Origin of the sequence: Acinetobacter sp. IRS14 (assembly GCF_034650275.1) — a bacterium.
GTDB lineage: Bacteria > Pseudomonadota > Gammaproteobacteria > Pseudomonadales > Moraxellaceae > Acinetobacter > Acinetobacter oleivorans.
Window position 1 is genome coordinate 1 of sequence record NZ_JAOVFN010000009.1, and the last position, 57,671, is coordinate 57,671.

Consider the following 57,671-nt stretch of genomic DNA (forward strand, 5'->3'; position numbering starts at 1 on the left):
ATGAAAGATCGCATCAGAGTTATTCCGTCTGAGGGATACTCTTATGTGTAAACTCCTAGTCTCCTCCCGTAGCGGTAGGACGGGAGAGGGACACCTTCGGGTGTGCTGGTTATATCTTTCACCAGTCTGTCAACCCTCTTTCGTTCTGCCACCATAATTTCTATTCATGTCGGCAGAACTCCAAATAAAAAGGAGTTGGCTTTGCACATCCATTATTTCTTGGCAGCCTTTGCCACAAGCTATAACGACACAGCTTAAAAAATTAAAGCAGCTTGATTGCCCTAAGGCTTTCAGGCTTAAAGTCATTTTTACTTAAAACTTAGCAATAACAAACTCGAGATGTGCCACGCACAGTCTTTACGGCTTTGCTATGCCTTTTTTCTCCCAAAAAAAGTATCTCATTTAGAAACAACAAGAATTTATAACGGTAAAACGATGCAAAATTTAATGCTTTCCTCCCGTGCCATACAAGTCGTAAATAAGTCGATTTATTTATTTCACTATTTTGGGTTTCATACTGTTGGGGTCGATAGAATTGTGAAAGAGTGTCAAATTCCCAAAGCGACTTTTTATAACTACTTTCACTCGAAAGAGCGGTTTATTGAAATCTGTTTAATCGTGCAAAAAGAACGTTTAAAAGAAAAAGTGGTTTCAATTGCTGAATACGAGCAAGGTACAAGTGCGAAAGATAAACTCAAGTCGCTTTATCTTTTACATACTGATGTAGACGGGCTTTACTATTTATTATTTAAAGCTATTTTTGAGATAAAACTGACCTATTTAAAAGCCTATCAAACCGCAATTAAATATAGAACTTGGCTCATCAATGAAATCTATAGTCAGTTAATAAAACTAAAAACGGATGCGACTTTTCAGGATGCAAAACTATTTTTATATATGATTGAAGGCACAATCTTTCAGCTTTTAAGCTCAGATGGAGTAGATGAGCGGGAAAAGGTGCTGGATTGTTTTCTTAATGCTAAATAGAAGGTCAAAGCGTTTGAATATAAGCAATAAACTTTGGCTTCGTGTATTAAAAAAAACCTTGATGAAATGGACAAGGCCTTATTTACTTTAAACTTATTTGTTCAGCTCAGGTGGTAAATGCTGCGCCAAATAATCAATTGCAAGACGGGTTTTCAGTGGCATAAAAGGCAGCGTAGGCCATACCAAATGAATCGGAAAAGCAATGCTCGACATGGTTTCTAGCACTTGTACAAGCTTACCATCCTGTAATTCATTTTGAATAAGCCAGTCGGGTAGCCAAGCGATACCAGCTCCAGCAAGTGCTGCATTTTTAATGGCTTGCAAGTCATTTAAAAGAAGTTTTGTTTTGGGTTTAATAAATAAAGGTTCGCTATTTTCCTGTTGAAGTTGCCATTTTTTTATTTGACCAAAATGCGGATCGGCAATTGTGGCGTGGTGGTCTAAATCTTTAATATGTTCTAGGGGACCGGCTTCATTTAAATAGTCAGGTGAGGCACAAAGTAGCATTCGATGCTCACCAATCGGTTTGGCAACCAACTGAGTGGTGTCAGGTAACGTTCCGATTCGGATGCATAAATCAAAACCTTCTTCGACCAAGTCTACAGTTCGATCATTAAATGAAATTTCTAGCTGTAAGTCCGAATGCTCTTGAGTAAATTTAACCATGAGTGGGGCTGCAAAGAGTTGCCCGAACAGCACTGGCACAGACATTCGTAAACGGCCTGTTGCATTAATTTTCCCTTGGTCTAATAAAGCCGCTGCATTTTGTATTTCACTTAACGCTCGGCGGCTATGCTCATAAAACAAAGCACCTTCGTCAGTCATGCTGAGCGAACGTGTTGTTCTTTTAAATAAAGCAACGCCAAGCTGATCTTCAAGCCGAGCAATATTTTTACTTATAGCTGAGCGGGTTAAATGCAATTGCTCGGCAGCTTTTACAAAACTTCCAGCTTCAACCACAGTCACAAATATAGAAATGGCACTTAGCTCATGTTGCATGATTGTTGCCTAAAAGGAACCAATATAAAGAAATAATATCACCACTGTTGAATTTATTGTGGAGTTAATATGGTTTCATCGAAAACGTGGAGATGGTCATGGCTAAAATATTGGTATTAAAATCCAGCATTATGGGTGAGGGTTCACAAACTAATCGCCTCATTGATGTAATGCTTGAACATCGAAAAGACCAAGGTTTGCAAGATGACATTACCATACGCAATTTAGCTGAAATGAACCTACCTGTATTAGATTTGGAAATTTTCCAGGCGCTTCGTGGTGCTGAAAATATAAATCAAGACATTCAAAGAATCGTTGCTTTGTCTGATGAATTAATTGCTGAATTAAAAAGTGCCGATTTATTGGTGATAGGCGCACCGATGTATAATTTAAATGTACCGACTCAACTCAAAAACTGGTTCGATTTGGTGGCACGCGCAAGACAAACATTCCGCTATACCGAAACCTATCCTCAAGGTTTGGTGGAGGGAGTAAAGGCTGTGGTGGTAAGTAGTCGGGGCGGTATTCATGTTGGCCAAGAAACTGAGGCAGTCACGCCTTATCTCAAAGCGGTGTTAGGTCTAATGGGCATTCATGACGTCGATTTTGTCTATGCAGAAGGCTTAGACATGCAGGCTTATCGCAGCAATGCATTGGATCTGGCAAGCCAGCGAGTTAAAGAATTCACCCTTTAAAATCATGAGCTGAAACTCTTGTATCTCTAATTGATAACAAGAGTTTCTAAGTCTATTTAAATCACATTTCTAAGTTCATTTGCCGTGTTGCGTAGCAATGGCAAAATTTGTTGAACCAAATAATCTTCTTGTACACGGTTGGTTTGAGACATGCAGTTAAGCGCTGCTATGGCTTGACCTTGTGCATTAAATACAGGCACTGCAATCGCAATCACACCAAGCTCATGTTCTTCTTTAGAAAGACAATAATCCGATAACGCAATGCCCTTAAGTACTTCAAAAAACTTTGACTCATCTACAATGGTAAAAGGGGTTAAGCGCTTTAAACCATAATTTTTTACCCAAGTATGCTGAGCTTCTTCCGGCAGTGCTGCCAGCAATACTTTACCTGTCGAAGTTGCATGGGCAGGTAAACGGTTTCCTAAATGCATGCCGTAAGGGCTGACACGTAAATTATCTTGCTGCGGTAAATAACTACGGGCAATCGGCACCACTTCGTTATCATCCAAAACTACAATCGAAAAAGTCAGAGACGTCTGCGCGCACAAAAGATTTAGAAATGATTGAGCAACTTTAGGCAGGTGGGCAGAGCTTAAATAAGAACTCGAAAAGCGCAGTACACGATGAGTGAGCCAAAAGTAATGTTCATCGGTTTCTAAATAGCCTAAGTATTTTAAAGTTTTCAAATACCGCCTTGCCGCGGTACGACTAATACCAGTTCGTTCGGCCACTTGAGTCACATTGAGCCGTTGCCGATCTGTTCCAAAAGCTTCCAGTAAAGCTAAACCTTTTGCTAACCCTGCAATGTAGTCTTCTTGACGAATTTTCTCATGCGAGTTTGGGTGCTCTAAAAAAGCATCGAGAGAAGGCATCCTTTCATTCCTGTTATTTTGGTTGTTTTTGTCCGCTATTCGGACAAACTAAATGATAAACGGTTATTTTCGTCTTGGATACATAGTGCACAAAACTTAAAGCCAGTAATTTAAAAGTCAGGATGAAACAAGGATGAAGTTATGGATATTTTAAAGACACAGGTTGCAATTATTGGATCTGGACCAGCAGGGTTATTGCTTGGGCAACTTTTATATAAAGCTGGCATCGACCATATTATTGTTGAGCAACGTAGTGCTGAATATGTGGCTTCACGGATTCGTGCAGGAATTTTAGAGCAAGTTTCGGTCGACTTACTGAAACAAGCAGGCGTTGACCAAAACCTAAAAGACAAAGGATTACCGCATTCGGGCATCGAAATCTTAACCAATGGTGAATTGCATCGCGTTGATTTAGCCGCACTCACGGGTGGTAAACAAGTGACCGTATATGGTCAGACCGAAGTCACCAAAGATTTAATGACTGCGCGTGAAGCGGAGCAGCTCACTTCATTTTATGAAGCTCAAAATGTACAAGTTAAAGATTTTTACACTGCACCAAAAGTTGAGTTTGAGTACCAAGGTAAATCTTTTCAAATTCAGTGTGACTTTATAGCAGGGTGTGATGGCTACCACGGTGTCTGCCGTGCCAGCGTGCCAGAAGATAAAATTAAGACCTTTGAAAAAGTTTATCCGTTTGGCTGGTTAGGGGTGTTGGCCGATGTCCCACCTGTAGCCGATGAACTGATTTACGTACAGTCAGAACGTGGATTTGCGTTATGCAGTATGCGTTCTGAAACGCGTAGCCGTTATTATTTACAAGTCCCTTTAACAGATCACGTCGAAGACTGGTCAGATGAAAAGTTCTGGGATGAGTTAAAAAATCGCCTAGATCCGCAAAGCCGTGAAAAGCTAGTGACAGGACCTTCTATTGAAAAAAGTATCGCGCCGTTACGTAGCTTTGTGACCGAGCCAATGCGCTTCGGCAAACTATTTTTAGCAGGTGATGCTGCGCATATTGTTCCACCGACAGGAGCAAAAGGCCTAAATCTCGCTGCGTCTGATATTGCTTATTTATCAAGTGCACTTGTTGAATATTATGTTGAAGGTTCAGAACAAGGGATTGATGAATATTCAGAGAAATGCCTACAACGTGTATGGAAAGCAGAGCGTTTTTCTTGGTGGATGACTCATTTATTGCATCGCTTTGAAACTGAAAGTGAGTTTGACCATAAAATTAAGCAAGCCGAGTTAAGTTATGTACTGGGTTCAATTGCGGGTAAAACTACATTGGCCGAAAACTATGTAGGTTTGCCTTATGAGATTAAGCAAATTGATAGTTTTAAGCACGCAAGCTAAAGACTAGATAAGAAATAAAAAGGGCATGAAAATGCTCTTTTTTTATATAAAAAATGGGGTGGGACGAAATAGTTTAAGGGATATGGTCATACTAAAAGTAGCCCTGATATTTTAGAAATATAGGGCTACTTATCAATTAACCTAAAGTTTACTCAGCGGTTGCGGTAACTTTACTATTGGTTAATATCACTTGTTGCGGAGATTGAAGAGGTTTAATCACTTGTGGATTAGAGTTACTCCACGGGATGTAGGCTTCTGTCAAAATATGGCCTGTAAGACTCGTTAAATCACTAGATTTAACTTCAGCATCACCTTGACGACCATATAATACAACTTCATCGCCCGCTTTGGCCTCTGGAATATCTGTTACATCAACCATAACAGTATTCATTGATACTCGACCAACCACTGGCGCTTTTTGCCCATTTATTAAAACAAAAGCTTTATTACTAAAACTGCGACGGTAGCCATCCGAATAACCTACAGGCAAGTTTGCGAGTTTAGAATCACGTGTCAACGTATAAGTTTGGTCATAACCTACAGTTGAACCTTTAAGGTAGTTATTAACTGCAGCAATTTGTGTTTTAAATGCCATCATACGTTTATATTCTGGGTGATTAGGAAAATCTCCATAAATAATTGCACCTGCACGAACCATATCTAAATGTGATTCAGGAACATTTACGGTAGCAAATGAATTAGCTGTGTGTAATGTTAATTCTTTACGATTCAGTTTGGCTTTTTTAATCAACCATGCTGTTTGTTCATTAAATTGAGCTAGGCGCTCACGAACATATTTTTCATCTTCTACAGCATAATGAGTCATAATGCCGTCAATTTTAAGATGGGGAAGCTTGGTGATCGCCACAGCTTGTTCTTTACCTTGAGCTGTAGACATTTCAAGACCATTACGATCCATGCCGCCTGAATTTAAAGCCAAGCTATAATGAACAGATGTATTATTAGCTGCTGCCCATTGAGAAATACGAGCAGCTTGATCATAGTTGCCCAAAAGCTCTTCAATATTTAACGCTTGTGCATTGATGATTTCACTATCAGTTGCTGTACGTAAACGTGTAATTTTGCCTTTATAGCCATGCTTGCGCACCATCGCCGCTTCTGCATTACTGGTAATACCAATACAAGACACATTTAATTTCATCACGCTCGGCATAAGTAGATCAATACTATGACCATATGCGTTCGCTTTCATAACCACACAAAGTTGTGTTTTGTCATTAAGTAACTGATTTGCCTTTTTAATATTATCTTCAAACGCTTGAGTATCAATTTCAATCCATGCATTGGCTGTAGGTGCAGGGCTTACTTCATTTGTAACGTGGGGAGTGAGTAAGGGAGCTGCATGAGCAAATTGCACCGAACCGAATAATATTAATGCACAGCTATAAGCGAGATGCGAAAATTTTGTTTTAAGTTTCATGAGTTTTTTAATCTTTCCTGGCTGAATATGATTTAACGCTGGGTGGATTTTTATGGTTAAGTACAGAGATATAATAGATTTAAAATGTCACACGATTTGGTCGTAATAATACTTTCTCCTTAAAATATTATAGGCAGTGTTAAGTAAAATTTAATTTTGCTTAAACTGTATTAATAAAATACAAATGTGATTTCAAATAATCTTAATTAAATCTAAATATACATTCATGAAAAAACAAGAAGAAAAATTACTATATTTTTTTGAATGTTATTTTTTTAATCTAATTGTTGATGATGTTTTTAATGAAAATTTTTAAAATTTAACATTTGGTAAATAATTAACTTTATTATTACAAGAGGTTTTTTTATTTCTATTATCTGTTGAATATTATTTTTTATCATTCGGTAAAATATAAAAAATATATAGAGGTAAACATCCGGAACTTTGTTTTATGGTATGGAAAATATTAAAATTATTATATTTATCATATATTTATAATTTATTATTGAAATTGTTTAAAAATTTTTGGTTATACCGTGACAAATTTTTAAGCAGCTAATGTCATATTTAATAGTTTTTAATAAATTAATTTAAATTTTATAAATGAAATATTAATTAGATTGAGTAAATAGTTGAGTGGTATTTAACCTTGGAGGGTTGGATATGGTTTTGTTTAATAAATCGACGAATTGGTCTTATCTTGTTTTTTTAATTTAATTTGTCATTTGAAAATTTTGTTAAATTAAAATTTTATGTTTATTTTTAAATCAATAAATTTTCTTAATATTTTAGTTTTGGTTAAATTGGTGGTTTTATATTAAGAGTTTTTAAATATAAGATGATGAGTGCGTTTTTTTAATTACTCAAGAGGGTTTGGGCTTTTATTGACCATACTATTCTAATTCTACAAGGCAGTAATATAGGAGGGCGGATACTGAGTGTTAGTAAAAATCCTCAATTCCTATGTAAGAGTCAGTACAGAAATATGAATTTTTATCTTAAATAAGTGTCTCAACAAATATGATGTAATGGTTACGCTATGCTATTTATCCTTGATAAACAGATGAGCCAAGGAAGTTGTCCGAAATGATTGTACGCGTACACATACTATTTTTTATGGAAAAGCTGAATTGAAAAAAGCGGGAAATAGGACAATTTTCGCTTAAAAGATCAGCATTAATAAAAGCTTTTGTCACATTTTTTCAGTATATTGCTATTAATTTCTTTATTTATAAATTCTAAGTTTGTATGGAACAGGACCAAGCACGCATACCTAAATATATTCCTATCCGCGATGCAATTGCCCATGATATTGAATCGGGTGTATTAGAAGCCCACGCAAAACTCCCATCAGAAAGAGTGCTTTCGGAACAATTCCAAACCACTCGCGTGGCTGCACGTGAAGCTTTGCTGGCTTTGGAAACTGATGGTCTGATTTATCGATTAGACCGCCGTGGTTGGTATGTTCGTTCTCCTCGTATTATTTATCACCCGCAATCGACAAAAAACTTTAACCAGTTTGTGATTGAACAAGGCTATGAACCTTCTACAGAAGTGATTTCGAGTGAGCTAACCACAGCCACTTCTTGGGATGCCAAGCATTTAAAAGTTGAAAAAGGGCATCCAATTTATTCAGTTTGGCGACGTCGTTGCATTAATGGACGACCTGTTTTGGTTGAACATTTACGTGTGAATGCCGAGCTTTTTCCCGAGTTTTTAACTCATGATCTCAAGCAATCCATTACTTTACTCATGGCAAATCAATATAACTGCCATATCACCCGAGCTGACATTAACCTCTATCCAACCGCTTTATCGGAGCAGCAGGCCAAAGCATTGCATGTGAATGTTGGCGCGCTCGGGTTATATATTTGTCGTAGCAACAGAAATGAAAAAGGCGTGATTACCGATGTTGACCAAGAATATTGGCTACACGATGTTTTAGATTTGCACTTCGAAGCGCGAGCATAAAAATACAATCTGGTTTAAACCAGATTAATCAAACTGTCATATAAACCTGTTGAAATACGATCATCAAATAATTGCATTCGATGGTTTGCAGATGAAACAGTATGTTCAACAGACAATTAAACTCGGCACTGCATCAGTTTTAGGTGTGGTGGTCGCTATTCAAATGGGATGTTCATCGGCAACATCAAAACAATCACAAGAAATTACAGTCTATACGGCAGTGGAAGCCGATCAGCTTAAACAGTACCAAGAAGAATTGCATAAAGCCTATCCTGAACTCAAAGTAAAATGGGTACGTGATTCAACAGGTGTGATCACCGCTAAACTTTTGGCAGAGCAGAAAAACCCACAAGCAGATGTAGTTTTTGGTGTGGCTTTAACCAGTTTGCTGGTCATGGAAAAAAAGGACATGCTTGAGCCTTTTAAACCTGAAGATGTGCAAAACTTAAAACCAGAATTTGTAAGCCAAAAATCTGTACCGACTTGGACGGGTATGGATGCATGGGAATCTGCAATTTGTGTCAATAAAGTCGAATTAGAAAAACGTAAGTTACCTATTCCAAAAACTTGGAAAGATTTAACCAACCCGATTTATAAAAACTTAATTGTGATGCCAAACCCAGCCTCAAGTGGAACAGGGTATTTAGATGTCACAGCTTGGATGCAGATCTGGGGTGAAAAGCAGGCGTGGGACTATATGCAGGCTTTAAATAAAAACATTTCACAATATCCTCACTCTGGTTCAAAACCTTGCAAAATGGCTGCACAGGGCGAAATCCCAATTGGAATTTCTTTTGGGTATCCAGCATTTAAATTAAAAGCAGAGGGTGCACCTTTAGAAGTGGTTTATCCAACTGAAGGTTTAGGCTGGGAAATGGAAGCCTCAGCAATTGTGAAAGGAACCAAGAAATTAAATAGTGCACAGAAATTTATAAATTGGTCGATAAGCAAAGCGGCAAATGAAGCCTATGCACACAACTTTTCAATGGTGGCCTACAAAGGCATTGAAAATACCACTATGGACTTCCCGAAAAACCTTCCTCAAATGCTCGTAAAAAATGATTTTTATTGGGCGGCCGAGCAGCGTGAACGTATTTTGGCTGAATGGTCAAAGCGTTTTGAAAAGTGATCTTTTGGATAAGGGCATCATTATGCAAATTCCTTCTTCATTGCAATCATCGCTGCTGGGTCAAAACCAAAAGGGTGAGTTAGCAGGGCATTTACTGTCGTCATTAACGACCTATAAATATCCTGAACAGGGTCCGTCGGTTTTAGAAGTGGTGGATATTCAAAAAAAGTTCCAACACTTTCAGGTCCTAAGTCATATTAATTTAGACCTTAAAGCTGGTGAGTTCGTGAGTTTTTTGGGGCCTTCAGGGTGCGGTAAAACCACGTTGCTACGCATCATTGCAGGTCTAGAAAAACCTGATTATGGAAAAGTCATAAAAAAGGGCGCAGACATTACGTTGTTAAGTGCTGAAAAGCGTCACTGCGGCATTGTGTTTCAGAACTATGCGTTATTTCCAAACTTAAACGTCGAAGAAAATATTGCTTTTGGCTTAGACAAAAAAAGGTGGGATAAGGCACAGCGTAGCCAACGGGTTCAACAGTTATTAGAACTGATTGAATTACCCGATATTGCTAAAAAATATCCAAATCAATTGTCAGGTGGTCAGCAGCAACGTGTTGCGCTTGCTCGTGCAATTGCACAGAAGCCTGATATTTTATTGTTAGATGAACCATTGTCTGCACTCGATGCTCAGGTACGTCTAAACCTAAGACAAAAGATCCGTTCGATCCAATCACAGCTTAACTTGCCAACCATTATGGTCACACACGATCAAGAAGAAGCATTAAGCATTTCTGACCGTGTTGTGGTGATGAATCATGGCGTCATTGAGCAGATTGATACACCGCACAATATTTACTACAAGCCACAAACCCAATTCGTTGCAAAGTTTATTGGCACCATGAACTTTTTTAAAGCCACTTGTTCAGTCACCAATCAGCTCGAGGTTTTAGGTTTTATTCCTTTAAATTTGGAACAGCAAAAACTTAAAGCAGGGCAAAACTACAACATTGGTTTTAGACCGGAAGCTGTCGAGTTGGTTGATGATTTTGGTAGTGATAAAGAGTCGTTGTATTTACCAGTTAAAGTATTAAGCACTGAGTTTTTAGGTGCAAAACGCCGTTTGTTTTGCGCTATTCATATCGATGGAATTGAACAGGCAAAACACCTTTTGCAAATTGAGATTGAAAATATCAAGTTCAAATCTTTGCAAGAACTCATGTTTATAAAAGTACCTAATCAGCTCATCCATGTCTTTGACGAACAAGGGTACGCACTATGTTAAATGAAGCTGCTTCAGCGGTTTTAAAAACACAGCCGCGTCTAAAAACTGAATATTCATTAAGATCAAATGTTGCTTTGGCTAGCGTCGCAATTGCTTTGACTTTAGCGATTATTGCTCCTTTAATGATGCTGTTTGAATCTGCATTTTTTGATGAAAATCAAAACTTTGTTGGTCTTGAAAATTTTTATCATTATTTTGCAAGCCCAGCATTACTCAGCTCTGTATTTAACTCTGTGTGGGTCGCTTGTGCTGCTACTGTCATTACAGTGTTTCTTGCCAGTATTTATGCTTTTGCACTCACCAATGTGAATATGAAAGGCAAAGGCTTCTTTAAAGTGGTCGCTTTTTTACCGATTTTAGCGCCATCACTTTTGCCTTCTTTGGCATTGGTTTATTTGTTTGGTAAGCAAGGTGTATTGAAACCTTTGCTGGGCGATATACAAATTTATGGCCCAATCGGTATTTTAATCAGTTACTGCTTTTGGCTATTTCCAGCAATTTTGATGTTGATGATGGTGTCTTTTCGTAGTGTCGATCAGCGTTTAATTGAGGCATCTTTGTCGCTGGGTAAAAATATCTGGAAGACGCATTACCACGTCACGCTACCTGCAATTCGTTATGGACTCATCAGCGCAAGTTTAGTGGCTTTTATTTATGTACTGACCGATTTTGGGATTCCCAAAGTTATTGGCGGTTCATTTAACATGATGGCGCTTGATGTCTATAAACAGATTATTGGTCAGCAGAACATGAGCATGGGCGCGGTGATTTCTATCTTGTTATTGCTACCAGCAGTTTTTGTATTTATTTTTGATCGAATACAAAGCAAGCGGCATGCACGGTTTCAAGCTTTTCAGACTAAACCTTATGTTTCAGCATCGAATAAAAAACTTGAAGTCGTTCTGAGCATATTTTGTGGTTTAGTTTCAGGTGCGATTTTACTGATTATCTTTACGGCAGTGCTGGCTTCATTTATCCAGTCTTGGCCTTATGATTTGTCTTTAACTTTAGCACATTACAGTTTTGAATATGTCGATGGTGGTGGTTGGACTGCATACTTCAACTCGGTTCGCATGGCCCTTTTTAGTACGGTTGTGGGCACGGCACTTATTTTTATGGTGGCACTGTTAACCGAACGTTTTAAAGCACATCCACTGATTAAAAATTATTTACAAGCCTTGGTTTTATTGCCACTCGCTGTGCCGGGATTGGTCTTGGGTATTGCTTATATTTTGTTTTTTAACCAGCAAAGCAACCCGTTAAATGTGCTGTATGGGACCATGACCATTTTGGTGATTTCAACCATCGTGCATTATTACACCGTGCCACATCTTACTTTAACCAATGCCATTAAACAGATTCCGCTACAACTCGATCAGGCAGCACAAACACTAGGAACATCAAAGTGGAAAACTTTTTGGAAAGTGTATTTGCCTATGTGCTTTCCAGCGCTATGCGATGTGTCGGTCTATGTTTTTGTCAATGCCATGACCACTGTGTCGGCTGCCATTTTCCTCTATTCACCCGACACCAGTTTAGCGGCGGTAGCGGTTTTAAATATGGATGATGCAGGAGACACGGTTGCTGCTGTTGCCATGAGCATTTTGATTTTAACCACCTCATGTGTTGTAAAACTCATTCATTGGTTATTTACCCGAAAAATTATGGCAAGAAGTCAGCAGTGGCGTGAAAGCTCTCATTAACTAGCGTTTAGCTAAACACAATTTTTATTTAACCGACTGAAACGAAATGCTTTGTTTAACAAGGCAAGGGTTTATTCATTCTAAATTTTGCAAATTGGAAGTCTTATGAATCACGTACAGTTTGATTTAATTATTGTCGGTGCTGGTATTTTAGGTTTGTCCGCAGCCATACAGGCACAAGAACAAGGCTTAAAAGTTTGTATCTTCGAGAAAAATGCTAAGCCAGTGGGGGCGACTCGCCGTAATTTCGGCATGGTTGGAACATCGACTTTAACCCATCCTGAACAGCAGTGGCGAAAGTACGCTCTTGAAACGCGTTCTTTTTATCAACGCATTCAGGCTGAAACCGATATTTCGTTTGCTCAACGCCAAGGTGTCTATCTCGCCAATACGGCACTTGAATGGCAAGTTTTAAATGAGTTTACCGAGCGTGCAAATAACTACCAAATTCCAGTTCATTTACGAAGTCATGATGAGCTGGTCACCCAATTTTCCTATTTGAACCCCGAGCAGCAGTTTCAAGGCGGTTTGGTTTTCGAAGAAGATTATTCGGTCGAACCGCATGTGGTTGGGCAGCGATTGTTGGCATATGCCGAAAGTAAAGGCGTAAAGATTTATATCAATGCCTGTGTCGTTCAAACTCAATATCAACATGGAAGCTGTCACGTTCGTTTAGCAAATGGTGAGGCACATCGGGCAAATAAAGTTTTAATCTGTCACGGTGAAGTCATCGATGTTTTATATCCAGATCTTTTACAAAGTTTGAACCTGAAACGTTGTGGCCTACAAATGGCTCTGACTCATCGGTTCCATCAAAACTTAAATGCGTCTATGTATTCAGGTTTATCCATTTCACGGTATCCAGCTTTTGAAATTTGCCCGAGTCATGCTGAGCTGATTAAAGCATCGCAGCAAGGGCTAATCAAAGAATTCGGTATTCATATTTTAATTAAGCAAAACGAATTTGGTGAACTCATCGTCGGTGATAGCCACGAATATCATTCGATTAATGAAGCGCCTCAGTTCGAGCAGCGTGAAGACATTAATGAGTTTATTCAAACTTATTGCCATGAAAAATTGGGTCTGACTTTACCTCCAATTCAAAAACGTTGGAATGGTTATTACCTGACCCATGAACATGAGTTGGCCTGTATCACTGAAGCTGAAAAAAATATCTTTTTGGTGAGTGCGATTGCCGGTAAAGGCATGACCACAGGGGCTGGATTTATGAAAGAAATATTAGAACAAAATATTTACTAGTTTGTCATCTGGTTTAAACCAGATTGATGTATATTGAAATTAACGCGAACAAGATGAGCAACATTATGAACATGCAACCACAACTCGATATGGACTTAGAGAACAAGTATTTGCTTCTTACTCCAGGACCGTTATCAACATCGGCGACAGTACGCCGTGCCATGCAAAAAGACTGGTGTACTTGGGACCAAGAATACAACTCGCTGGTACAAGATATCCGCTCTCGTCTCGTCAACTTAGCAACCAGCCAATCTGAAAAATATACGGCTGTATTAATGCAAGGCAGTGGTAGTTTTGCCGTGGAGTCTGTGCTTGGTTCAGCTATTCCGCGTGATGGCAAAATCTTAATTATTAATAATGGCGCATACGGTGCACGTATGGTGCAAATGGCACGCTGCCTAAATATTGAAGTTGTAGAGCTGAATTATTTAGAAACCCAGACACCAGATTTACAAGAGATTGAGCGTGTTTTACAAGATAAAACCATTAGTCACGTTGCCTGTGTGCATTGTGAAACCACCACAGGAATTTTAAACCCGATTCAAGACATTGGCCGTTTGGTGAAAGCAGCAGGAAAAATCTGGATTGTGGATGCCATGAGTTCATTTGGCGGTGTACCAATGGATATGGCTGAGCTTGAAATTGATTTTCTGATTTCAAGTGCAAATAAATGTATTCAAGGTGTTCCGGGCTTTGGTTTCATTTTGGCAAAACGTGATTGCCTAGAAGCGTGTAAAGGTTTGGCTCGTTCAGTCAGCCTCGATTTATATGACCAGTGGAACACAATGGAACAGCATAACGGTAAATGGCGTTTTACCTCGCCAACCCATGTGGTACGTGCATTTTATCAAGCCTTACTTGAGCTTGAGACAGAGGGCGGAGTAGCTGCACGTTATCAACGTTATTTACAAAACCAACAAACCTTATCGCAAGGTATGCAACAGCTTGGTTTTGAATTGGTATTAGGTAATCAAGCACCTCAATCACCCATTATCACCACATTTCTTTACCCGACAGTTGAAACATTTAGCTTTCAGTCATTTTATGAAACGTTGAAAAAATCAGGTTATGTAATTTATCCGGGCAAAGTCACTGATCTTAATTGTTTCCGTATTGGCAATATTGGAGAAGTTTATATTCACGACATTGAAGGGCTTCTTGCTGCGATTACCAGCTACTGCAAAAGCCATCTAAATCAAGCTGTAACAGCATAATTTTTATTAAATTAAAGGGAATACATCATGACAACCAACAATACACAAATTCAGGCTGTGGTTTTTGACTGGGCTGGTACGACAGTAGATTTTGGCTCACGCGCACCAATTTTAGCTTTTATGGCTTTATTTAAAGATAATAAAGTTGAAATTACGATTGAAGAAGCGCGTGCGCCAATGGGATTAGAGAAACGTGACCATATTGCTGCCGTTTTAAAAATGCCGCGTGTAGCGGCTGCATGGCAGGAAATTTATGGGAAGCCTGCAACTGAAGCAGATATTGATCGTTTATATAAAGACTTTATTCCTTATCAATTAGATTCGATTCCAACATGCTCGGCTTTAATTCCGGGTGCATTGGCGACTTTTGAAAATATTAAAAAGCGTGGCGCAAAAATTGGTAGTAACACTGGTTATGCATCAATGATGATTGGACGATTGATTAGAGATGCTGCCGATCAAGGCTACCGTCCAGACTGTATTGTTACTGCCAGCGACGTGAAATTTGGCCGTCCATATCCTGAAATGCTATGGAAGAACTTAATTCAACTCGACGTATCTGATATCAAAACTGTTGTAAAAGTAGATGATACCGTGGTGGGTATAGATGAAGGTTTAAACGCAGGGTGCTGGACAGTCGGGCTTGCGATTAGCGGTAACGAAGTTGGTTTAAGCTTTGAAGAGTGGAGAGCATTATCGGCTGATGAACAGATTGTTCTAAAAGATAAGGCATACCAGAAAATGAATGCATCGGGCGCTCACTATGTGATTGATAGTGTCGCGGATTTGCCAAATGTACTAGATGATATTGAACGTCGTTTGGGGCAGGGTGAACGACCTTAAACAAAGTTTAGGTCTATATATTTTTAAGCTTAGCTCCCTTGGGAGCTAAGCTTACCTAAAAAATTAAAATGAAGAGTAGATAAACTCTACATATATGGAAATGAGGAGTAACTTAAACGAGTAGATTCCTTATTTCCTGCTAACCATCTAAAACACTTGTTTAAATGGTTAGCACCATCAACCATATAGGCCCTATGACCTATGTGATAGATCTTTTTATGACTTTTGAGGGTCATATAATTTTTCTTTAATAAATAGGGCTGGTATCACACCACAAATCAGATAAGCTGCACCCATGACGACAAAACCTAAACCAATAGACCCGCCAGAGGCTAAGAATCCAATCGTTGCAGGGGCTAACGCAGCGCCTAAACGTCCGACATTATAAGCTCCACCAATGGCTGTACCGCGAATGGCAGTTGCAAAGCTTTCGGTCATATAGGTTGCATTTACGCCATAAGGGATGCCGTATAGGAAACCAAAGGTGACCAATAAATATAGAATGTTGCTTGGTGAGTTATAAAAAACGATCAGAGGTAGGAAAATAGCAGTACCGATTGCACCAAAAGCATAGGTAAAACGACGTCCTAATTTATCGGCCATAATGCCCGCAAGGACTTTACCTAAAATCATAGCGGTATATGTACCTACCATATAGGCGGTCATTTCCTTAAATTTCATACCCAGTTCACTTTCAAGGTATGACGGCATCCAGTTATTTACGCCATAGTAGCCGAACTGCAAAAAGCCAGCGGTTAAAGCCCACAAGATAAACATATTGCGGTTTCGTTTATCTTGGAAAATGAGTTTAAATGCTGAGGTTTTCGATGCGTTTTGAGCCACAACAGGTTGTTGTAGTCGAGACTTTTGCCACGCTTCTGGTTCTGGTACAAGAATATGCATGAGCACAGCAATAATGACGGGAATAATCGCAACATAAAACAGCATGCGCCAGCCATGATCAGGAATAATCCAACCTGCAAGCAAAGTCGCAACAATATAGCCTACAGTCCAGCCCGCTTGTAAGGTTCCAAGTACTGTGGTGCGGAAACGTGTTGGTACATATTCTGCCATGAGGGTATTACAGGCAATATAAAGTGAACCCAAACCCAGTGATGCAAAAAATCTTAAAATACCAAATTGAAGAAAGCTCTGAGTAAAACCTAAGCCACAGGTGAGGAGTGAGAAAATTAAAATAGAAATAACAACAATGCGGACGCGACCAAATTTATCGCACGCCCATCCCCCAAAAATTCCACCAACAGCCATACCTGCTAATGTAAAACTGCCGAGCATACCTGCTTGTACTGAACTTAATCCAAAATCTGCCTTAATACTATTTAAGCTATAAGACAGCAGCATCAAATCTGCTCCATCTACCAATAGTGCTAGAAATGCAAAAATAAATGCTATTTTCCACGTATGAGGCTGTATACGTGAAAGACCTTCTTTGTAATTTGTAGCCATAATCCATTACCTACATTTGATTGAAAGTACTTCAAGTCGTTTTGAAGTGCTTAAAATTTGATTAAGACGCAGCGCGAATCATGTTTCGGGCAATAATCATTTGTTGAATTTGGGTCGTGCCTTCATAAAGGCGGAACAAACGGACATCTCGATAAAAACGTTCAATCGCATATTCACTGATGTAACCCGCACCGCCGTGAATCTGTACGCAGCGATCAGCAACACGACCACACATTTCGGTTGCAAACATTTTTGCGCAAGAAGCTTCGGTGCTAACGTTTTGTCCTGCATCGCGTAGGCGGGCAGCGTCTAAGACCATGCATTTAGCGGCATAAATTTCGGCTTTTGAGTCGGCAAGCATGGCTTGAATGAGTTGAAATTCCGCAATCGCTTGTCCAAATTGCTTACGTTCGATGGCGTAATTTAAAGAATCATCTAACATTCGAGTTGCTGCTCCAACACTCAAAGCTGCAATATGCAAACGGCCTTTATCGAGTACTTTCATGGCAGTTTTAAAACCAACGCCTTCAACACCACCAATCAATGCGGAAGTAGGGATGCGACAATTTTCAAAAATAACGTCACAGGTATGGGCGCCTTTTTGCCCCATCTTTTTATCGCGTTTGCCAAGAAAAATACCGGGAGTTTGGCTATCGACAATAAAAGCAGAAATACCACCAGCACCTTTAATATCAAAGTTTGTACGTGCCATGACTGTGAATACACCAGCGTGAGGAGCATTGGTAATAAAGCGTTTAGTACCATTTAAAATGTAAAAGTCACCGTCTTTTACTGCGCTGGTTTTTAAAGAGGCAGCATCAGAACCCGCATCTGGTTCGGTTAAGCAAAAAGAACTAATCACTTCACCACGTGCTAAACGCGGCAAGAAAAAGGATTTTTGTGCCTCAGTACCATCAATAATCAGGCCACTTGAGCCAATGCCATTATTGGTTCCAATAAGAGAGCGAAAAGCAGGAGAGGTGCGTCCTAACTCAAAAGCTACATAGACCTCTTCTTCCATCGTCAGGCCAAGACCCTCGTACTCTTCAGGAATGGTTAAACCAAATAAGCCGAGAACTTTCATTTGCTCAACAATATCTTGAGGAATTTCATCTGTTTCAGCGACTTCATTCTCATGAGGAATTAATACACCTTCAACAAATTGTCGAATCATATCAACAAGTTGATCTAAGGTTTCCTGATCACGAATCATAGTCTCGTCCTTTTACTACATGCAGAAAACATCAATGTGATGTTCGTAAAATCACCAATATTTGAAGCGATAGTAATCAAAGGATGAACGCAAAACAATATATTTTGAAAATTAATTTCGCAATGCGATACTTTGTTGTTGATTTATGTTTGGCTAATTTATTGATTTATTTAAGCTATATTTTCTTATAAAAAATCATTATTTTTAGTGGAAAATTATAGTTTGATTTTTCAAAAGAGCTGTGTATATTAAAAATATATATCGCTATGCGAAATTTTAAATGGATAAGTTTTCCTATAGGAAATAAGTCACAAAATATAGTGGGATGAAGATGGGTGCTTTAAATGGAATTCGGGTGCTTGACTTAAGTCGGGTATTGGCTGGGCCTTGGTGTGGACAGATTCTTGCCGATTTGGGTGCAGAAGTAATCAAAATTGAAAGACCGAAAGTTGGTGACGATACCCGTTCTTGGGGACCACCTTGGATGAAAGATAACTCAGGCCAAGACACTCAAGAAGCTGCTTATTATCAGTCAACCAACCGCAATAAACTATCGGTTGCTATCGACATTGCGAGTTCTGATGGCCAAGAATTGATTAAAGCCCTCATTCAAGACACTGATGTCGTGATCGAAAACTACAAAGCGGGGTCTTTGAAAAAATACGGTTTGGACTATGAGTCTTTATCTGCCATTAACCCTGAACTGGTGTATTGCTCAATTACAGGTTTTGGTCAAAATGGCCCAAGAGCAGAGGAGCCTGGTTATGACTTTATTATTCAGGGCATGGGCGGGCTTATGTCAGTCACGGGTGAGCGTGATGATTTGCCGGGTGGAGGCCCTCAAAAAGTAGGGGTCGCATTTTCCGATTTAGCAACCGGACTTTATTCTACGATTGCCATACAGGCTGCTTTACTCAACCGCCATGTGACAGGTTTAGGTCAATACATTGATATGGCTTTGCTTGATGTTCAAATTGCCACAATGGCAAATCAGGGAATGAATTATCTTTCATCAGGAAATATCCCTAAGCGTTATGGCAATGCACATGCCAATATTGTGCCTTATCAAGTGTTCAAAGCATCTGATCGTGATTTTATTATCGCGTGTGGAAATGACACACAGTTTATTCAACTCTGTAGAAGTATTGGTTTACCCGATTTACCAAATGATGCACGTTTTGCCCGAAATGCGGACCGAATCAAGCATCGTGATGAAATTATCGGAATTTTACAAACACACTTTTTAACTAAAACGGCAGATGAATGGGTAGATGCAATCTATGCGGCTAAAGTTCCGGTAGGTGTGATTAATAACTTGGAACAAGCTTTTCAAGAGCCGCAAGTCATTGCCCGAGAAATGTTAGTCGAGATGAACCATCCTCAACGTGAGAAATTGAAAGTAATTGGCTCGCCAATCAAACTTTCTAGAACGCCTGTTGAATACAAAACAGCTCCTCCATTGTTGGGTGAACATACGCAGGCGGTTTTAGGTCGAGTAGTTTCTCCTGAAAAACTAGCTGAGCTCAAAGAAAAGGGCGTAATTGGGTAGGTGGCTTAAAAGCGGAAGGTTAAAATTATATTTAAAATCAGAAAATAAAATATTTAATCTTTCGCTTTAATGAGTTAAATGAAGTTATCTTTTAGATGCAGACTCGGATGTTTGCTCTTTTGCTATTTATAGAAAAAATAGATTATAATTTTCGCAGTGCGAAACAAAATATGGATTGGTATGACAATGAACGATGCAGTTGATGCGGAACAGACAGAAAAATTATTAGCGCCGTTAAGGCATGAATTATTACATCCGATTGAAGACATGCAGGATGAAAATGATCGCCAATTTATTACTGCATTAGCACGTGGTTTAGAGCTATTACGTTGTTTTACGCCGAAGCATCAGCATTTGGGCAACCAAGAGCTTGCTCAGATGACAGGTTTGCCAAAACCAACCATTACTCGCCTTACACATACCTTGTCGCGTTTGGGCTATATCAAACAAGTACCTAACTCAAGCAAATTCCAGCTTTCAGTGGGTGTTCTTGCATTTGGTTATTCCATGCTGTCTAACGTGTCGATTCGCTCTATTGCTCATCCATATATGAAAAATTTGGCAGACTATGCTGGCGCTGCTGTTGCAATGGCAACACGTGATCGATTAAACATGATTTATCTTGATGTGGTACAAGGTAAAGGCAATATGACCATGCGTCGTCAAGTTGGAACTTATTTACCGATTCATTTAAGTTCGATGGGACGTGCCTGTTTAGCTGCAATGCCTGAAGATGAAAGAGAGTTTTTACTTGATGCTATTCGTAGCAAGCACAAAGAAGACTGGATCAAAATTAATCGTGATTTAGACAAAGCTTTTAAAGACTACCAAGATTTTGGATACTGTTTTTCAATCGGCGAATGGCATAAAGATGTCAATTCAGTTGCCGTTCCACTGATTCATGAACAACATGGTTTGCTGGTGTTCAACTGTGGCGGCCCAAGCTTTATTATGAATCGTGAAAAACTCGAAGAAGATATTGCACCGCGTCTTTTACACATGGTGAATAATATCCGTACCGAGATTAGCTAAACTTATCTGATTCACTTAAAAAAGCCAGCTTTGATTTTCAATGCTGGCTTTTTAGTGGGTGTATCTAGACTGTTTGGCTGTGAAAGTTCGGTTTTCTTTTTTCTTTGAAAGCACTTAATGCTTCTTTAAACTCGGAACCCTGTAAACAGTGTGAGAAAATAGTCGACTCATGGTCAATACGATTGAGTAGATCATCGATTGGCATATCTCTTAGCAATTTTTTACTCAGTTGTAAGGCTTGACTTGGTTTATGAGCAAGTTTAATTGCCACATCGTCAACTACTTGATCTAGCTCAGTTGCTTTAAATATTTCATTCACTAAGCCATAATTCTTTGCTTGGTCTGCCGAAAACTTTTCACCGAGTAAAATAATCTCAGAAGCTCGAGCAAAGCCCAATAATCTTGGCAGGATGTAACTTGAACCCGCTTCGGGTACAAGTCCGAGGTTCACAAAAGGAAACTGAAAAATAGAGTTTTGGCTTGCATACACAAGGTCACAATGTAGAAGCATAGTGCTGCCAATGCCAATTGCCACACCATTTACTTTAGCAATAATCGGTTTTGGAAATGTTGCTAAGCTTTTTAAGAAAACAATCGAAGCGGGTGGTTCTGAACTGGTGGTATCGCGTTTTTCAAATGCATTGACATCATTACCACTCGTAAATGCGGAGTCTTCACCAGTAAGCACAACCACATGAACGTCTTGATTAGTTGCAGCCTCATCTAATGACTGACTTAGCGCCGCATACATTTCATAATTAATCGCATTCTTTTTAGTTGGATTACTCATGGTGAGCGTTAGTATATTTCTATCAAAATATTCATGAATTGTGCCTGTTTTAAGCTCGTTTTGAGTTTTGTTGTCCTGCTGCATGATTCATTCCTTTAAATAACTTCTGTCTAAAAATTAAACTCATTAAAATAATGCTATCGAAAAATAATTCCGTTATCAATTATTTTGTTTTATATTGTGGTATATAATTTTGTATTGTGAAATTTTTAACTTAAATTACTTTAAATGCTGATAGGATTTATGAGTAAATAAGCATCTAGCTCTGCTAAGGAAATGAGAAGCTAGCTATAGAACAGTGAGTGGAAAGAATATGAAGACCAAAATTACAGAACTATTTGAAATCGAGCATCCAATTATTCAAGGTGGTATGCATTATGTTGGTTTTGCAGAGCTTGCTGCTGCGGTTTCTAACGCGGGTGGGTTAGGCATTATCACTGGCCTGACTCAGCGTACACCTGAAAATCTGGCAAAAGAAATTGCACGTTGCCGAGAAATGACCGACAAGCCTTTTGGGGTAAATTTAACCTTTTTGCCTACGGTAAATACCCCTGATTATCCGGGTTTTGTTGAAGCAATCATTAAAGGTGGGGTAAAGGTTGTAGAAACAGCGGGGCGTAATCCTGAACAAGTCATGCCGTATTTAAAGGCTGCTGGTATTAAAGTAATTCACAAATGTACTTCGGTTCGACATAGCTTAAAAGCTCAGCAAATTGGGTGCGATGCGGTTTCTGTAGATGGTTTCGAGTGTGGGGGGCATCCTGGTGAGGATGACGTGCCAAATATGATTTTATTGCCTTTAGCAGCCGATGCATTAGAAATTCCGTTTGTTGCTTCAGGTGGAATGGCAGATGGGCGCTCACTCGCTGCTGCTTTGGCGATGGGAGCCGATGGAATTAATATGGGAACCCGTTTTATTGCGACTCAGGAAGCTCCTGTACATGCAAATGTGAAACAGGCGATTTTGAATGCAACCGAACGAGATACGCGTTTAATTATGCGGGCTTTGCGAAACACAGAACGTGTCATGAATAATGCGGCCGTAGAAAAAATCGTAGCAAAAGAAAAAGCGCTAGGCGATACCATTAAATTTGAAGATATTATTGAAGAAGTTGCTGGCGTCTATCCAAAAGTTATGATTGATGGCGATGTTAATGCAGGTGCATGGTCATGCGGTTTAGTCGCAAGCTTGATTCATGATATTCCGACATGCGATGAATTGGTTAGCCGAATTGTCAAAGATGCAGAAGACATTATTCGTGGTCGATTATTAGGGCTTTTATAGGACTTAATCTAGTTTCATTAATATAGAGCACGGTTCATATAAAATCAGCACAAGTTTTAACTGTGCTGATTTTTTGCATCCCTCACACAATAATAAAGACATAAAGCGGCAAAAATTAAGCCTAAAATGCAGACACCTGTCCATCCGAAGTGTTTCCAAGCGTAGCTTCCTGCCGTTGTGCCTAAAGCGCCGCCAGCAAAGTAACCAGTCATATAAATCGCATTAAACCGTGAGCGTAATTCTTGATTAAGTTTAAATACAATACTTTGGTTGGTGACATGTACAGCAGAAAGAGAAGCGTAAAGAATGAGTAAAGCAATAATATAAAAAGCAAAATGGTAGGGTAAAAGTGAAAAAAGAATCCAACTTACAATAAGCCCGAGGCCACAATAAATTGAAATTTTATGGATATAGCCTTGGTCAATAAATTTGCCTGAGAAATTAGCAACGAAAGTTCCTAACACGCCAACAAAACCAAAAAGCCCAATGGTAAAGTCGCTAAAAAAATAGGGCGCTGGAGCCAGAAGCAACGACATGGTGGTAAAGGTTAAACTCACACATGCAAATGTAAAACCACCAATATAAGTTCTGGTTCTTAACCGTCGACTTTGAATAAAAATCTGTGGAAGAGAGCGAATGGTTTTTGCATAGTTTTCTGATTTGGTCGGTGGAAATAACCCAATATTACGATGCAAAATGATGGCAATGATGAGTAACAGAAAACCACTGACCAGATAAATAATATTCCATGCAAAAAGTGTAGACATCAGCCCTGAAAGGGAACGGGCGAGTAAAACACCCATCATCAATCCGCTCAGTAAAAAGCCAACCACACGGCCGCTTTGTTGAATCGGAACCAGACTTGCAGCAAGAGGTAATAACAGTTGGGCTGAACTAGAAAATAGACCAGTAATGACGGTGCCAAGCAGTAAAAGATAAATATTGTGCGAAAACCCGCTAATAATTAATCCACTTGAAGCCAATAACATAAAGATAAATAGTAGCTTGCGCTTTTCTATGATGTCCCCTAATGGCATTAAAAAGAGTAAGCCACATGCGTAGGTGATTTGAGCTAGAGTTGGCACCCACGCTGTAGTTGTTTCAGTTAAATTTAGGCTTACACTAATTGAATGAATGAGTGGCTGACTAAAATAATTTCCGCCTGTACAAATGCCTGCTGCAATTGCCATTAAAATAATGGTTGGGGTATAGAGTGCGTTTTTCATCATGCCTATAGTCATAATGAAAGTGGAACTTTAATCAACACAACCATGACTTTTTTAAGTATGGTTATTAGTGCGTTTCATTCAATGCATCTTGAATATTGTGCACCATGTGGATTAAACGTGGTCCAATTTCACCTTCAAGTTTTTCTGGATTTAAATGAAAACTTGGCGCACCACAGTTAAAAACATAAAGACCATGTTTGGAGCTGACCAAAGGTACAGCCACCGAGTTCACTTCTTTATGCCATTCACCTAAAGACAAACAATATCCATAATCTTGGTAATCACGGAAAGCTCGTTCTAAAGAGCGTTTTATGGCTGGCCAGTTTTCAGGGTTCTTTTGTTTCAGTGCATCAAGTAGAAAGTTGCGCTCACGTTCAGGAGTTGCAGCCAAACAAGCTCGACCCATTGAACTACTATGCAGTGGTAAGGTTGACCCAATTGGACGGCGCATATTTAATGCAGTTTCAATTTGCACAACATCGATATACACCATATTTAATCGGTCACGTGTTGCCATTGCCACAGGAGCTTGGACGTACTGACTCAACTCTTCCATATATTGATGAGCAATATTACGAATCGAGATGTTAGATAGTGCTGCATATCCTAAAGATAAAACACCAATGTCTAATGTGTATTTGGTTGAGTTAGGTAATTGTTTTAAATAACCTAAAGACACAAGCGTATTGGTAATACGTGCAATGGTCGGTTTAGGTAAACCCGTCATTTTTGCTAATTCTTGGTTACCAAGCACCTGATTATTTGCAGAAAAGCATCTTAAAAGTTCTAAACCGCGCGCTAAAGAAGCAATAAACTGCGGGTTATTTTCCCGATGTATATGCGAAATAGGATCTAAACGTATCTCATCAAAATTTATTGGTTTTTCAGTTTCTGTGTTTTGAGACATTCGATCCTCAAATATAATTAAAGCAATAGTTTTGCCATTATATTTCGCTATGCAAAATAAATCCATTCATCACTGCGCTGTTGTGATGAATGGATATCTGGATCAATGCTTATGAAACGTTTTCAATCACCATTGCAAGACCTTGACCTACACCAATACATAGGCTCACCACTGCATATTTCTTTTTACGGCGAATTAACTCACGAGCTACTGTTAAGCTAAGACGAGCGCCAGAGGCACCAAGTGGATGACCCACAGCAATCGCACCACCATTTGGATTTACTCGTGAGTCATTAAAATCAACATTTAAGCCTTTTAAACAAGATAAAACCTGTGAAGCAAAGGCTTCATTAATTTCAATAATATCCATGTCATCTAAAGTAAGCCCCGCACGCGCAACTGCTTTTTTAATGGCTTCGATCGGGCCTGCACCCATAATGCGTGGTTCAATACCAGCCGCCGCAGCTGACAAGATTTTTGCCATTGGTTTTAGGTCATATTTTTGACCTGCTGCTTCTGAACCAATCAAAAGTGCTGCTGCTCCATCATTAATACCTGAGGCATTACCAGCTGTAACCACGCCACCTTCAAAGAGTGGTTTTAACTTTGTAAGTGCTTCAACAGTTGAGCTTGGGCGAGGGTGTTCATCTTCAGAAACGAGTTTAGGAGGTAATTTTTTGCCTTGGAAAACCTCAATTGGGGTAATTTCATCGGCAAAGAAACCTTCTTCTTTGGCTTTTTGATATTTGGCTTGTGATTGGGCTGCAAATAAGTCTGCTTGCTCACGACTAATACCAAAATCGGCTGCAACGTTATCGCCTGTTTCAGGCATTGAATGTCCGCCGTACTGAGCAATAATTTTTTTATTTGGAAAACGAGAGCCAATTGTGGTGTCATAAATTTTTGCATCACGGCTATAAGCACTTTCTGCTTTACCCATCACAAAGGGTGCACGTGACATACTTTCTACACCACCTGCAATATACAGTTCGCCTTCACCACACGTAATTGCACGTGCTGAGTCAATCACAGCACCTAACCCACTAGCACATAAGCGGTTTACTGTTTGGCCTGGCACAGTGACTGGTAATCCCGCAAGTAATAGAGCATTCCTCGCCACATTACGACTGTCTTCACCTGCTTGATTAGTATCACCTAAAATCACATCTTCAATATCAGAACCCGGAACACCAGTTTTTTCTAATAGTTTTTGAATGACAGTTGCGGCTAAATCATCAGGGCGAATTGAGGCAAGTTCACCTGCATGGCGGCCAAATGGGCTACGTAAACCATCATAGATATATGCATTTAACATTGAGAAATTCCTTTTCAAGACTCGTGAGTAAAAGTAAGAGGTAAATGAAGTGAGACACGGCGCTGTAACCACGGGCTAGGGCGGTAACGTGGGTCATGCGTAAGTGCTGTTATACGGTTCAGAATGAGTAAGATTTTTTCACTGCCGACTTGATCACCCCATTCAATTGGGCCAAATGGATAGCCTAAGCCAAGACGTACAGCGGCATTAATATCATCTACAGTGGCAACATTTTGCTGGGCAATATCACAGCCTAAATTAATGACCATTGCTAAAACGCGCTGCGCAACAAAGCCAATACTTTCATTAATCATACTCACCAGATTTCCATCTAGATTGAAAATAGAGTGAGCCGCCTGACGATATTCAGGTTTGGTAATGAGTGAAGGCATTAAGGTTCGATGCTTTGCAATGGCATAAAGCATGTCTATAGCAACAGCTTGTTCTGGATTAACTCCAAGGCGAGTAGCCGCTTGAGTTGTATCTTCACCATAACAAGCGAGTAAACATAAGCTATCTGTTTGTGGTTCCAAATTGGTGTCTAAGGCAATATTTTGCTGAGTTAAATAATCTTCGAGCAGTTTTTTATCTTCAGGGAAATCGGCTGTTACCCAAACTTTGGGATATTGCGCTAAACGCTCTACAAACTGAGCAGGTTGTTCACCTGTTTTTGAACCGGTTTCATAATTATAAAAACCTTGATTGACTTTACGTCCAAGTTGTTTGGCATCAAGCATTTGCTTGGTTAACGGGTTTGGTTTGTAGCGGGCTTCTTCATAGTACTGATGATAAATCGACTCCATAACTGGATGTGAGACATCAAGACCAGTTAAATCGAGTAATTCAAAAGGACCCATTCTAAAACCAACGCCGTCACGTAAAATTCGGTCAATTTCACTAATGTCACAAACGTTTTCATTTAAAATTTTGAGCGCTTCGGTTCCATAAGCCCGACCAGCATGATTAATAATAAATCCAGGGGTGTCCTTCGCTACAACAGGGCGATGACCAAATGCACGAGACAGATCATTTAAGGCATCAATAATAAGTGGATCAGTTTTTAAGCCACGAATCACCTCGACCACTTTCATAAGTGGAACTGGGTTAAAGAAATGATAGCCCACAACACGTTCAGGTTTTTTGCAGTTTGCAGCAATGGCTGTAATAGATAGAGAAGAGGTGTTTGAGGCTAAAATAGTATTATCTGAAACAACGTCTTCAAGCTGTTGCATCAAGTTTTGTTTGATATCGAGGCGTTCAACAATTGCTTCTACAATGAGGTCACAATTTTTTAAACCTTCAATTTGATGAGCAACAACTAAATGGCTATTTGCCTGAGCTGCTTGCTCAAGTGTAATTTTATTTTTGTCGACTAACTTTTGAAATGTGGCAGCTAGTTTTTCTTTGGCCTGTTCTGCTGCACCCGCTTTGGCATCATATAAATAAGTGGTATGACCTGACTGCGCAGCAATTTGAGCAATACCGCTGCCCATAATACCGACACCAATCACAGCCATACTTTTAATATCATAAGTCATGTCGATCATCCTGATGATTAATCAATATTTGAAATTAAACGGAAAAATAGGGTTTGGTGATTTAGCTTAAGCATTGTTTATCACCATCAATCGGTAAGATTTGACCTGAAATTGAGCGACCACTGTCTGATGCTAAAAACAGGCATAAATCTGCAATATGCTTTGGATTGACAAAATATTTGAGCGACTGATTTTTCAGTGCATTTTGAGTCACTTCTTCAAGTGAGGTATTTGCTACATCGGCGCGGGCCTGTAATACGTGTTGAACCCGATCACCATCTACCGCACCTGGAAGAATAGCGTTAACTCGAATGTTATCTGCACCGAGTTCCATAGAGAGCGTTTTGGTAAAACCGATCAGTCCCCATTTTGAAGTGGAATAGGCCAATCGATATGGATAGCCTAAGCGTCCGGCAATAGACGACATATTAATAATCACGCCTGCCTGTGTTTTCCTTAAATAGGGAATGGCTAACTGGGTAATTAAAAAAGTGCTATTCAGGTTTAAATTAATAACGGTATTCCAGTCTTCAAAACTTAGCTCATCTGCTGCAACGGTCGGGCCTGAAATGCCTGTGTTATTGACTAAAATATCAATACCGCCAAGTTTCTGAATTGCTTGGCTAAACATGAGTTTAATTTGTTCATGGTCAGACAAATCACAGGTATATATGTGCAGCTTTGGATAATCTTGTTGAAATTGTTCTAGGCTTTTAGCATTGATATCGCAAACGAAAACTTCATCATGATTGTTTAAAAATGCTTCGGCAATGCATCGTCCAATCCCTGAACCACCTGCACTAATCAATACTTTTCTGGTCATATTCATTCCTTTGTTATTATGGTTTTAAATTATTTACCTTGATATGACGGTTTACGTTTTTCGATAAAAGCTTGAACGCCTTCATTTTTATCTTCGGTCGAAAACAGTAACTGGAATGCTTTACGTTCTAGGGTTAAACCTGCATTTAATGGAACGTCTTCGCTCATTAAGGCAACTTCTTTAATTTGTTGCAGGGCAATAGGAGGCATTTTTGCGAGGCTTTGCGCCATTTGAATGGCTGTTGGAATGGTTTGGTCATCTTCTGTGACTTGTGAAACAAGACCAATGATATAAGCTTCTTCAGCTTTCACCATGGCACCCGTCATAATCATGCGCATAGCATGGAATTTACCGACAGCACGGAATAAACGTTGTGTACCACCAGCACCCGGCATTAAACCGACTTTAATTTCCGGTTGACCAAAGATTGCGCCTTTACCTGCAATAATAATGTCAGCATGCATTGCAAGTTCACAGCCACCACCCAATGCATAACCATTTACTGCAGCAATCACAGGTTTAGGGCACTGAGCAATCGCGTTCCAATAACGTTCGGTATGACGCAATAACATTTCTGTGGAAGTTGCAGTTGCCATTTCTTTTAGATCTGCCCCTGCGGCAAAGACTTCTTCACCACCTGTGAGCACAACTGCATTGATCTCATCGTTAAAACTTAATTCGGTAAAAGCTTGCGCTAGTTGTTTGCGAACCTCTGTATTCAGTGCATTTTTTGCTTCAGGTCGGTTAATTTTAACAATCGCTATTTTTTGAATAGAAAAGTCGACTTCTACGAAATTATTCCCTATTGATACACTCATTTTTGAATTCCTTGTTTCGCACATCAAAACTATATTCCTTTTATGATGCTTGTTTTGGAATTTATTTCAAGTCTTATTTAGTCTGTTATGACGATTATGAACTATGAAATAAGCTAAGTGTTTGATATTACGTAATGGTAGTTTTTTAAATTTCGTTTAACGAAATTAATTTTCAAAAAAGCTTGAAATTTGTATTTTCGTTCTCGTACTATGAAACACATCCGCAGTAAACAAGATTTAAAACATGGTATCCAGACAAGCTGGAGATGGCTGATGGGTGCGATGGAAATACATAAAAAGGGAGATCACAGATGATCCGTGATGAAGGGATGTTGGAGCAGTTACTTTCAACAATTCGAGATTTTGTAAAAAATGAATTGATCCCTCGTGAAAACGAAGTGGTAGAGAAAGACAAAATTCCAGATGACATTGTGCAGCAAATGCGTGAGCTTGGTTTGTTCGGCCTCACAATTCCCGAAGAGTATGGCGGCCTAGGCATCACCATGGAAGAAGAAGTCAGAGTTGCATTTGAACTTGGGCAAACTTCACCAGCTTTCCGTTCTTTAATTGGTACTAATAACGGTATTGGCTCAAGTGCAATTTTGATTGATGGCACAGAAGAGCAAAAGCAAAAATATTTACCGCGTTATGCAAGTGGCGAAATTATTGGTTCATTTTGTTTAACCGAGCCTGAATCTGGTTCTGATGCTGCCTCTTTAAAAACCAGCGCAGTAAAAGATGGTGATTTTTATGTGTTAAACGGTACCAAACGTTTTATTACCAATGCGCCCCATGCTGCAACTTTCACTGTAATGGCTCGAACCAATCCTGAAATTAAAGGGTCTGGTGGCATTTCAGCTTTTTTAGTTGAGGCCAATACACCGGGTATTACGTTAGGCAAAATTGACCAAAAAATGGGGCAAAAGGGCTCGCACACTTGTGATGTGATTTTTGAAAATTGCCGTGTGCCTGCTTCTGCACTCATCGGTGGGGTAGAAGGTGTCGGTTTTAAAACGGCCATGAAAGTACTGGATAAAGGACGCTTACACATTGGTGCATATAGTGTGGGTGTTTCTGAGCGTATGTTAAATGACGCATTGCAATATGCAATTGAGCGTAAACAGTTTGGTCAGCCTATTGCAAACTTCCAGTTGATTCAAGCGATGCTTGCTGACTCAAAGGCCGAGATTTATGCAGCTAAATGTATGGTTTTAGATGCAGCTCGCCGCCGTGATAATGGCGAAAACATTAGTACAGAAGCGTCTTGCGCAAAAATGTTTGCAACCGAAATGTGCGGACGCGTTGCTGACCGCTGTGTACAAATTCACGGTGGCGCAGGCTATATCAGTGAATATGCCATTGAGCGTTTTTATCGAGATGTCCGTTTGTTCCGTTTATATGAAGGAACCACGCAAGTTCAACAAATTATTATTGCCAAAAACATGATTAGGGAAGCTACTACCTAATAAAAAACAAATGCCATGAGGCATTGGATGCCTCATGTTCCTTCTGAGGATATGGACATGACAACAGAAACCGTTGCACAAAATACGGCTAGCAGTGAAGCTATCCAGACACCAAAAAAAATTTGGATTACCGCATTTGTATTCGCTTTTTTAACATTGTTGTGTGATGGGGCAGACTTAGGTTTTTTGGCATTGAGCCTGACCAGTCTTAAAGCAGAGTTTCATTTAACGGGTGTACAAGCTGGAACATTAGGTAGTTTAACACTTTTAGGTTCAGCAATTGGTGGCCTGATTGGTGGTTGGGCATGTGACCGTTTGGGACGGGTTCGCATTATTGTGTTCTTTATTGCTTATTCTTCAATTTTAACCTGTGCGCTGGGTTTTACTGATTCTTATATGCAATTTGCAGTTTTAAGAACATTTGGAGCGATGGGCTTAGGCGCACTTTATATTGCCTGCAATATTTTAATGTCAGAAATGGTGCCAACCAAACATCGCTCGACTGTTTTGGCTACTCTCATGACGGGTTATACCTTAGGTTCTTTGTTAGCGACCTTATTGGCAGGTCATATTATTCCTGAACATGGCTGGCGTTTCCTGTATTGGATTGCGATTACCCCTTTGGTATTGTCAATTTTAATGCACTTTTGTGTACCTGAACCTGAGTCTTGGAAAAAAGCGCGTCAATTAAAAGCGCTAGAAGTCGCTCAAAGTAACCAACCTAAAAAACGTCAAAACCCATATCTTGAAATTTTAAGAGATAAGAAACACGGCACCATGTTTGTACTTTGGATTATTAGTACAGGTGCATTGCAGTTTGGTTATTACGGCGTAAGTAACTGGTTACCAGCTTATTTAGAGTCTGATCTTGGCATCAAATTTAAAGAAATGGCCATGTATATGGTCGGTACTTTCCTGATTATGATGTTTGCCAAAGTAATTGCAGGAATCGTTGCCGACAAATTAGGGCGCCGCGCTGTATTCGCTTTCGGAACCATTGGTACAGCTTTATTTATTCCGGTCATTGTCTATTTAAATACACCAACGAATATTTTATGGATGATGCTGTTCTTCGGTTTCCTTTACGGTATTCCATACGCAATTAATGCTACCTATATGACAGAAAGTTTCCCGACTTCAATTCGAGGTTCGGCAGTGGGTGGTGCGTATAACATTGGCAAAGTACTTTCTATTTTCTCTCCATTAACAATTGGTTTTCTATCGCAGAACGGTTCTATTGGCTTAGGGCTTTTGGTGATGGCTGCGGCTTATTTTATCTGCGGGGTAATTCCATTGTTATTTATTAAAGACCGACTATTTAACCCGCAAAAGGCAGAGTGACAGATCAATCTGTCACCTTAAATTAAGGATGAAAAGGGACAAGTGAGATGATAAATAAAATCACCAGTGACATTGAACCGATTTTAAAAGCTATTCCTGATGGAGCAACCATCATGACAGGCGGGTTCGGTGTGACAGGGCAACCTGCTGAATTAATTGAAGCCTTAATTGATTTAGGAAAAAAAGAACTGACTATTGTAAATAATAATGCGGCTTCTGGTGATCGTGGTTTAACAAATCTGATTATTGCGGGCTGTGTTAAAAAAATGATTTGTTCATTTCCAAAATCTGCTGGATCAACTGTTTTTCAAGACTTATATCGAGCGGGAAAAATTGAGTTAGAACTGGTTCCACAAGGTAATTTGGCATGTCGGATTCAGGCCGCAGGGGCTGGTTTAGGGGCTATTTTTACTCCGACTGGTTATGGCACCAAAGTTGCTGAAGGTAAAGAAACCCGAACCATTAACGGTAAAAACTATGTACTTGAATATCCACTTGAAGCTGACTTTGCACTGATTTATGCCGATAAAGCTGACCGCTGGGGTAATTTAACTTACCGCAAAGCAGCCCGTAATTTTGGGCCAATTATGGCAAAAGCCGCCAAGACCACGATTGTTCAAGTGAATGACACCGTAGAACTAGGAACGCTTGATCCAGAGTGCATTATTACACCGGGAATTTTTGTTCAGCACATTGTAAAAGTAGGAGATATCTAATGTCAGTTCAAAAGCGTTCTCGTGAAGATATTGCCAAACTCATTGCCAATGACATTCCTGAAGGTTCTTATGTCAATTTAGGGATTGGCTTGCCGACCAACGTTGCTAAGTTTTTGCCGAAAGATAAAGAAATCTTTTTACATTCAGAAAATGGTGTCTTGGCTTTTGGTCCACCACCACAACCTGGTGAGGAAGATCAAGATTTGGTTAATGCTGGAAAAGAACTTGTCACTTTATTAGATGGTGGTTGTTTTATGCATCATGGTGACTCGTTTGACATCATGCGTGGCGGCCATCTGGACATTTGCGTAATTGGTGCATTCCAAGTTGCTGTAAATGGAGATTTGGCAAACTGGCATACTGGTAAAGCAGATGATGTACCCGCAGTTGGCGGTGCTATGGATTTGGCGGTCGGCGCAAAAACGATTTATGTCTATATGGAACATGTTACTAAAAAAGGTGAGTCCAAAATTGTAAAAGAACTGAGCTATCCAATGACGGGTGAGCAATGTGTAAACCGTATTTATACCGATTTATGCATTATTGAACTCAAAGACCAAAAAGCTTATGTCACAGAAATGGTGGAAGGTCTTAGTTTTGATGAATTACAAGCGGTCACTGACTGTGAACTAATTGATGCACGTGTAGCCTAAATACACACGGAAAAACGCTTCTTTAAGGATTAAAAGATGAAAAAATTAATTTTAGCTGCAGCTTGCGCTGCGGCTTCAGGGACTATTTTTGCAAATTCTTCAGATACGACAGAACAAAGAATCAATTTGCTAGAAACCGAGCTGCAAAAATTAAAAGCAGAACTTGCTGCTCAGAAACAAACTCAAAATAATTTACAAGTCAAACAGGTTAAGATCGAAGAGAATATCGAAAAAACTAAAGCAACGGTAACAGAAAAGCCAGTTGCTCCTTCATGGGTCACTTGGACGGATAACGTGAAGGTTTACGGTATTGCGCGTATTGATGCAGCGGTTGATTTTAAGTCATCACCAGACTCGGGCGGTAGAACGACCAGCAGTTTGTACCGAACACCTTTTGAAAGTGAAAAACGTTCAAACCATGCACGTTCGGATGCCATGATTAATGCAAGCCGATTAGGTGTTTATTTTAATAGCCCTAATAAAGCAGTAACGGGCAATATTGAAGCCGATTTCTTTGATAGCTCTAATATGGGAACAGGGGATGGTAAATTCCGTATCCGTCATGCTTTTTTCACTTATAAAGACTGGACCTTTGGCCAAACATGGTCACTCATGTCTAACATGGAAACTCGTACAGAAGCTGTCGATTACACGCAATTTGTGGGAACTTCCTATACGCGTACTCCTCAAATTCGCTATGACTGGAAAATTGATGCCAATAATGATTTAAAAGTAGCCTTGGAATATACAGGTTCGAGAGTCTCAGCATTTCCAACTTTAACGGGACGCTATAGCTTTAAACAAGGGCCTTTAACGGCACTTGCTCAAGGCTTTATTAATGAAAAATCTACTGATGTCGCAACTGCCACGGTGAAGAAAGTAAGCTGGGGCGCTGGAGGCGGCTTAAAATATCAACTCACCCCTCAGCAGTCGGTACAAGCAAATTATCAATATATTGTTGGTGATCAAAAATTTATGCCGTATACCACGCAAAGTGGTTTGGCAAATTCAACAAGTTTAAATGCCGCGGGTGATTTCTCTTTAAACGAAGACAAAACAGATTTGGTTATGAATAAGTTGAATAGCATCAATATTGGTTATTCATATAAATTCAATGAGCAATGGCGTGCAAACTTATCGGCTTCAATGTTTGATTATGATGACGACACTGCTTATGCCAAACTCAACCCAGATGCTAACAAACGCTTAACGGACTACGCAGCTAACGTTTTCTATTCACCGATTGAGCAAATGGATATTGGTATGGAATATCATCAAGGCAAACGAGAAGTGTTTGATGGCAGAACCGCTGATGTATCACGCGTAAACTTTGTATCGATGTATAAATTTTAAAATAGGGCGTAGTTAAAAATGGAAAAAATAGTTGAGCCCAATGCAGAAAATATACTGTCAAAAAGCTTTATTTTTATCATGGCAATGACATGTGGAATTTGTGCGGGTTCAAACTATTATAACCAGCCCTTAATCTATTCAATTGCAGAAGCATTAAAAGTTAATGCCGATCAAGTCGCTTTAACCATTGTGATTAGCCAACTGTCATATGCAGTTGGTCTTTTTATATTGGTTCCCTTAGGCGATTTTTTTGAAAAACGTAGTTATATTTGCTTACTCATGTGTTGTACGGGGCTTGCACAAGTAGGGTTATCCTTAAGTCAAACCTTGCCAGCTTTATATGGTTTTACCTTTTTAGCCACATTCTTTTCGATTGCAACTCAAGTTTTAGTTCCTTTCGCCGCAGGTCTAGCTAGCCCGAAAAAAAGCCCTCAAGTTGTAGGCACTCTCATGAGTGGTTTGTTTTTGGGAATATTATTGGCGCGCTCTATTGCAGGCTTACTTTCTACAGTTTGGTCTTGGCATGCGGTTTATTTAATTAGCGGAATTGTCATTTTGGTGTTTGCTTGGGTAATGTGGGTGAAGTTGCCAGTTGCGCGTAAGTCTCACCAACTCAATATTCTACAGATTTATGGTTCATTATTTTCATTAGCAGCTCACCAGCCTCATTTACTGCGCCGTGGTTTGGCAGGGGGAATTGGCTTTGGTATTTTGGCTCTGATTTTTACTACCATGACTTTTATTTTGGCGAATGAGCCTTATCACTTTAACGATTTCCAGATTGGTTTATTTGGGATTGTTGGACTGGCAGGTGTGTTTGCGACCCCTTGGGCAGGTAAGAAAATTGCGGCAGGGCTTGAGAATAAAATTGCAGTGATTTGTATGGGCTTATTAATAAGTGCATGGATACCACTATTTTTTGCGCAGCAGTCTCTGGTGGCCTACGCTGTAGGGGTTGTTATGGCGTACTTTGGTTTATCGGCATTTCATGTACTCAACCAAAATTTGGTCTATCGAATTTCGGCCGAGGCGCGTTCGCGTATTAACTCAATTTATATGACCTTATATTTTGGTGGAGCCGCTTTGGGTTCTTTTATTGCGGTGTATGCATGGAAACACTGGGGATGGGAAGCGTGTGCTGCTTTGGGTTTAGCGATGGCAATATTAAGTTTTATAATTGATCGCTTAGATTTTTATGAAATGAACAAAATTGCAAAGCAAGAAAAAGCTCCATAAACAGGAGCTTCAATATTTTATTATTTGCGAATAATCATTAATGTTGCCGAGGCAAAAGCATACACTTTACCGTTCTCATCTACGATTTTTCCTTCGGTACTAATAATATTACGGCCCGCATTAATCAATTCGGCTGTTGCATAGTAAGACGTATTCACCTGCATGGGGCGGATCATTTTTACATTTAAATCAATGGTTCCATAGCCAACGCCATGTTCAAGTAACGTGTGAGCTGCACTGCCTGTTGCTGTATCTAAAGCTGTGGCGCAAAAACCGCCGTGTACACCGCCTTGTATATTTCTATGTTCTTTGCGAGGGGTAACTTTATAAGTTGCTTTACCCTCGGAAACTTCAACGAGTTCCATCGGTATGGTATGAGCCATAGGTGATGGAGAAACTTCACCATTTTTTAAAGCGGTTAAAAACTCAAGACCTGTGTATTTCGGGCTTTCCATGAATCGTCCTTGGATAATTAAACAATCGAATCACCATACTATAAATTGAATTTTTACGGAATAAAATTTTGCAATACAAAATTAAAGTTTATTCAGGTTAAGCAGTGTTAATTACTTTTAATACTATATTTTTATTTTAAAACATGTATTTATGTTTTATTTCCATTTATGAGTTACGATAATTTTATTAAATTAGTGAAAATATATTTTGCTATAAGAAATTTTTTGATATTTTGGTGAGATTGAAACAATAAAAGTCCATTTTAAGGAAAAACGATATCTGCCCATGACACAGGCAGAGAGGTGAAAGGAAAAAACTATGCCTTTATACAAAGCTCCATTACGCGATATGCAATTTGTGTTGCATGAAATGCTTCAAACAGAACAGAACTATCAAGGTTTAAGCAAATATCAGGAAAGCGTAAATCGAGAATTAATTGATCAATACTTAGAGGCGGCCTCAGATTTTTGTGAAAATGAGTTGGCGCCTATAAATCAAAATGGTGATCAGGAAGGCTGTCATTTAAATCAAGGCGTGGTGACAACCCCGAAAGGTTTTAAAGAAGCCTACCAAAAATATGCTGAGCTTGGATTTACCTCTTTAACCGCCGACACTGAATATGGTGGGCAAGGCTTGCCGACATTGCTGCGGATTGCCATTTCAGAGATGTTATGTGGTTCTAATTGGGCTTGGGCAATGTATCCGGGCTTGTCTCATGGGGCAATGAGAACAATTGAGCATCATGGCACTGAGCACCAAAAACAGAAGTTTTTGACTAAGTTAATTAACGGTGTCTGGACTGGAACCATGTGTTTAACCGAATCACATGCGGGTTCGGACCTTGGGTTAATTAGAACGAAAGCAGAACCAAATCCGGACGGTAGTTATTCAATTACGGGTGAAAAGATTTTTATCTCGGCAGGTGAGCATGATCTTTCTGAAAATATTATTCATATTGTTTTAGCTCGTTTGCCTCAGGCACCCGCAGGGACCAAAGGTATTTCTTTATTTATTGTGCCTAAATTTAATGTGAGTGACGACGGTCAGGTGCTGGACCGTAATAAAGTCGTTTGTAGTGCGATTGAACATAAAATGGGGATTCATGGCAATGCCACTTGTGTACTTAATTTTGATGGTGCTCAAGGCTATTTGATTGGACCTGAAAATCGCGGGCTCAATTGTATGTTTACCTTCATGAATACCGCACGTATTGGAACGGCAGTACAAGGACTCGCTGCTTCTGAAATTTCATTTCAAGGCGCATTAAGTTATGCCAAAGAGCGTCTTGCTATGCGATCGTTATCAGGTCCTCAATATCCTGAGAAAAATGCCGACCCAATTATTGTGCATCCCGCTGTGCGCTCGATGCTAATGACGCAAAAAGCTTTCTCTGAAGGTGGCCGTGCACTGGCTTATTTTCTGGCTCAGCATGTCGATATTGTGGAAAGTTCAAACGATCAGGAACAGCAAAAGCACTCCGATGAATTACTGGCTTTTTTAACGCCAATTGCTAAAGCTTTTTTAACAGAATCAGGTAATGAGTCTGCCAAGCATGGCGTTCAAGTATTTGGTGGCCACGGCTTCATTGTTGAGCATGGTATGGAGCAAATTGTACGTGATGCGCGTATCTCAACATTGTATGAGGGAACGACCGAAATCCAGTCTTTAGATCTACTTGCACGTAAAGTTCTAAAGTCAGAAGGCAAACTTCTAAAGAATATGACCGATCTAATTGATCAATTTATTGGTCAACAGCAATCAAATGAAGTGCTGACACCTTATTTAGAAAAATTAGCTGAGCTTAAGCAAAAATGGTTGTCATTGACCAAAACGATTGCAGAGAAAGCGAAGCACAATCCTGAAGAAATAGGTGCAGCTTCAGTAGATTATCTTTATTTTTCTAGTTACGTCGTGTTCGCTTATTTGTGGGCTCGAATGGCACAAGTTGCCCATGCAAAATTAGAATCGGGTACACAAGAAGAAGCTTTTTATAAAGCAAAGTTAACGACAGCTAAGTTTTTCTATCAAAAACTTTTGCATCGTACACAGAGCCATGCTGCTTCTATTGAGTCTGGCGCTGAATCTGTGATGGAGCTTGATCAAGATGCTTTTGCATTTTAATGAATCGTAATATCTAGAATCACTGGGTGAAATTGACATGCGGAATTTTACCTAGTGATTAAATTTGTAATTTTAGACTCATCAGTTTTTGGTAGGAAAAACCAGTTGAGCCAAACAAATAGAGGGTTAACATAAGCATTAAAACGTGAATTTTCATCAAATATAGATGTTGGACAAGGACTACGGAAAGAAAATCATGAATGCTTATTATCAATTACTGAATAGAACAATTGGTCCTCAAGGTGAAGTTATTGCTCATTATTGTTCAACTGTTCATGCACAAGGGGCTTGGAATCCTCATGAACAGCACATGGCGCCTGCAAGTGGTGTAATCGCAGCTGAGTTAGAGCAATTTTCGCCACGACATGATATGCGAATTGGTCGAATTAGTTTTGATATTTTTGGATTGATTGCATTTGGTGAATTTACGATTAAGACACATGTGATTCGTGCTGGTAAAACCATTGAATTGATTGAAGCCGAAATGCAAGCACAAGGTAAAACCTGTATTGTGGCTAGAGCATGGCGCATGTGTACTCAAGATAGTTCCGATATTGCTGGGCTTGAAGATCAGCCAGTTCATCATCCAGATACTTTTACAGAATGGACAGGTATGAAAAGATGGCCGGGTGGTTTTATCCAGACACTCGTCACTAAAACGGATGATCAGCATCGTGCGGGCAAAGGTATTGTTTGGCTCAATAATGATAAAGAAATGGTTGAAGGGCAGCCGACGAAAGATTTTGCCCATTTGATTGGCATGATAGATACCGCAAACGGGATTGTACCAAGACAAGAAGGCGAATTTACTTGGGGTTTTCCAAATCTTGATTTACAGATTCACATGCACCGTTATCCGAAAGGTAAATGGTTAGGTCTGGAAACTGTTCAGCAATATGGCTCAGATGGTATTGGTTTAACCAGTGCGGTTTTACATGATGTGTATGGTCCATTTGGACGCAGTGAGCAGATTTTGACTTTACGTAAAATGGCTAAATAAATTTTAAGCCAATAAAAAAGTCATCCCTAAGGATGACTTTTTTATTTTGAGATTTAATTTTTAAGCAATTTCTTAGCTACGAACTTTAATCAGTGTTGGTGTAAGTTCATCCCAACGTTGTTTTGCAGCATCCATTGCTTTCATTTTGATATGACCATAACCACGAACTTCTGCTGGTAATTTTGCAATTTGCTCAGCAACTGCCAAGTTGTGATTGTCTGGTGCTTCAACAAGTGCTTCAACAAATGAGATGTAACGGTCACGCCAAGCTTGTTCGTGTTGACGTTCTTCTTGACGTGCAAATGGGTCAAGGAAAGTTTCACGAAGCCATTGTAAGCGAGCAAGCATCATCATTGGGAAGTGCATCCAGTAACCAAACGCACGTTTACGAACATTTTTCAGACCACCGAGTAAAGCTGGTGGAGCAAGATGATACGTTAAACGTAAGCCTTTACCGAACTGGGTTTCAATTGATTCTTTGAAGCTCTTACCTGTTAAAAGACGTGCAACTTCATATTCATCTTTATACGCCATAACTCTATAAAGCTGAGTTGCAATCGTACCTGTTAACTCTTCTGGTAACTTTTTAGCAGCCAGCTCTACAAGCGTACGGTATTTAGTTGCGTAAGCTTCATTCCAGTAGTCTGTTAGACGAGCAGAACGGTCTTCAACAAGTTCAGCTAAAGTTTGCGGAGTTTTGGTTTTTGGCATTGCCGCAACTAAGCGTGCAGCTAAAGTTGGGTCACTTGCAAGATGGCAACCCACACGGAAAGCTTCTAGGTTCTTTTCAACAGCAGTACCATTTAAGCGAATTGCTTTTTCAATACTTTCACGTAATAGCGGAATACGACCAGATTGCCAAGCCATACCGAGTAATAACTGGTTGGTATAAATTGAATCACCTAAGAGTTGTGTTGCAATGCGAGCTGCTGGCAGAGAAACCAGTTGACCTTGACGAACACGACCACGAAGACGATCAATTAAATCGCTAATAGGCGCATACCAGTCACGAGATTTAATAAACTCAGAAGTAGGGGTACTGTCTTCATTTACAATAACCAACGCATCATCTTTTAAGCGAGATAGAGCAGCACTACCACCAGCAACTACCGCATCGGCACCGATGAGTAATTCACATTGGCCCGCTGGAATTTTGGTAGAAGAAATTTGTTCATCAGTTGCTGCAAGTTGTACGTATGAATAAACTGTACCGCCTTTTTGCGCAAGTCCAGCCATGTCCATCACACGGGTAGCTTTACCTTCGAGGTGAGCCGCCATACCGAGCAGTGCACCAATAGTCACAACGCCTGTACCACCAATACCACCGACCATAATACGACTTGGAACATCATATAACTGAGGAATAACTGGTGATGTCGGCCAGCCTGCACCAATACCTTCAAATTTAGCCGGACGTTTCATATCACGTGTATGAACAGTCACAAAACTAGGGCAGAACCCTTCGGCACAAGTGAAGTCTTTATTGCAGCTACTTTGGTTAATTTGACGTTTAGTACCTAAAGCTGTCTCTACTGGCTCAATAGATAAGCAGTTTGATTTTTTCGAGCAGTCGCCACAGCCTTCACAGATATCACTATTAATGTATAAACGCTCAGCTGGGTCAGGGTAGGCATCACGTTTACGGCGACGGCGTTTTTCACTGGCACAGGTTTGTACATAAATTAAAGCGGTTACGCCAGAAACCTCGCGAAGCTCGCGTTGAACTGCGTCGAGCTCATTACGGTGGCGAATTTCTACACCTGGTGCAATGCCGTCTTCTTCATTTAATAGTTTAACTTCATCAGTCACGATGACTTGTTTTTTAATACCTTCAGCAGCGAGCTGACGAGTTAACTGTGCAACGCTCAAATGACCATCTACATGCTGACCGCCTGTCATAGCGACGGCATCGTTGTAGAGGATTTTATAGGTAATATTAGTTTTTGCAGCGATGGACTGACGGATTGCTAAGTAACCAGAGTGGAAGTAAGTTCCGTCACCAAGGTTCGCAAAAATATGTTTTTCATTGGTAAATGGTGATGCACCCACCCAACTTACACCTTCACCGCCCATTTGCGAGAAGGTTTCGGTACCGCGGTCAAGTGAAACTGCAATATAGTGACAACCAATACCACCAAGTGCTCGGCTACCTTCAGGAACGACTGTTGAAGAGTTATGTGGGCAACCACTACAGAAATACGGTTTACGTTCAGCAAGATCAATAACACGTTTTGATTCTTGCTCTGCTTTTAGCAGTAAGTCGATTCTACTTTGGATTTGTACTTTTAGGCTTTCTGGAATATCGAGTTTTAAGAAGCGAGCAGCCAGCATTTTTGCAATTGGTTCAGGCTGGTACTCATAGTGACCGATGAGCGGTGCTTCTTCAATAGAGGTACTCCATTCACCTTTGCCATCAGTTGCTTTACCAATCACATGTGGACGTTTGCCATCAGGCAGTGAGTACAGCTCATCTTTAATTTGTGTTTCAATAATTGGACGTTTTTCTTCAATAACGATCAGTTCTTGTAAACCTTCGGCAAACTCACGAACACCTTGTGGTTCTAAAGGCCAAATCAGACCAACTTGATAAACACGTAGCCCAAGCTGTTGGGCAGTTTCATCTTCAATACCTAAAATGCGTAAAGCTTCAATGGTATCTAAATAACCTTTACCACTTGCGGCAATACCAATACGGGCATTTTCACAAGGCCATGTAACGGTGTTGATTTTATTCGCGCGGGCATAAGCCAAAACAGCAGGTAAGCGATATTTATAAAGACGTTCTTCTTGCTGAATGCCATGATCTGGCCAGCGAATATTGACGCCACCTTCTGGGAAATTGACATCTTCTGGTATAACCGGAGTAACACGGTCTAGGTCGACATGAACTGAAGCAGAAGTTTCAACAATTTCACTGACTAGCTTCATTGAAGACCAAAGGCCAGAAAAACGTGAAACTGCAATGGCGTGAACACCAAAGTCTAAAATTTGTTGAACGGATGTTGGGTAGAAAATTGGAATACCGCAACCAATCATGACATGTTCAGACTGGTGAGGAATTGTAGAAGATTTACATGAGTGGTCATCACCAAATAAAGCAACGACACCACCACGTTCAGAGGTACCAGCTAAGTTAGCATGGCGGAGTACATCGCCTGAACGGTCAACACCCGGGCCTTTACCATACCACCATGAAGACACTCCATCATATTTGCCTTGGCCTGAAAGATTAACTTGTTGCGTACCCCAAATTGCGGTAGCAGCCAAGTCTTCATTTACACCAGGTTGAAATACAACATTATGGGATTTAAGTAATCCTTGAACTTGCCAAAGGAAACTATCATAGTTACCAACAGGAGAACCGCGATAACCAGAAATAAAACCAGCAGTATGATAACCATTAATCGCGTCACGGCGAGTTTGGGCAAGAGGCAACCGAACAAGTGCCTGAATGCCTGTCATATATGCTGTACCGTTATCACTTACATATTTATCTTCAAGTGACACATCCTTTGTTGCAATAATATTTGGAGTGACTTTTGTAGCTATATTCATTTATATCTCCTTAGAATTTTTAGTAGCTCGGACTACTTTCTTTTTTCAACATCCAGTTGAATATTTGGAGCAAGTGACATACGAAATAAAAAAAGATCGGTTCCTCTTCTTAAAAAGAATTAGTGCCAATGTATGTACATTTAGTCATTGTGGTTGAACTAAACTGGTGCAACAATCCGTAATTTAGGAAAACATATTTACGTTATGCGCAAAAATCTCGATGGTGGACTATTGCATGCAATGCATGCATTCCTGAAAGTGATTGATAGCGGGAGTTTTACAGCAGCAGCTGAGCAGATGGATCTGACCACAGCACAGGTTTCACGTCTTATCAGCGAGCTAGAAACACGCTTAGGTACAAAATTAATACAACGCTCAACGCGCCAGCAGGCACTGACCGATATTGGTGCGACTTACGCTGAGCGGTGTCGCCAAGTCATTTCAATGGTGGATGAAGCGGAGTCGGAAGTAACAGGAACAGCATCTAAACCGAAAGGACGTTTACGTGTATTAAGCATGGGAAGCTTTGGGCATCATTATGTTTTTCCAGTGATGGCCGAGTTTTGTAAGCATTATCCCGAATTAACAGTGGAATATACGACTTCACAGTACGTTCCAGATCTATTGGCAAAAGGGGTCGATGTCAGTCTGTATCTAACTGAATCATTAACTGACTCTCGGTTTGTTGCACGCAGAATTGGCACTATTTTTTCTGTTTTATGTGCTTCACCAGCGTATCTAGAAAAACATGGTGTGCCGAAGTCTCCAGAAGACTTAAAAAACCATGCCTGTTTACGCTTAGTAAACCCGTCTATTACACCAGATTGGCACTTGTTAAATGCAAAGGGTGAGTCTTACCAAATTGATACTGGCGGGCAACTCATTGCAGATAACCCTGAGTTATTGTTAGATGTGGTGCAACAAGATATGGGTGTGGCGCTATTGCCGATGTTTTCGGCTTTAGATGCAGTTCAAAATGGAAGATTATGTCATATCTTGCCAGAGTGGCGTTCGCCCGATATAGGGGTTTATACCTTATTGCCTTCACGTCATTTTATTGATGCTAAAACACGTGCATGGTTAGATTGGGTGGAAGAATATATTTCCCCAAGAATTGAAATGGATGCTTCTTATTTTTATAAATAATCAGATAAATTTTTAAGGACTACAATTGAAAAAGGATAAAGAATAATACGGATTTAGAATAAAAATAGGGTAGAGAATGCTTCTGTTGAGAGAGGCATTTAATACAGAGATAAATGATAAATTTTAAAAAAATTGCGTGAGGGATTTAGTCCCAATTCCTGAACGAAATGAGATAAAGATGAGATAGGATGATCTGGTACTCGGCCTAATATTAAGCTTTATACCAGATGCTGAGCTATTTTAATTTATGATTAGGCACACTTGGTTTGCCAATAAGCATTTGCATAATTCGACAAGCTTTTTCGGTTTAATACATGGCTAATATTTTGACTGGCTTGCATCAGTTTTTCTAAGTTAATGCCCGTTTCAAACCCCATGTGCGACAGCAAATAAAACAAATCTTCGGTCGATACATTACCTGAGGCTCCTTTGGCATAAGGGCAACCGCCAAGTCCTGCAAGAGACGAGTCAAAAACACGAATACCTTGCTGTAAAGACTGATAAATATTGGCAATCGCCATGCCGTAGGTATTGTGAAAATGCCCAGCCAAAACCTTGCTATCGAGTTCAGTGAGGCAAGCTTGCCAAACCTTTTGAACCCGATCCGGTGTTGCTGTGCCAATGGTTTCACCTAAAGACACTTCATAGCAGCCCATGTCATAAAGTCGTTTAACAACTTTTACCACTTGTTCAGGGGCAATTGCGCCTTCATAGGGACAATCGACAATACAAGAGACATAACCGCGTACACGAATGTTATGGGCTTTTGCAGCGTTCATGACATCGCTAAATTTTTCGAAGCTTTCGTCAATAGAGCAGTTGATATTTTTACGGGTAAAGCTCTCAGAAGCTGCAGTAAATACCGCAACCTCTTTGCATCCTACCGCTTGAGCAGTTTCAAAACCTTTGATATTGGGGGTGAGTAGGCTAAATTGCACATCGGTTGTTTGGGGTAACAGCTTAAATAGCTCGTCACTTTGAGCCATTTGCGGCACCCATTTTGCCGAAACGCATGAACCGACTTCAATCGATTTCAGACCTGCATTAATCAGGTCATTAATAAAGTTTAAGCGTTGTTCGACAGTCAAAGCTTGCTTTTCATTTTGGAGGCCGTCTCTGGGACCGACCTCCACGATTTTGACAAACTCACTCATGCAACTTCCTCCTGCGCAGGCTGAAATTCCACAAGCTCGTCGCCAGCTTTGACTTGATCACCGACTTGGAAATAGGAGTCTACAATTAAGCCGTCTTTAGGGGCACGAATGGTATATTCCATTTTCATGGCTTCAAGTGTCATTAAAATATCGTCTTTCTTCACGCTATGATTTGCGCTCACCAGTACTTGCGTTACCACACCCGGCATTGGTGCTTTTAGGTGGCCTTCATCGGCTTGGCTATCTGCTTGATTAAAGTCTTGGCGAATATAAGCAAACTTATAGCTTTGTCCATTTTGGAATAAGGTAATGCCTTGCTGACTTTGGTTAAAAGACAGTTTTTGCTTAGTCCCAGCAATTTGAACAGAGGCCGTATGCGCATCAATCAATTGTCCAGAAATCGGGTAGCTTTGACCGTTATATTCTGCGGTGAAACCATCTTCATTTGAGGCAAATTTGATTTGGATATTTTGGTTTAAATAATTCAGTTTAATACTGTGCTGATAAGCAATATTTAAACGCCAAAGTGGTTGAGCCTGCCAAAGCTGTTTTTGGCTTGAGTTGTTGTTATTAAGTTTGCTTAAAAACTCAATAAACGCCGCTGCTACCACAAGTTCAGGTTTGATCTCTTCAGGGCTAAACAAGAAATTTTGTTCACGCTGAATCAGGTTGGTATCAAGCTTGGCTTGTTTAAATGATTCGCTACGAACAATTTTTTCAAGGAAAGCAATGTTGTTGCCTAAACCATCGACATGGAATTGGTTTAAAGCGTGTTGCATTTGAATGAGCGCAGCTTCACGGTTTTTACCCCATACAATGAGTTTAGCAATCATTGGGTCGTAATACGTCGTGATTTCATCACCTTCAACAATACCACTGTCTACACGCACATATTGGTTTTGAGTTGGATAGTGCAAATAGTCAATTTTACCGATTGCAGGTAAAAAGCCTTTTTCTGGTTCTTCGGCGTAAATACGTGCTTCAAGCGCATGGCCGTGAATCTGCAATTCGTTTTGTAGTTTAGGTAAAGGTTCACCATAAGCCACACGAAGTTGCCATTCAACCAAGTCTTCACCTGTGATCATTTCGGTGACAGGGTGTTCAACTTGTAGGCGGGTATTCATTTCCATGAAATACGCCGTACCGTCTTGTTCCACAATAAACTCAACCGTACCGGCACCGACATAATCTACGGCACGTGCAGCATCAATTGCAGCTTGGCGCATTGCATCAAGCTTTTCACTTGGCATTTGTGGCGCAGGGGCTTCTTCTAACACTTTTTGGTGACGGCGTTGTACAGAACAATCACGTTCAAACAAATGCACATAGTTGCCATGTGTATCGCCAAATACTTGAACTTCAATATGGCGTGGTTGAATTACATAGCGCTCAATTAAGACGTCATCATTACCAAAGCTCGATCTTGCTTCACGTTTACAAGAGGCTAAGGCATGCAAAAAGTCTTCACTGCGTTCAACCAGACTCATGCCTTTACCACCGCCGCCAGCACTGGCTTTAATTAAAACAGGATAGCCAATTCGGTCTGCCTGTTGTTTTAAAAAGTCGGCATCTTGGTTGGTTCCGTGATAACCCGGTGTTAAAGGGACACCTGCTTTTTCCATTAAAGCTTTCGAGGTCGCTTTTAAGCCCATTGCTAAAATGGCATCCACTGGCGGGCCAATAAAGCAAATGTTGTGTTGTTGGCAAGCGAGTGCAAACTGGTCATTTTCAGAAAGGAAACCGTAGCCCGGATGAACCGCTTGGCTGCCTGTATTAATCGCTGCTTGAATAATTCGATCAACCTGTAAATAACTTTGCGTTGCAGGGGACTGACCGATATAAACCGCTTCATCTGCAAGTTTGACGTGTTGTGCGTTTGCGTCTGCATCGGAATAAACAGCCACCGTTCTAATACCTAATTTTTTAGCTGTGCGAATTACGCGACAGGCAATCTCGCCACGGTTCGCAATTAGAATCTTTTCAAACATGATGATCATCCTTAATTGTTGTTATTCGAGTTAGAAATCCAAGCAGGCTGTTGTTTATTTAAAAAGGCACTCAGACCTTCTTTTGCCTCGCTGCCTTGACGAACTTGAGCAATATGATGTGCTGTCTGTTGCAGTAAATCATTGCTCATGGTCTGGTTGCTCACCATTTGAATGAGTTGTTTTGATGCCGCTTGAGCATGTGGGCCACCGAGTAATAGAGCATCAATAATTTCTTGAACTTTTTTATCTAAGTCTTCGGCATCTGCAACTTCATGGGCCAAGCCAATTTGTTTGGCATCACGTGCTGAAATTCGCTCGGCAGTTAAGAAGTAACGAGAGGCTTGTCTTGCACCAATCGCACGAATTACATAGGGACTAATGGTAGAAGGAGCAAGTCCTAAACGAACCTCAGAAGTTGCAAACTTGGCATCAGTGCTAGCAATACAAATATCACATGCCGACGCCAAACCCATACCGCCGCCAAAGGCAATGCCATGCACACGGGCAATGGTTGGTTGTTTTAGCGTTGCAAGTGCATCTAACATTTGCGCAAGTTTTAATGCATCTGCTTGATTTTCTACGGAAGATGCCTGACCTGCCTGTTTCATCCAGTTCAGATCGGCACCTGCCGAAAAGCTTTTACCGCGACCAGCTAAAACCACAACACGTATATCATCACGTGTATTAATTTGCTTAAAGCAGGCATGTAGTTCTTCAATGACTGTGGTGTTGAATGCATTGTGCAATTCAGGGCGATTCAGCCAAACATAGGCAACTTGACCTTGTTGTTCGAGTTGTAAAAATTGATAGCTCATATACACCTCTTACATGCGGAACACGCCAAATTTGGTTGGCTGGATTGGTGCATTCATAGCGGCAGCAAGACTTAAACCAAGTACTTGGCGAGTTTGCGCTGGGTCAATTACACCGTCATCCCAAAGACGGGCAGAAGCATAGTATGGATGGCCTTGGCGCTCGTATTGTTCACGAATGGGTTGTTTAAATTCGTCTTCCTGTTGCGCTGACCACTCGGCACCTTTTTGCTCAATTTGATCACGTTTTAAAGTTGAGAGTACGCTTGCTGCTTGTTCGCCGCCCATCACAGAAATACGAGAGTTTGGCCATGTCCATAAAAAGCGTGGTGAATAAGCGCGGCCACACATGCCGTAGTTACCCGCACCAAACGAACCACCAATAATCAAAGTGAGTTTTGGTACATTTGCGGTTGCAACTGCCATCACTAATTTGGCGCCGTTTTTTGCAATTCCTTCATTTTCATACTGGCGACCAACCATAAAGCCCGTAATGTTTTGTAAGAATAACAATGGAATATTGCGCTGAGTACATAGCTCAATAAAGTGCGCACCTTTTTGTGCAGACTCAGAGAATAAAATACCGTTATTGGCAATAATCCCGACTGGCATGCCATAGAGCGAAGCGAAACCGGTAATGAGTGTTGAACCAAAACGTGCTTTAAACTCATCAAAACGAGAACCATCTACAATGCGGGCAATCACTTCACGTACATCGAAAGGTTTACGCGCATCACTTGGCACCACGCCATAGAGTTCTGATGCATCAAATAGAGGCTCATCAACTTGTTTATTTAAATCGTTTGGCTTTTTATTAAGGTTAGCGACAATGTTTCGTGCAATCGCAATTGCATGTTCATCATTTTCGGCTAAATGGTCAGCCACGCCTGAAAGACGTGTGTGTACATCGCCACCGCCTAAATCTTCACTGCTGACCACTTCGCCTGTTGCAGCTTTTACAAGAGGAGGGCCACCTAAGAAAATCGTACCTTGATTACGTACAATAATCGTTTCATCAGACATGGCTGGCACATAAGCACCACCTGCGGTACAGCTACCCATCACTACAGCAATTTGGGCAATACCTAGGCTCGACATGCGTGCCTGATTATAGAAAATACGTCCGAAGTGATCACGGTCTGGGAAAACCTCATCTTGCATTGGTAAATAGGCACCGCCTGAGTCCACCAAATAAATACAAGGCAAGTGATTCTGTTCGGCAATTTCTTGTGCGCGTAAATGCTTTTTAACCGTAAGTGGGTAGTATGTTCCACCTTTTACTGTTGCATCGTTGGCAACGATCATACAAGTGATGCCGTTGACTTGACCAATACCCGCAATTACGCCCGCGGCAGGAACATCATCTTCATAAACGTTGTATGCTGCCAACTGACCAATTTCTAAAAATGCCGTGCCGACATCAATGAGTTGATCAATACGTTCACGGGGTAAAAGTTTACCTCGAGCCAAATGTTTTTGACGGGCATTTTCACCGCCACCTAAAGCAATACGCTGGGCAACTTGTTTTAGATCTGTGACCAATGTTTGCATGGCTTGCTGGTTTGTTTTGAAGTCTTCACTTCGAACATTAATCTTGCTTTGTAATTGGTTCATAAGATGCATCCTTATTTATAATTATTATTTGGTTTCATTAAAGAGTTCGCGGCCAATCAGCATGCGGCGAATTTCAGAAGTTCCTGCACCAATTTCATAAAGTTTTGCGTCGCGCCATAAACGGCCAGCAGGGAATTCATTGATATAACCATTACCGCCTAAAGTTTGAATTGCTTCACCAGCCATCCATGTCGCTTTTTCGGCAGAATATAAAATGGCACTTGCAGCATCTTTACGTAGGCTGCGGTCATGGTCAGCTTTGTCACAGGCAGTACCAACAGCATAGACGAGTGCTTTACATGCCAACCAAGTTGAATACATATCGGCAAGTTTGCCTTGCATAAGCTGGAATTCACCTAAAGCTTGGCCAAACTGTTCGCGTTGATGCAAGTATGGAATGACCACATCTAAACAAGCATCCATAATGCCTAAAGGTCCGGCACTTAAAACTGCACGTTCATAGTCCAAACCACTCATCAGTACTTTTGTGCCGTTACCAACACCGCCGAGTACGTTTTCAGCAGGGACTTCTACATTGTCAAAGAACAGCGGGTAAGTGTTAGAGCCACGCATACCGAGTTTGTCTAAATGGTTACCGTGACTAAAGCCTTTCATGCCTTTTTCAATTAAGAAAGCGGTCATGCCTTTCGCACCAGCTTGCGGATCAGTTTTAGCGTAAACCACAAGTACATCTGCATCACCGCCGTTAGTGATCCACATTTTTGAACCATTTAAAACGAAGTGATCACCTTTTTGTTCAGCACGTAATTTCATGCTAACAACATCAGAACCTGCATTCGGTTCGGACATCGCAAGGGCACCTACATATTCACCAGAAATCAGTTTTGGTAAATATTTTTGTTTTTGCTGTTCGTTACCGTTACGGTTAATTTGGTTTACACATAAATTAGAATGAGCACCGTAAGACAAACCAATGGCTGCCGAAGCACGAGAAATTTCTTGCATGGCAATAATATGAGCTAAATAACCCATATTGGCACCGCCATATTCTTCAGAAACCGTCATGCCTAAAAGGCCCATATCTCCGAATTTTTTCCAGAGATGTGCAGGGAATTTGTTGTCTTGATCAACTTGTTGGGCAATTGGTGCAATTTCCTTTGCACAAAAAGCGGCTACCGAATCTTGAAGCGCAATTAAAGTTTCATCTAGACCGAAATTCAAGCTGCGTAGGTTCATGATATTTTCATCCTATTGGTTATATTTGTTGTCCATAAAATATTTTGTGGGTATTTGATAAGTAACATACAATGATTTTTTGAAAAAGTGAATACAGATTCATAAAATGATTTACAATTCATTTTATTTGTTAGAGAATAAATTATGAGCTATAAACGATCATCTTTAATGCAAGAGCGGATGGAGCAAAATCGTAAAGCGATTTTGAATTCAGCCAGAAAAATAATTTCAGAGGGAGGATTTAAAGACGCGCAAATACAAACAATTGCAGAGCAAGCGGGTGTATCTAGTGGACTGGTTTATCGCTACTTTGATAATAAAAGCCAAGTGCTGATTGAAGTTTTGTCCGAGGCTATTAATACAGAACTATTGGTGATTGATTCGATTACCGAAAGTGAGTTATCGGCAAAGCAGAAATTACATAAGGCGGTGGCAACCTTTGTAAAACGGGCACTGAATAGTCCTCAGCTTGCATATTCACTCATGTTTGAACCCGTCGATTCAACGGTTGAACATGAGCGTTTTCGTGTAAAGCAATTGATTAAACAAAGTATTAAAAAAATACTCGCGGATGGAAACGCAAGTGGTGAGTTTGTCTTGGATGATTTAAACACAGCAGCACTTTGTGTTGTCGGTGCCATGACCTATGTGGTAGTTGAACCCCTAGATCCAGCTCAAAATACAAAGTTTGATCATGCGCACAAAGACTATTTTTCAAAACAGATTGCTGACTTTTGTGTAGATGCTGTGCAGAAGAAATAGGGCATATAAAGGATAAACATTACAAGGTAGGCGGTTTGGAAAAGTAGTTGCAGTAACAACAATTAGATCAGGTAAGAAGAGAATTAGAAGAATCAAGGAGAATGATTCAATGCAACAAGAACGGTTAAGCTACGCCTCGGGACCAAGCACACAGCCCTTATTGGGTATGACCATTGGTGAACAATTCGATCAGGCCTGTCGGCAATATGCAGAAAAGGAAGCAATCGTTAGTTTCCACCAAAACAGACGATTAACCTATAAAGCTTTACAGGATGAAGTAAATGCTTTTGCTTGTAGCCTTTTAAAATTGGGATTAAAAAAAGGAGATCGATTAGCGATCTGGTCACCTAACTGTGTGGAATGGACGGTAACCCAATTTGCAGCTTTTAAAGCAGGGATTATTTTAGTCAACCTGAATACAGCTTATAAAAGCCATGAACTTGAATATGTGTTGAATAAAGTCTCATGCAAAGGATTGATTATTGCTTCTCAATTCAAAACGACTGATTATCAAGAATTACTGACAAAAATTGCCCCTGAGTTGACCAACAGTTCAGATAAAGTGCTCAGTTCAGCGCGACTGCCACATTTAAAATTTGTCATTAAAATCGATGACCAACAGCATACGGGTATTTATCGTTTTAGTGATTTAGTTACTACACCAACTTCTGAACAGCTAGAACAATTAAAACAATTAGCGAAGCAACATCAGTTTGATGAAACCATTAATATCCAATTTACTTCAGGTACAACAGGTAACCCTAAAGGGACCATGTTGACCCATCACAATATTTTAAATAATGGTTATTTTGTGGGGGAAGGTATTCGTTTAACCCCTCAAGATAAAGTGTGTATTTCTGTGCCGTTGTTTCATTGTTTTGGCATGGTCATGGGGAATCTAGCATGCGTTACGCATGGTTCGACCATGGTCTATCCATCGGCGGTATTTAATCCTTTAGAAACTTTAAAAGCGATTCATCAAGAACGCTGTACGGCAGCTTATGGCGTGCCAACCATGTTTATTGCCACCTTAGAGCATGAGCAATTTAATGAGTTTGACCTGTCGAGCTTAAGAACAGGCATTATGGCTGGTAGTCCTTGCCCACGTGAAATTATGCAGCGTGTCATAGACCGTATGCATATGTCTGAAATCACCATTTGTTATGGCATGACTGAAACCTCACCAGTAAGTGTACAAAGCTCGGTAAATGATTCGATTGATAAACGAGTAAGCACAGTTGGGCATGTTCATCCGCATGTTGAAATTAAAATTGTCGATTTAGAAGGGCAGATTGTTCCGCAAGGCACTTTAGGTGAGCTATGTGTTCGCGGTTATTCAGTGATGGCTGGCTATTGGGGCGAAGAAGAAAAGACCAAAGAGGTCATTGATTCAGCTGGCTGGATGCATACGGGTGATATTGCCGAAATGGACCAAGACGGTTTTATTAAAATTAAAGGCCGTATTAAAGATGTGGTGATTCGTGGTGGGGAAAATCTCTTTCCAAAAGAAATTGAAGACTTTTTATATACCCATCCAGATGTAAGCGATGTGCAAGTCATTGGCTTACCAGATGCCAGATATGGTGAAGAACTCTGTGCTTGTATTATTTTGCATGAGCATCACCAAATTGATGAAAACAGTATTCGCCAATTTTGCAAAGAGCATATTTCTCATAATAAAGTGCCGCGTTATGTCCGATTCTTTAATGAGTTTCCAATGACAGCTTCGGGCAAAGCACAAAAGTTTAAATTGCAGGAAATTATGCGCGCTGAGCTTAACTTAACTGGAAATGTCTTTGACTAAAGAAGCCGAAAGCCTGTTCAAAGTGCAGCAAACTATAAATCTAAAGGCAGTTTAAATAGAGGATAAGCAAAATGGCAAAAGACTTTAATAGCCCAAAAGTAGTCGAAGGATATGACGAACATATTCGTAAATTAATTCCAGGTTATGAAGTCATCCATCAACAGGTGGATGCCATTTTACAATCGGTGTTGAAACCTAATGCTCATATCTTAATTGTGGGCTGTGGTACGGGGTATGAACTTGAATATTTACTTAAACGACATCCGAACTGGAAATTTACAGCAGTTGATCCATCTTTGACCATGCTGCAAAAAGCTCAGGAACAGGTTGAACTTTTAGATAAATCTTCACAAGTAACCTTTGTTCACGGTGAAACTTCGGCTTTGCCTCTGGAAAATTGCTTTGATGCTGCACTTTCTATTCTCGTGGCTCATTTTATTGCAGATGAGATAAAACTCGTTTTTTTTAAAGATATTTATGCTCGTTTAAAAGAAAAGGCCATTTTGCTTACTTACGATTTAATGACGTGTGTAAATCCACAGCAGCTTCAAGCTTTACCTTATTTATGCTTGGATCAAGGTTTAACGGAAGAGCAATGTCAGAAAATGTTAGAGCGTATGGCACAAGACTTTTTTAGCTTAACCACTGAAGGGTATATCAAACTTTTGCAAAAGACTGGTTTCGAGAGCGTACAGCCGTATACGCAAATTTTGACGTATCAGGGTTTTATTGCAAAAAAATAATGTCATTAGAGACAAAGGAATGTTGTCTTAACACCTAAATATTCTCAATGAGGATGAGAATATAAAAAACGAAAAAAATTAGAAGAACTAGCTTTACCTATAACACATTAAAAAGTGGCCTCAATGCTGCTTAAGGGAGGTTTTGTCTAAAAAATATGATGGAAGACTTTCTAAAGGAAGAAAGTCAGATGTTTAAGGGCCTGTTTTAGACAGGTACATAACAAAAAGGATGTCGAGATCTTTAAGTCTAATTAAAGATCAAAAAAGGAAAGTTTTATGATAAATGCTTTAAATACAACGGTTCAAAAAAGCCTATTGGCAGTTTCTGTGACCCTATTTGTGTCTTCTGCTTTTGCAGGTCAAACAGATCCTGAAATAGAACAACTTCGCCAAGAAGTAAAAGAACTACGGGCTATGCTACAAGCCAACATGCAAGCTCAGAAATCTTTATCGCAAGGACGAGTTGAGCTAGCAACTTCTGCAATGCCCCAAGCTGCTCAGCCTACAAAACAAGTGTTAACTAAGTCTGGTGCAGAATTTAATTTATACGGTTATATACGGGCAGATGCTTCTTATCAAATGAAAGGGGCTTCTACCATGTATAACAATATTAGTGGGGTTCCACTCGAAAATACGCCAGAAGAATCTGCACAAAAAGACCAGTTGCACAGCACCGTTAATGTGACACGTTTCGGGTTGAATTTTAAAACCCCAACGGCTGTGGGTGATGTGGGCGGGAAACTGGAAATGGACTTCTTTGGGGCTGCAACTCGTGATCAGTTCCGTATACGCCATGCTTATTTAACGTTTGATAAATGGCTTATTGGTCAAACGTGGTCAACATTTATCGCACCTGAATATTATCCGGAAACGATTGATGCTGGCACATTTGTAGGCAGTGCATTATTAAGATCACCGCTTGTACGCTATAGCGATAACTTAACTGCCAATACGAGTTTTGCAATATCGGTTGAAGACCCGAAATATACTGCAACAACTGACCCTGACAATAAAATGCGCTTACCCGCTTTGGTAGGACGCTTAAATCATAAATTTGCCAATGGTTCGATGTTATCTGCCCGTAGTTTAGTTGCCGAAAAAAGAACTAATAATGATGAGCAAGTTGCTTGGGGTGTGGGCTTCGGAGGTAAATATCAAATTACCCCCGATACCTTACTCAAAGCCGATTACTACCATGTCAAAGGAGATGGGCGTTTCTTGCTATGGAGTAATAGCGGCTATGCAATAGATGATCAAAATAATATGCATAGCAATGAGTTTGACACTGTTTCTTTAGGTATTACTCATCAATTTACGCCACAAATTCGTTCAACCTTAGCTTATGGCTATATGAAAGCCAAAGATGACAACCGTTTTGCCGAATTACAACGTAATAGCACCACTCAAAACAAAGAGCTTTGGCAAGGCTGGGTAAATGCACTGTATAACCCTTACAAGCCAATTACGTTGGGGGTCGAATATGTGTATGGCGAACGAGAAACTTTTGATGGCCGTAACGGGATTGATAACCGCTTCAATATGATGGCGAGTTATGACTTTTAATTTATTCAACAAGACCTTGAATAATCTGTTTTTTCTTTAGGGTGCAATATGTCGTTTTAAAAAATTAAATATGAATTTATCTCACAGAGGAGGTGAGTAAATGACAACATCTAAATTAAATGTAAATGAAGTTATTGATCAGGCCCGATTTACCCCTTTTCACTGGAGCATTTTGCTTTGGTGCTTATTAATTATTGTTTTTGATGGTTATGATCTGGTGATTTATGGCGTTGTACTGCCTTTGCTCATGCAAGAGTGGTCGTTAACAGCTGTACAAGCGGGGATGTTAGCAAGTACAGCACTATGCGGAATGATGTTTGGGGCAATGTTCTTTGGAACTTTGGCAGACAAAATAGGCCGTAAGAATGTGATTTTAATTTGTGTCACTCTTTTTAGTGGTTTCACCTTTTTAGGTGCTTTTGCATCAAGCCCACTTGAGTTAGGGGTGCTTCGGTTCTTAGCGGGGCTAGGCATTGGTGGGGTTATGCCAAATCTAGTTGCTTTGACTTCGGAATACGCACCTAAACGTATACGAAGTACGCTGGTGGGGACTATGTTTAGTGGTTATGCGATTGGGGGAATTCTTTCAGCCTTAATTGGTAGTTATTTGGTTGAAAGTCAGGGATGGCAAATTATGTTTTTAATTGCCGGTATTCCACTATTTTTATTACCTGTCATTTGGAAGTTTTTACCCGAGTCTTTAACTTTTTTAGTTAAAACAGGTAAAACTGAAAAGGCACAGCACATTATTCAAAAAATTTCACCTGAACAAACACTAACGATCAATACGCAATTAGTGCTTAATGAAGATAATGTTCCCACAGGCAGTTCTGTAAAGGGATTATTTCAACAAGGCCGTGTCTTCAATACACTCATGTTCTGGCTCGTATTCTTTATGTGCTTACTCATGGTGTATGCCTTAAGTAGCTGGTTACCAAAACTCATGCTGGCAGCAGGGTATTCATTGGGCAAAAGTATTTTATTTTTGCTTGCTCTAAATGTGGGCGCAATGATCGGTTCAATTGGTGGCGGTATTTTGTCTGATAAATTTCATCTAAAACCGGTAATTATGGGAATGCTACTGGCGGGTGTTTTAGCATTAATCGGTTTAGGCTTTAAGTCTCCAGCCTATGTTTTATATGGGTTAGTCACTGTTGCAGGCGCTGCAACGATTGGGACCTCAATTCTTCTTTATAGTTACGTTGCACAATATTATCCATTAAGTGTACGTTCGACTGGAATTGGCTGTGCCTCTGGTGTTGGCCGAATTGGGGCAATTGTTGGTCCAATCTTAACGGGCTTGTTATTGGGTTTAGAGTTACCACATAAG

At 40.1% G+C, this 57,671-nt stretch carries 46 protein-coding genes (1 of these 46 running past the window's edge); 27 read left to right on the plus strand and 19 right to left on the minus strand.

Going from position 1 to position 57,671, the window contains the following annotated elements; translation table 11 throughout:
• The first annotated feature begins 435 nt into the window (after positions 1-435).
• Positions 436-987: a TetR/AcrR family transcriptional regulator gene (locus ODQ17_RS10225; protein WP_322903367.1), complete on the plus strand. Its 552-nt coding sequence runs from the start codon at positions 436-438 to the stop codon at positions 985-987.
• 93 nt (positions 988-1,080) lie between these two features.
• On the opposite strand, the gene ODQ17_RS10230 is transcribed toward ODQ17_RS10225, so the two are convergent.
• Positions 1,081-1,986 carry a LysR family transcriptional regulator gene (locus ODQ17_RS10230; RefSeq protein WP_322903369.1) on the minus strand — a complete coding sequence of 302 codons (906 nt, stop codon included), beginning with the start codon at positions 1,984-1,986 and terminating at the stop codon, positions 1,081-1,083.
• A 98-nt stretch (positions 1,987-2,084) separates the two neighbouring features.
• Between ODQ17_RS10230 and ODQ17_RS10235 the strand changes: the two genes are divergently transcribed.
• Entirely contained in the window at positions 2,085-2,681 is a 597-nt protein-coding gene (locus tag ODQ17_RS10235; RefSeq protein ID WP_322903371.1) for an NAD(P)H-dependent oxidoreductase, read from the plus strand.
• A gap of 56 nt (positions 2,682-2,737) precedes the next feature.
• Here the strand turns inward: ODQ17_RS10235 and pobR are convergent, their stop codons facing one another.
• On the minus strand, positions 2,738-3,553 hold the full coding sequence (pobR, locus tag ODQ17_RS10240) for an IclR family transcriptional regulator PobR (RefSeq protein ID WP_192454782.1): 816 nt from the start codon (positions 3,551-3,553) through the stop codon (positions 2,738-2,740).
• A gap of 141 nt (positions 3,554-3,694) precedes the next feature.
• Here pobR and pobA point away from each other — a divergent pair, with 141 nt between their 5' ends.
• A complete protein-coding gene (gene pobA / locus ODQ17_RS10245; protein ID WP_322903374.1) occupies positions 3,695-4,909 on the plus strand; it encodes a 4-hydroxybenzoate 3-monooxygenase in 1,215 nt (404 codons plus the stop codon).
• 148 nt (positions 4,910-5,057) lie between these two features.
• On the opposite strand, the gene alr is transcribed toward pobA, so the two are convergent.
• A complete protein-coding gene (gene alr, locus ODQ17_RS10250; RefSeq protein WP_322903377.1) occupies positions 5,058-6,350 on the minus strand; it encodes an alanine racemase in 1,293 nt (430 codons plus the stop codon).
• 1,248 nt (positions 6,351-7,598) lie between these two features.
• Here alr and ODQ17_RS10255 point away from each other — a divergent pair.
• The 7 genes from ODQ17_RS10255 (at position 7,599) to phnX (ending at position 15,695) form a co-directional block, all read left to right on the plus strand.
• The gene (locus ODQ17_RS10255; RefSeq protein ID WP_144730912.1) at positions 7,599-8,321 is read left to right on the plus strand and encodes a UTRA domain-containing protein; all 723 of its coding nucleotides are present in this window, start codon (positions 7,599-7,601) and stop codon (positions 8,319-8,321) included.
• A 91-nt stretch (positions 8,322-8,412) separates the two neighbouring features.
• Entirely contained in the window at positions 8,413-9,450 is a 1,038-nt protein-coding gene (locus ODQ17_RS10260; RefSeq protein WP_322903381.1) for a putative 2-aminoethylphosphonate ABC transporter substrate-binding protein, read from the plus strand.
• Between the two features lie 22 nt (positions 9,451-9,472).
• A complete protein-coding gene (locus ODQ17_RS10265; protein ID WP_322903383.1) occupies positions 9,473-10,675 on the plus strand; it encodes an ABC transporter ATP-binding protein in 1,203 nt (400 codons plus the stop codon).
• Complete coding sequence (locus ODQ17_RS10270; protein WP_322903385.1) at positions 10,669-12,378, plus strand: putative 2-aminoethylphosphonate ABC transporter permease subunit; 1,710 nt, start codon at positions 10,669-10,671, stop codon at positions 12,376-12,378. The genes ODQ17_RS10265 and ODQ17_RS10270 overlap by 7 nt, the downstream gene beginning before the upstream one ends.
• Before the next feature lie 105 nt (positions 12,379-12,483).
• Positions 12,484-13,638: a TIGR03364 family FAD-dependent oxidoreductase gene (locus ODQ17_RS10275; protein ID WP_322903387.1), complete on the plus strand. Its 1,155-nt coding sequence runs from the start codon at positions 12,484-12,486 to the stop codon at positions 13,636-13,638.
• A gap of 26 nt (positions 13,639-13,664) precedes the next feature.
• Positions 13,665-14,852: a 2-aminoethylphosphonate--pyruvate transaminase gene (phnW, locus tag ODQ17_RS10280; RefSeq protein ID WP_322903576.1), complete on the plus strand. Its 1,188-nt coding sequence runs from the start codon at positions 13,665-13,667 to the stop codon at positions 14,850-14,852.
• A gap of 27 nt (positions 14,853-14,879) precedes the next feature.
• Complete coding sequence (gene phnX / locus ODQ17_RS10285) at positions 14,880-15,695, plus strand: phosphonoacetaldehyde hydrolase (RefSeq protein WP_322903389.1); 816 nt, start codon at positions 14,880-14,882, stop codon at positions 15,693-15,695.
• Between the two features lie 216 nt (positions 15,696-15,911).
• Here the strand turns inward: phnX and ODQ17_RS10290 are convergent, their stop codons facing one another.
• A complete protein-coding gene (locus ODQ17_RS10290) occupies positions 15,912-17,162 on the minus strand; it encodes an MFS transporter (RefSeq protein WP_322903391.1) in 1,251 nt (416 codons plus the stop codon).
• Between the two features lie 61 nt (positions 17,163-17,223).
• The gene (locus ODQ17_RS10295; protein WP_322903393.1) at positions 17,224-18,375 is read right to left on the minus strand and encodes an acyl-CoA dehydrogenase family protein; all 1,152 of its coding nucleotides are present in this window, start codon (positions 18,373-18,375) and stop codon (positions 17,224-17,226) included.
• A 331-nt stretch (positions 18,376-18,706) separates the two neighbouring features.
• Here ODQ17_RS10295 and ODQ17_RS10300 point away from each other — a divergent pair, with 331 nt between their 5' ends.
• The gene (locus tag ODQ17_RS10300; protein ID WP_322903395.1) at positions 18,707-19,924 is read left to right on the plus strand and encodes a CaiB/BaiF CoA transferase family protein; all 1,218 of its coding nucleotides are present in this window, start codon (positions 18,707-18,709) and stop codon (positions 19,922-19,924) included.
• Between the two features lie 186 nt (positions 19,925-20,110).
• The gene (locus ODQ17_RS10305; protein WP_000996082.1) at positions 20,111-20,956 is read left to right on the plus strand and encodes an IclR family transcriptional regulator; all 846 of its coding nucleotides are present in this window, start codon (positions 20,111-20,113) and stop codon (positions 20,954-20,956) included.
• 64 nt (positions 20,957-21,020) lie between these two features.
• Here the strand turns inward: ODQ17_RS10305 and ODQ17_RS10310 are convergent, their stop codons facing one another.
• Complete coding sequence (locus ODQ17_RS10310; protein WP_322903397.1) at positions 21,021-21,830, minus strand: enoyl-CoA hydratase; 810 nt, start codon at positions 21,828-21,830, stop codon at positions 21,021-21,023.
• 229 nt (positions 21,831-22,059) lie between these two features.
• Between ODQ17_RS10310 and ODQ17_RS10315 the strand changes: the two genes are divergently transcribed.
• Positions 22,060-23,031, plus strand: coding sequence for an NAD(P)H-dependent flavin oxidoreductase (locus ODQ17_RS10315; RefSeq protein WP_322903399.1), 972 nt, complete (start codon positions 22,060-22,062; stop codon positions 23,029-23,031).
• A gap of 56 nt (positions 23,032-23,087) precedes the next feature.
• Here ODQ17_RS10315 and ODQ17_RS10320 read toward each other — a convergent pair whose 3' ends face one another.
• The 6 genes from ODQ17_RS10320 to ODQ17_RS10345 form a co-directional block, all read right to left on the minus strand.
• Complete coding sequence (locus tag ODQ17_RS10320; RefSeq protein ID WP_322903401.1) at positions 23,088-24,260, minus strand: MFS transporter; 1,173 nt, start codon at positions 24,258-24,260, stop codon at positions 23,088-23,090.
• Between the two features lie 64 nt (positions 24,261-24,324).
• Positions 24,325-25,167, minus strand: a complete 843-nt coding sequence (locus tag ODQ17_RS10325) for an IclR family transcriptional regulator (RefSeq protein WP_009391028.1) — start codon at positions 25,165-25,167, stop codon at positions 24,325-24,327.
• A 109-nt stretch (positions 25,168-25,276) separates the two neighbouring features.
• Entirely contained in the window at positions 25,277-26,482 is a 1,206-nt protein-coding gene (locus ODQ17_RS10330) for a 3-oxoadipyl-CoA thiolase (RefSeq protein WP_322903404.1), read from the minus strand.
• A gap of 14 nt (positions 26,483-26,496) precedes the next feature.
• On the minus strand, positions 26,497-28,020 hold the full coding sequence (locus ODQ17_RS10335; protein ID WP_322903406.1) for a 3-hydroxyacyl-CoA dehydrogenase: 1,524 nt from the start codon (positions 28,018-28,020) through the stop codon (positions 26,497-26,499).
• A gap of 61 nt (positions 28,021-28,081) precedes the next feature.
• Positions 28,082-28,843 carry an SDR family oxidoreductase gene (locus ODQ17_RS10340; protein ID WP_322903408.1) on the minus strand — a complete coding sequence of 254 codons (762 nt, stop codon included), beginning with the start codon at positions 28,841-28,843 and terminating at the stop codon, positions 28,082-28,084.
• Between the two features lie 29 nt (positions 28,844-28,872).
• Positions 28,873-29,661: an enoyl-CoA hydratase gene (locus tag ODQ17_RS10345; protein WP_322903410.1), complete on the minus strand. Its 789-nt coding sequence runs from the start codon at positions 29,659-29,661 to the stop codon at positions 28,873-28,875.
• Between the two features lie 311 nt (positions 29,662-29,972).
• Here ODQ17_RS10345 and ODQ17_RS10350 point away from each other — a divergent pair, with 311 nt between their 5' ends.
• Genes ODQ17_RS10350 through ODQ17_RS10375 form a run of 6 tightly spaced genes read left to right on the plus strand, consistent with a single transcriptional unit; the run spans position 29,973 to position 36,426 of the window.
• On the plus strand, positions 29,973-31,127 hold the full coding sequence (locus ODQ17_RS10350) for an acyl-CoA dehydrogenase family protein (RefSeq protein ID WP_151767379.1): 1,155 nt from the start codon (positions 29,973-29,975) through the stop codon (positions 31,125-31,127).
• 57 nt (positions 31,128-31,184) lie between these two features.
• Positions 31,185-32,468, plus strand: coding sequence for an MFS transporter (locus ODQ17_RS10355; RefSeq protein WP_322903414.1), 1,284 nt, complete (start codon positions 31,185-31,187; stop codon positions 32,466-32,468).
• A gap of 47 nt (positions 32,469-32,515) precedes the next feature.
• Positions 32,516-33,184, plus strand: coding sequence for a 3-oxoacid CoA-transferase subunit A (locus ODQ17_RS10360; protein WP_016138551.1), 669 nt, complete (start codon positions 32,516-32,518; stop codon positions 33,182-33,184).
• On the plus strand, positions 33,184-33,837 hold the full coding sequence (locus ODQ17_RS10365; RefSeq protein ID WP_016138550.1) for a 3-oxoacid CoA-transferase subunit B: 654 nt from the start codon (positions 33,184-33,186) through the stop codon (positions 33,835-33,837). The genes ODQ17_RS10360 and ODQ17_RS10365 overlap by 1 nt, the downstream gene beginning before the upstream one ends.
• Before the next feature lie 36 nt (positions 33,838-33,873).
• On the plus strand, positions 33,874-35,190 hold the full coding sequence (gene dcaP / locus ODQ17_RS10370) for an outer membrane trimeric porin-like protein DcaP (protein WP_144730878.1): 1,317 nt from the start codon (positions 33,874-33,876) through the stop codon (positions 35,188-35,190).
• An 18-nt stretch (positions 35,191-35,208) separates the two neighbouring features.
• Entirely contained in the window at positions 35,209-36,426 is a 1,218-nt protein-coding gene (locus ODQ17_RS10375) for an MFS transporter (RefSeq protein WP_174745543.1), read from the plus strand.
• A gap of 20 nt (positions 36,427-36,446) precedes the next feature.
• Here the strand turns inward: ODQ17_RS10375 and ODQ17_RS10380 are convergent, their stop codons facing one another.
• The gene (locus ODQ17_RS10380; RefSeq protein ID WP_322903578.1) at positions 36,447-36,896 is read right to left on the minus strand and encodes a PaaI family thioesterase; all 450 of its coding nucleotides are present in this window, start codon (positions 36,894-36,896) and stop codon (positions 36,447-36,449) included.
• A gap of 304 nt (positions 36,897-37,200) precedes the next feature.
• On the opposite strand from ODQ17_RS10380, the gene ODQ17_RS10385 reads away from it, so the two are divergent.
• Both ODQ17_RS10385 and ODQ17_RS10390 read left to right on the plus strand, forming a co-directional pair.
• Positions 37,201-39,003: an acyl-CoA dehydrogenase C-terminal domain-containing protein gene (locus ODQ17_RS10385; protein ID WP_322903418.1), complete on the plus strand. Its 1,803-nt coding sequence runs from the start codon at positions 37,201-37,203 to the stop codon at positions 39,001-39,003.
• Between the two features lie 196 nt (positions 39,004-39,199).
• The gene (locus tag ODQ17_RS10390) at positions 39,200-40,003 is read left to right on the plus strand and encodes a thioesterase family protein (RefSeq protein WP_322903420.1); all 804 of its coding nucleotides are present in this window, start codon (positions 39,200-39,202) and stop codon (positions 40,001-40,003) included.
• A gap of 72 nt (positions 40,004-40,075) precedes the next feature.
• On the opposite strand, the gene ODQ17_RS10395 is transcribed toward ODQ17_RS10390, so the two are convergent.
• A complete protein-coding gene (locus ODQ17_RS10395) occupies positions 40,076-43,558 on the minus strand; it encodes an indolepyruvate ferredoxin oxidoreductase family protein (RefSeq protein WP_322903422.1) in 3,483 nt (1,160 codons plus the stop codon).
• A 204-nt stretch (positions 43,559-43,762) separates the two neighbouring features.
• Here ODQ17_RS10395 and ODQ17_RS10400 point away from each other — a divergent pair, with 204 nt between their 5' ends.
• A complete protein-coding gene (locus tag ODQ17_RS10400) occupies positions 43,763-44,704 on the plus strand; it encodes a LysR family transcriptional regulator (protein WP_005304208.1) in 942 nt (313 codons plus the stop codon).
• 251 nt (positions 44,705-44,955) lie between these two features.
• On the opposite strand, the gene ODQ17_RS10405 is transcribed toward ODQ17_RS10400, so the two are convergent.
• From ODQ17_RS10405 to ODQ17_RS10425, 5 genes are read right to left on the minus strand one after another with little or no spacing between them, the layout of a single operon-like run.
• Positions 44,956-45,858, minus strand: a complete 903-nt coding sequence (locus ODQ17_RS10405) for a hydroxymethylglutaryl-CoA lyase (protein ID WP_322903425.1) — start codon at positions 45,856-45,858, stop codon at positions 44,956-44,958.
• Positions 45,855-47,846 carry an acetyl/propionyl/methylcrotonyl-CoA carboxylase subunit alpha gene (locus ODQ17_RS10410; RefSeq protein ID WP_322903427.1) on the minus strand — a complete coding sequence of 664 codons (1,992 nt, stop codon included), beginning with the start codon at positions 47,844-47,846 and terminating at the stop codon, positions 45,855-45,857. The genes ODQ17_RS10405 and ODQ17_RS10410 overlap by 4 nt, the downstream gene beginning before the upstream one ends.
• An 11-nt stretch (positions 47,847-47,857) precedes the next feature.
• Positions 47,858-48,661, minus strand: a complete 804-nt coding sequence (locus ODQ17_RS10415; RefSeq protein ID WP_322903429.1) for an enoyl-CoA hydratase/isomerase family protein — start codon at positions 48,659-48,661, stop codon at positions 47,858-47,860.
• Positions 48,662-48,670: 9 nt separating this feature from the next.
• Positions 48,671-50,272 carry a carboxyl transferase domain-containing protein gene (locus tag ODQ17_RS10420; protein WP_009390945.1) on the minus strand — a complete coding sequence of 534 codons (1,602 nt, stop codon included), beginning with the start codon at positions 50,270-50,272 and terminating at the stop codon, positions 48,671-48,673.
• A gap of 24 nt (positions 50,273-50,296) precedes the next feature.
• Positions 50,297-51,469, minus strand: a complete 1,173-nt coding sequence (locus tag ODQ17_RS10425) for an isovaleryl-CoA dehydrogenase (RefSeq protein ID WP_322903432.1) — start codon at positions 51,467-51,469, stop codon at positions 50,297-50,299.
• Positions 51,470-51,613: 144 nt separating this feature from the next.
• On the opposite strand from ODQ17_RS10425, the gene ODQ17_RS10430 reads away from it, so the two are divergent.
• From ODQ17_RS10430 to ODQ17_RS10450, 5 genes are all read left to right on the plus strand, one after another.
• Complete coding sequence (locus tag ODQ17_RS10430; protein WP_322903434.1) at positions 51,614-52,231, plus strand: TetR/AcrR family transcriptional regulator; 618 nt, start codon at positions 51,614-51,616, stop codon at positions 52,229-52,231.
• Positions 52,232-52,340: 109 nt separating this feature from the next.
• Positions 52,341-54,035 (plus strand): AMP-binding protein, encoded by a 1,695-nt coding sequence (locus ODQ17_RS10435; protein WP_322903436.1) that lies wholly within the window; start codon positions 52,341-52,343, stop codon positions 54,033-54,035.
• A gap of 71 nt (positions 54,036-54,106) precedes the next feature.
• Positions 54,107-54,778 (plus strand): class I SAM-dependent methyltransferase, encoded by a 672-nt coding sequence (locus ODQ17_RS10440; RefSeq protein WP_322903438.1) that lies wholly within the window; start codon positions 54,107-54,109, stop codon positions 54,776-54,778.
• A 279-nt stretch (positions 54,779-55,057) separates the two neighbouring features.
• Positions 55,058-56,341: a DcaP family trimeric outer membrane transporter gene (locus ODQ17_RS10445; protein WP_322903580.1), complete on the plus strand. Its 1,284-nt coding sequence runs from the start codon at positions 55,058-55,060 to the stop codon at positions 56,339-56,341.
• A gap of 100 nt (positions 56,342-56,441) precedes the next feature.
• Positions 56,442-57,671, plus strand: the 5' portion of a protein-coding gene (locus ODQ17_RS10450; protein WP_322903440.1) for an MFS transporter. 126 nt of this gene lie beyond the right edge of the window; 1,230 of the gene's 1,356 nt are visible here — the first part of the coding sequence; it begins with the start codon at positions 56,442-56,444; its stop codon lies beyond the right edge, outside the window.

What these genes read in the sequence shown, in the direction of transcription:
- ODQ17_RS10290 (WP_322903391.1), bottom strand. Translation starts at nt 17,162, where the DNA reads ATGGCTACAAATTACAAAGAAGGTCTTTCACGTATACAGCCTCATACG.
- ODQ17_RS10255 (WP_144730912.1), top strand. Translation starts at nt 7,599, where the DNA reads ATGGAACAGGACCAAGCACGCATACCTAAATATATTCCTATCCGCGAT.
- ODQ17_RS10410 (WP_322903427.1), bottom strand. Translation starts at nt 47,846, where the DNA reads ATGTTTGAAAAGATTCTAATTGCGAACCGTGGCGAGATTGCCTGTCGC.
- ODQ17_RS10360 (WP_016138551.1), top strand. Translation starts at nt 32,516, where the DNA reads ATGATAAATAAAATCACCAGTGACATTGAACCGATTTTAAAAGCTATT.
- pobR (WP_192454782.1), bottom strand. Translation starts at nt 3,553, where the DNA reads ATGCCTTCTCTCGATGCTTTTTTAGAGCACCCAAACTCGCATGAGAAA.
- ODQ17_RS10310 (WP_322903397.1), bottom strand. Translation starts at nt 21,830, where the DNA reads ATGCAGCAGGACAACAAAACTCAAAACGAGCTTAAAACAGGCACAATT.
- ODQ17_RS10405 (WP_322903425.1), bottom strand. Translation starts at nt 45,858, where the DNA reads ATGAGTGAGTTTGTCAAAATCGTGGAGGTCGGTCCCAGAGACGGCCTC.
- ODQ17_RS10435 (WP_322903436.1), top strand. Translation starts at nt 52,341, where the DNA reads ATGCAACAAGAACGGTTAAGCTACGCCTCGGGACCAAGCACACAGCCC.
- ODQ17_RS10365 (WP_016138550.1), top strand. Translation starts at nt 33,184, where the DNA reads ATGTCAGTTCAAAAGCGTTCTCGTGAAGATATTGCCAAACTCATTGCC.
- ODQ17_RS10415 (WP_322903429.1), bottom strand. Translation starts at nt 48,661, where the DNA reads ATGAGCTATCAATTTTTACAACTCGAACAACAAGGTCAAGTTGCCTAT.
- ODQ17_RS10440 (WP_322903438.1), top strand. Translation starts at nt 54,107, where the DNA reads ATGGCAAAAGACTTTAATAGCCCAAAAGTAGTCGAAGGATATGACGAA.
- ODQ17_RS10315 (WP_322903399.1), top strand. Translation starts at nt 22,060, where the DNA reads ATGAAGACCAAAATTACAGAACTATTTGAAATCGAGCATCCAATTATT.
- ODQ17_RS10385 (WP_322903418.1), top strand. Translation starts at nt 37,201, where the DNA reads ATGCCTTTATACAAAGCTCCATTACGCGATATGCAATTTGTGTTGCAT.
- ODQ17_RS10425 (WP_322903432.1), bottom strand. Translation starts at nt 51,469, where the DNA reads ATGAACCTACGCAGCTTGAATTTCGGTCTAGATGAAACTTTAATTGCG.
- ODQ17_RS10375 (WP_174745543.1), top strand. Translation starts at nt 35,209, where the DNA reads ATGGAAAAAATAGTTGAGCCCAATGCAGAAAATATACTGTCAAAAAGC.
- ODQ17_RS10400 (WP_005304208.1), top strand. Translation starts at nt 43,763, where the DNA reads ATGCGCAAAAATCTCGATGGTGGACTATTGCATGCAATGCATGCATTC.
- ODQ17_RS10340 (WP_322903408.1), bottom strand. Translation starts at nt 28,843, where the DNA reads ATGACCAGAAAAGTATTGATTAGTGCAGGTGGTTCAGGGATTGGACGA.
- ODQ17_RS10335 (WP_322903406.1), bottom strand. Translation starts at nt 28,020, where the DNA reads ATGACTTATGATATTAAAAGTATGGCTGTGATTGGTGTCGGTATTATG.
- ODQ17_RS10325 (WP_009391028.1), bottom strand. Translation starts at nt 25,167, where the DNA reads ATGTCTCAAAACACAGAAACTGAAAAACCAATAAATTTTGATGAGATA.
- ODQ17_RS10420 (WP_009390945.1), bottom strand. Translation starts at nt 50,272, where the DNA reads ATGAACCAATTACAAAGCAAGATTAATGTTCGAAGTGAAGACTTCAAA.
- dcaP (WP_144730878.1), top strand. Translation starts at nt 33,874, where the DNA reads ATGAAAAAATTAATTTTAGCTGCAGCTTGCGCTGCGGCTTCAGGGACT.
- ODQ17_RS10270 (WP_322903385.1), top strand. Translation starts at nt 10,669, where the DNA reads ATGTTAAATGAAGCTGCTTCAGCGGTTTTAAAAACACAGCCGCGTCTA.
- pobA (WP_322903374.1), top strand. Translation starts at nt 3,695, where the DNA reads ATGGATATTTTAAAGACACAGGTTGCAATTATTGGATCTGGACCAGCA.
- ODQ17_RS10345 (WP_322903410.1), bottom strand. Translation starts at nt 29,661, where the DNA reads ATGAGTGTATCAATAGGGAATAATTTCGTAGAAGTCGACTTTTCTATT.
- ODQ17_RS10275 (WP_322903387.1), top strand. Translation starts at nt 12,484, where the DNA reads ATGAATCACGTACAGTTTGATTTAATTATTGTCGGTGCTGGTATTTTA.
- ODQ17_RS10395 (WP_322903422.1), bottom strand. Translation starts at nt 43,558, where the DNA reads ATGAATATAGCTACAAAAGTCACTCCAAATATTATTGCAACAAAGGAT.
- ODQ17_RS10235 (WP_322903371.1), top strand. Translation starts at nt 2,085, where the DNA reads ATGGCTAAAATATTGGTATTAAAATCCAGCATTATGGGTGAGGGTTCA.
- ODQ17_RS10300 (WP_322903395.1), top strand. Translation starts at nt 18,707, where the DNA reads ATGGGTGCTTTAAATGGAATTCGGGTGCTTGACTTAAGTCGGGTATTG.
- ODQ17_RS10330 (WP_322903404.1), bottom strand. Translation starts at nt 26,482, where the DNA reads ATGTTAAATGCATATATCTATGATGGTTTACGTAGCCCATTTGGCCGC.
- alr (WP_322903377.1), bottom strand. Translation starts at nt 6,350, where the DNA reads ATGAAACTTAAAACAAAATTTTCGCATCTCGCTTATAGCTGTGCATTA.
- ODQ17_RS10355 (WP_322903414.1), top strand. Translation starts at nt 31,185, where the DNA reads ATGACAACAGAAACCGTTGCACAAAATACGGCTAGCAGTGAAGCTATC.
- ODQ17_RS10225 (WP_322903367.1), top strand. Translation starts at nt 436, where the DNA reads ATGCAAAATTTAATGCTTTCCTCCCGTGCCATACAAGTCGTAAATAAG.
- ODQ17_RS10320 (WP_322903401.1), bottom strand. Translation starts at nt 24,260, where the DNA reads ATGATGAAAAACGCACTCTATACCCCAACCATTATTTTAATGGCAATT.
- ODQ17_RS10390 (WP_322903420.1), top strand. Translation starts at nt 39,200, where the DNA reads ATGAATGCTTATTATCAATTACTGAATAGAACAATTGGTCCTCAAGGT.
- ODQ17_RS10295 (WP_322903393.1), bottom strand. Translation starts at nt 18,375, where the DNA reads ATGATTCGTGATCAGGAAACCTTAGATCAACTTGTTGATATGATTCGA.
- phnW (WP_322903576.1), top strand. Translation starts at nt 13,665, where the DNA reads ATGTATATTGAAATTAACGCGAACAAGATGAGCAACATTATGAACATG.
- ODQ17_RS10350 (WP_151767379.1), top strand. Translation starts at nt 29,973, where the DNA reads ATGATCCGTGATGAAGGGATGTTGGAGCAGTTACTTTCAACAATTCGA.
- ODQ17_RS10265 (WP_322903383.1), top strand. Translation starts at nt 9,473, where the DNA reads ATGCAAATTCCTTCTTCATTGCAATCATCGCTGCTGGGTCAAAACCAA.
- ODQ17_RS10305 (WP_000996082.1), top strand. Translation starts at nt 20,111, where the DNA reads ATGAACGATGCAGTTGATGCGGAACAGACAGAAAAATTATTAGCGCCG.
- phnX (WP_322903389.1), top strand. Translation starts at nt 14,880, where the DNA reads ATGACAACCAACAATACACAAATTCAGGCTGTGGTTTTTGACTGGGCT.
- ODQ17_RS10230 (WP_322903369.1), bottom strand. Translation starts at nt 1,986, where the DNA reads ATGCAACATGAGCTAAGTGCCATTTCTATATTTGTGACTGTGGTTGAA.
- ODQ17_RS10430 (WP_322903434.1), top strand. Translation starts at nt 51,614, where the DNA reads ATGAGCTATAAACGATCATCTTTAATGCAAGAGCGGATGGAGCAAAAT.
- ODQ17_RS10260 (WP_322903381.1), top strand. Translation starts at nt 8,413, where the DNA reads ATGAAACAGTATGTTCAACAGACAATTAAACTCGGCACTGCATCAGTT.